44 protein-coding genes, 2 tRNA genes and 2 pseudogenes (1 of these 48 running past the window's edge) are annotated in these 57,671 nt (G+C 65.7%); 42 read left to right on the top strand and 6 right to left on the bottom strand.

Going from position 1 to position 57,671, the window contains the following annotated elements; genetic code table 11:
* The 3 genes from ACTQWE_RS07380 to ACTQWE_RS07370 all read left to right on the top strand — a co-directional run.
* Positions 1-902, top strand: the 3' portion of a protein-coding gene (locus ACTQWE_RS07380) for an ABC transporter substrate-binding protein (protein WP_441921492.1). Its footprint begins 196 nt before the window's first position; only the last 902 of its 1,098 coding nucleotides appear in the window; its start codon lies beyond the left edge, outside the window; its stop codon occupies positions 900-902.
* Between the two features lie 12 nt (positions 903-914).
* The gene (locus tag ACTQWE_RS07375) at positions 915-2,339 is read left to right on the top strand and encodes an ATP-binding cassette domain-containing protein (RefSeq protein WP_441921490.1); all 1,425 of its coding nucleotides are present in this window, start codon (positions 915-917) and stop codon (positions 2,337-2,339) included.
* Between the two features lie 183 nt (positions 2,340-2,522).
* The gene (locus tag ACTQWE_RS07370; RefSeq protein WP_441856198.1) at positions 2,523-3,296 is read left to right on the top strand and encodes a class II glutamine amidotransferase; all 774 of its coding nucleotides are present in this window, start codon (positions 2,523-2,525) and stop codon (positions 3,294-3,296) included.
* A 123-nt stretch (positions 3,297-3,419) separates the two neighbouring features.
* Here the strand turns inward: ACTQWE_RS07370 and ACTQWE_RS07365 are convergent, their stop codons facing one another.
* Positions 3,420-4,289 (bottom strand): tetratricopeptide repeat protein, encoded by an 870-nt coding sequence (locus ACTQWE_RS07365; RefSeq protein WP_441856196.1) that lies wholly within the window; start codon positions 4,287-4,289, stop codon positions 3,420-3,422.
* A 220-nt stretch (positions 4,290-4,509) separates the two neighbouring features.
* Between ACTQWE_RS07365 and ACTQWE_RS07360 the strand changes: the two genes are divergently transcribed.
* The 6 genes from ACTQWE_RS07360 (at position 4,510) to ACTQWE_RS07335 (ending at position 13,496) form a co-directional block, all read left to right on the top strand.
* Positions 4,510-5,118, top strand: coding sequence for a hypothetical protein (locus tag ACTQWE_RS07360; RefSeq protein ID WP_441856195.1), 609 nt, complete (start codon positions 4,510-4,512; stop codon positions 5,116-5,118).
* 20 nt (positions 5,119-5,138) lie between these two features.
* Positions 5,139-6,683 (top strand): N-6 DNA methylase, encoded by a 1,545-nt coding sequence (locus ACTQWE_RS07355; protein ID WP_441856193.1) that lies wholly within the window; start codon positions 5,139-5,141, stop codon positions 6,681-6,683.
* Positions 6,676-7,872 (top strand): restriction endonuclease subunit S, encoded by a 1,197-nt coding sequence (locus tag ACTQWE_RS07350; protein ID WP_441921488.1) that lies wholly within the window; start codon positions 6,676-6,678, stop codon positions 7,870-7,872. The genes ACTQWE_RS07355 and ACTQWE_RS07350 overlap by 8 nt, the downstream gene beginning before the upstream one ends.
* Positions 7,873-7,881: 9 nt before the next feature.
* Positions 7,882-11,259 carry a DEAD/DEAH box helicase family protein gene (locus tag ACTQWE_RS07345; protein WP_441856190.1) on the top strand — a complete coding sequence of 1,126 codons (3,378 nt, stop codon included), beginning with the start codon at positions 7,882-7,884 and terminating at the stop codon, positions 11,257-11,259.
* Positions 11,260-11,363: 104 nt separating this feature from the next.
* Positions 11,364-12,350: a site-specific tyrosine recombinase/integron integrase gene (gene xerA / locus ACTQWE_RS07340; protein ID WP_441856189.1), complete on the top strand. Its 987-nt coding sequence runs from the start codon at positions 11,364-11,366 to the stop codon at positions 12,348-12,350.
* Positions 12,351-12,386: 36 nt separating this feature from the next.
* Complete coding sequence (locus tag ACTQWE_RS07335; protein WP_441921486.1) at positions 12,387-13,496, top strand: restriction endonuclease subunit S; 1,110 nt, start codon at positions 12,387-12,389, stop codon at positions 13,494-13,496.
* A gap of 26 nt (positions 13,497-13,522) precedes the next feature.
* Here the strand turns inward: ACTQWE_RS07335 and ACTQWE_RS07330 are convergent, their stop codons facing one another.
* Positions 13,523-14,689 carry an AI-2E family transporter gene (locus ACTQWE_RS07330; RefSeq protein ID WP_441856186.1) on the bottom strand — a complete coding sequence of 389 codons (1,167 nt, stop codon included), beginning with the start codon at positions 14,687-14,689 and terminating at the stop codon, positions 13,523-13,525.
* 65 nt (positions 14,690-14,754) lie between these two features.
* On the opposite strand from ACTQWE_RS07330, the gene ACTQWE_RS07325 reads away from it, so the two are divergent.
* The 11 genes from ACTQWE_RS07325 (at position 14,755) to ACTQWE_RS07275 (ending at position 30,149) form a co-directional block, all read left to right on the top strand.
* Positions 14,755-15,540 carry a YaaA family protein gene (locus ACTQWE_RS07325; RefSeq protein ID WP_441856184.1) on the top strand — a complete coding sequence of 262 codons (786 nt, stop codon included), beginning with the start codon at positions 14,755-14,757 and terminating at the stop codon, positions 15,538-15,540.
* Positions 15,541-15,617: 77 nt separating this feature from the next.
* Positions 15,618-16,499, top strand: a complete 882-nt coding sequence (locus ACTQWE_RS07320) for a DMT family transporter (RefSeq protein WP_441856182.1) — start codon at positions 15,618-15,620, stop codon at positions 16,497-16,499.
* 38 nt (positions 16,500-16,537) lie between these two features.
* Positions 16,538-17,398 carry an exonuclease domain-containing protein gene (locus tag ACTQWE_RS07315; protein WP_441856181.1) on the top strand — a complete coding sequence of 287 codons (861 nt, stop codon included), beginning with the start codon at positions 16,538-16,540 and terminating at the stop codon, positions 17,396-17,398.
* 209 nt (positions 17,399-17,607) lie between these two features.
* Entirely contained in the window at positions 17,608-19,584 is a 1,977-nt protein-coding gene (gene htpG / locus ACTQWE_RS07310; RefSeq protein ID WP_441856180.1) for a molecular chaperone HtpG, read from the top strand.
* A 402-nt stretch (positions 19,585-19,986) separates the two neighbouring features.
* Complete coding sequence (locus ACTQWE_RS07305) at positions 19,987-20,979, top strand: ABC transporter permease (RefSeq protein WP_170104514.1); 993 nt, start codon at positions 19,987-19,989, stop codon at positions 20,977-20,979.
* A gap of 10 nt (positions 20,980-20,989) precedes the next feature.
* Positions 20,990-21,967, top strand: a complete 978-nt coding sequence (locus tag ACTQWE_RS07300; protein WP_441856177.1) for an ABC transporter permease — start codon at positions 20,990-20,992, stop codon at positions 21,965-21,967.
* Between the two features lie 12 nt (positions 21,968-21,979).
* A complete protein-coding gene (locus ACTQWE_RS07295; RefSeq protein WP_439794093.1) occupies positions 21,980-24,001 on the top strand; it encodes a dipeptide ABC transporter ATP-binding protein in 2,022 nt (673 codons plus the stop codon).
* Positions 24,002-24,270: 269 nt separating this feature from the next.
* A complete protein-coding gene (locus tag ACTQWE_RS07290; RefSeq protein WP_206109872.1) occupies positions 24,271-26,043 on the top strand; it encodes an ABC transporter family substrate-binding protein in 1,773 nt (590 codons plus the stop codon).
* A 250-nt stretch (positions 26,044-26,293) separates the two neighbouring features.
* Positions 26,294-27,424 carry a hypothetical protein gene (locus tag ACTQWE_RS07285; protein ID WP_441856174.1) on the top strand — a complete coding sequence of 377 codons (1,131 nt, stop codon included), beginning with the start codon at positions 26,294-26,296 and terminating at the stop codon, positions 27,422-27,424.
* Positions 27,421-27,681 (top strand): hypothetical protein, encoded by a 261-nt coding sequence (locus ACTQWE_RS07280; protein ID WP_170104518.1) that lies wholly within the window; start codon positions 27,421-27,423, stop codon positions 27,679-27,681. Before ACTQWE_RS07285 ends, ACTQWE_RS07280 begins: the two co-directional genes overlap by 4 nt.
* 734 nt (positions 27,682-28,415) lie before the next feature.
* Positions 28,416-30,149: an alpha-glucosidase gene (locus ACTQWE_RS07275; protein WP_441856172.1), complete on the top strand. Its 1,734-nt coding sequence runs from the start codon at positions 28,416-28,418 to the stop codon at positions 30,147-30,149.
* A gap of 9 nt (positions 30,150-30,158) precedes the next feature.
* Here ACTQWE_RS07275 and ACTQWE_RS07270 read toward each other — a convergent pair whose 3' ends face one another.
* Positions 30,159-31,127 carry a 3'-5' exonuclease gene (locus ACTQWE_RS07270; RefSeq protein WP_441856170.1) on the bottom strand — a complete coding sequence of 323 codons (969 nt, stop codon included), beginning with the start codon at positions 31,125-31,127 and terminating at the stop codon, positions 30,159-30,161.
* An 84-nt stretch (positions 31,128-31,211) separates the two neighbouring features.
* Positions 31,212-32,429, bottom strand: a complete 1,218-nt coding sequence (locus ACTQWE_RS07265; protein WP_441856168.1) for a glycerate kinase family protein — start codon at positions 32,427-32,429, stop codon at positions 31,212-31,214.
* A gap of 157 nt (positions 32,430-32,586) precedes the next feature.
* Here ACTQWE_RS07265 and ACTQWE_RS07260 point away from each other — a divergent pair, with 157 nt between their 5' ends.
* From ACTQWE_RS07260 to rplT, 15 genes and pseudogenes are all read left to right on the top strand, one after another.
* On the top strand, positions 32,587-33,975 hold the full coding sequence (locus ACTQWE_RS07260) for a M18 family aminopeptidase (protein WP_441856167.1): 1,389 nt from the start codon (positions 32,587-32,589) through the stop codon (positions 33,973-33,975).
* Positions 33,976-34,117: 142 nt separating this feature from the next.
* Positions 34,118-35,275, top strand: a complete 1,158-nt coding sequence (tgt, locus tag ACTQWE_RS07255) for a tRNA guanosine(34) transglycosylase Tgt (protein WP_170104523.1) — start codon at positions 34,118-34,120, stop codon at positions 35,273-35,275.
* Positions 35,276-35,351: 76 nt separating this feature from the next.
* Positions 35,352-36,842 carry a protein translocase subunit SecD gene (gene secD / locus ACTQWE_RS07250; RefSeq protein ID WP_441856165.1) on the top strand — a complete coding sequence of 497 codons (1,491 nt, stop codon included), beginning with the start codon at positions 35,352-35,354 and terminating at the stop codon, positions 36,840-36,842.
* On the top strand, positions 36,835-37,806 hold the full coding sequence (gene secF / locus ACTQWE_RS07245) for a protein translocase subunit SecF (protein ID WP_441856164.1): 972 nt from the start codon (positions 36,835-36,837) through the stop codon (positions 37,804-37,806). The genes secD and secF overlap by 8 nt, the downstream gene beginning before the upstream one ends.
* Before the next feature lie 2 nt (positions 37,807-37,808).
* The gene (recJ, locus tag ACTQWE_RS07240) at positions 37,809-41,471 is read left to right on the top strand and encodes a single-stranded-DNA-specific exonuclease RecJ (RefSeq protein WP_441856163.1); all 3,663 of its coding nucleotides are present in this window, start codon (positions 37,809-37,811) and stop codon (positions 41,469-41,471) included.
* Between the two features lie 24 nt (positions 41,472-41,495).
* Positions 41,496-43,835 carry a RelA/SpoT family protein gene (locus ACTQWE_RS07235; protein WP_170104526.1) on the top strand — a complete coding sequence of 780 codons (2,340 nt, stop codon included), beginning with the start codon at positions 41,496-41,498 and terminating at the stop codon, positions 43,833-43,835.
* Complete coding sequence (locus tag ACTQWE_RS07230) at positions 43,835-44,650, top strand: MBL fold metallo-hydrolase (protein WP_441856161.1); 816 nt, start codon at positions 43,835-43,837, stop codon at positions 44,648-44,650. The genes ACTQWE_RS07235 and ACTQWE_RS07230 overlap by 1 nt, the downstream gene beginning before the upstream one ends.
* Positions 44,651-44,707: 57 nt before the next feature.
* Positions 44,708-44,794: transfer RNA gene (locus ACTQWE_RS07225), tRNA-Leu, on the top strand.
* A 348-nt stretch (positions 44,795-45,142) separates the two neighbouring features.
* Positions 45,143-45,340, top strand: a pseudogene (locus tag ACTQWE_RS07220) (VG15 protein); the annotation flags it as partial.
* A gap of 3 nt (positions 45,341-45,343) precedes the next feature.
* Positions 45,344-45,811, top strand: a complete 468-nt coding sequence (locus ACTQWE_RS07215; RefSeq protein ID WP_441921506.1) for a hypothetical protein — start codon at positions 45,344-45,346, stop codon at positions 45,809-45,811.
* Positions 45,812-46,242: 431 nt separating this feature from the next.
* Positions 46,243-46,716: a hypothetical protein gene (locus ACTQWE_RS07210; protein WP_441856159.1), complete on the top strand. Its 474-nt coding sequence runs from the start codon at positions 46,243-46,245 to the stop codon at positions 46,714-46,716.
* Between the two features lie 33 nt (positions 46,717-46,749).
* Complete coding sequence (locus tag ACTQWE_RS07205; RefSeq protein WP_441921483.1) at positions 46,750-46,929, top strand: hypothetical protein; 180 nt, start codon at positions 46,750-46,752, stop codon at positions 46,927-46,929.
* A gap of 362 nt (positions 46,930-47,291) precedes the next feature.
* A complete protein-coding gene (gene infC, locus ACTQWE_RS07200; protein ID WP_090846990.1) occupies positions 47,292-47,870 on the top strand; it encodes a translation initiation factor IF-3 in 579 nt (192 codons plus the stop codon).
* A 1-nt stretch (position 47,871) separates the two neighbouring features.
* Positions 47,872-48,072 carry a 50S ribosomal protein L35 gene (gene rpmI, locus ACTQWE_RS07195; RefSeq protein WP_154542313.1) on the top strand — a complete coding sequence of 67 codons (201 nt, stop codon included), beginning with the start codon at positions 47,872-47,874 and terminating at the stop codon, positions 48,070-48,072.
* A 50-nt stretch (positions 48,073-48,122) separates the two neighbouring features.
* Positions 48,123-48,482, top strand: a complete 360-nt coding sequence (gene rplT, locus ACTQWE_RS07190; protein ID WP_154542312.1) for a 50S ribosomal protein L20 — start codon at positions 48,123-48,125, stop codon at positions 48,480-48,482.
* 126 nt (positions 48,483-48,608) lie between these two features.
* Here the strand turns inward: rplT and ACTQWE_RS07185 are convergent, their stop codons facing one another.
* Positions 48,609-49,160 (bottom strand): hypothetical protein, encoded by a 552-nt coding sequence (locus ACTQWE_RS07185; protein WP_441856155.1) that lies wholly within the window; start codon positions 49,158-49,160, stop codon positions 48,609-48,611.
* A 129-nt stretch (positions 49,161-49,289) separates the two neighbouring features.
* Positions 49,290-50,489: an MraY family glycosyltransferase gene (locus ACTQWE_RS07180; protein ID WP_441856153.1), complete on the bottom strand. Its 1,200-nt coding sequence runs from the start codon at positions 50,487-50,489 to the stop codon at positions 49,290-49,292.
* A gap of 457 nt (positions 50,490-50,946) precedes the next feature.
* Here ACTQWE_RS07180 and ACTQWE_RS07175 point away from each other — a divergent pair.
* The 7 genes and pseudogenes from ACTQWE_RS07175 to ACTQWE_RS07145 form a co-directional block, all read left to right on the top strand.
* Positions 50,947-51,022: transfer RNA gene (locus ACTQWE_RS07175), tRNA-Ala, on the top strand.
* Positions 51,023-51,078: 56 nt separating this feature from the next.
* Positions 51,079-52,050 carry a radical SAM protein gene (locus ACTQWE_RS07170; RefSeq protein ID WP_441856151.1) on the top strand — a complete coding sequence of 324 codons (972 nt, stop codon included), beginning with the start codon at positions 51,079-51,081 and terminating at the stop codon, positions 52,048-52,050.
* A 55-nt stretch (positions 52,051-52,105) separates the two neighbouring features.
* A complete protein-coding gene (locus ACTQWE_RS07165) occupies positions 52,106-52,420 on the top strand; it encodes a hypothetical protein (RefSeq protein WP_441856149.1) in 315 nt (104 codons plus the stop codon).
* Between the two features lie 82 nt (positions 52,421-52,502).
* On the top strand, positions 52,503-53,984 hold the full coding sequence (locus ACTQWE_RS07160) for a nicotinate phosphoribosyltransferase (protein ID WP_441856147.1): 1,482 nt from the start codon (positions 52,503-52,505) through the stop codon (positions 53,982-53,984).
* 124 nt (positions 53,985-54,108) lie between these two features.
* Positions 54,109-55,953: an arginine--tRNA ligase gene (argS, locus tag ACTQWE_RS07155; protein WP_170104535.1), complete on the top strand. Its 1,845-nt coding sequence runs from the start codon at positions 54,109-54,111 to the stop codon at positions 55,951-55,953.
* A gap of 231 nt (positions 55,954-56,184) precedes the next feature.
* On the top strand, positions 56,185-56,841 hold the full coding sequence (locus ACTQWE_RS07150; RefSeq protein ID WP_441856145.1) for a MarR family transcriptional regulator: 657 nt from the start codon (positions 56,185-56,187) through the stop codon (positions 56,839-56,841).
* 385 nt (positions 56,842-57,226) lie between these two features.
* Positions 57,227-57,671 (top strand): annotated as a pseudogene (locus ACTQWE_RS07145) (hypothetical protein); the annotation flags it as partial.

Below are 57,671 nucleotides of genomic sequence, written 5' to 3'. Positions count from 1 at the left end.
CCACCATCGGCCTCGTCAAGATGATGGACGCGACCTCGGGTATCCCCGCCGACGGCGCGGCTCTGCCGCAGGACAACTCCGCGAAGAAGGGCTCCGGCATCCAGTACGCGTATGCCGTGAGCGCATCCCCCGACGAGCTCCTTCCCCAGATCATCCAGGGCAAGGTGGACATCGCGTGCGTGCCGTCCAACGTCGGCAGCGTCCTGTACAACAAGACGGAGGGCAAGATCCGCGTGATCGACGTCAACACGCTCGGCGTGCTGTCCGTCGTCACGGGCGACTCCTCCGTCAAGGGGTTCGAGGACCTCGCCGGCAAGACGGTCTACGTCTCGGGCAAGGGGTCGAGCCCGGAGTACGTCCTCGACTTCCTGCTGGGCAAGGCCGGCATTGCAGACAAGGTCACGGTGGAGTGGAAGAGCGAGCACACGGAGGTCGCCGCGGTCCTCGCGTCCGACCCCAAAGCCGTCGGCATCCTGCCCCAGCCGTTCACGACGGCGACGCTCGTCCAGAACGGCTCGCTCAAGGCCCCGGTCGACCTCACGGACGTCTGGAAGAAGTACGCCACCGACGGCAGCGAGTTCGTGATGGGCACCACCATCGTGCGTGCGGAGTTCGCCGACGAGCACCCCGCGGCCGTCGAGGACTTCCTCAAGCGCCACGCCAAGTCCGTCAAGCAGGTCAACGCCGACCCGAAGGCGGCCGCGCCCCTCGTGGTGAAGGCCGGCATCGTCCCGAAGGAGCCCATCGCGGTCAAGGCCATCCCGCAGTGCAACGTCGTGTGCATCACGGGCAAGAAGATGAAGCGCGCCCTCGAGGGCTACCTCAAGGTGCTCTACGACGCCAACAAGGCGTCCGTCGGCGGTGCCCTTCCCGCGGACGACTTCTACTACCAGCAGGCCTAGCGGGCAGGTCGCGTGACCCGTCGCCCCAGCGACATACTCAAGAGGCTCGCCCCCGTCGTGCCGTGGATCGTGGCATGGCAGGTGGCGAGCCTCGTCGTAGGGAGCTCGATCCTCCTTGCGGGCCCCGTGGACACGGCGCTCCGCCTTCTCGCCCTTCTGGGCGAGAAGGACTTCCTCGCTACCGTGGGCTTCTCGCTCGCGCGCATCGCCCTCGGCTTCCTGCTCGCGTTCGCGCTCGCGGTCGTCCTCGCGCTTGCGGGGCGACGCCATCCGCTCGTCGACAGGCTCCTCGCCCCGGGCGTCTCCGCGCTGAAGAGCGTGCCCATCGTCTGCGTCATCGTCCTCCTGCTCATGTTGGTCGGCTCGCGGAGCGTCTCTGCCATCGCCGTGTTCCTCGCGGTGTTCCCGGCGGTGTACTTCAGCTGCCGCGAGGCGCTTGCGCACGTCGACCCCAAGGGGTCCCAGATGCTGGGCGTCTTCGGCGTCGCGCCCGTGCGCCGGTTCCTCGCGCACACGTGGCCGCAGGTGCTGCCATACCTCGTGGGAACCAGCAGGAACGTCTGCGGCATGGCCTGGAAGGCCGGCGTCGCGGCTGAGCTCATCGGCAGTCCCATAGGGTCTATAGGCGAGCGGATCTACAACTCAAAGCTCCTGCTCGACACGGCGGGGCTCTTCGCGTGGACCATCGTGATCGTCGCGGCGTCGTGGCTGTGCGAGCGCGCGTTCATCGCGGTGCTCGCGCGCACCGGCTCGTGGGCGCGGCGCCTGAGCCTGCGCGTGGGCCGCCCGCGGGGCCCCCGCTCCCAGGCGGGCGCGCGGGGGCAGGCGGTCCGGGCGGCTTCGGCCGGCCCGACGATCCTCCTTCGCGACGCGTCGATTGGCTACGGGGGGACGGTCGTGGCGTCCGGGCTGGACCTCGAGGTGCTCCCGGGTGACCGCGTGCTGCTGGCCGACCGCTCCGGCGCGGGCAAGACCACGCTCCTGCGTACGGTCGCGGGACTGCAGGACGTCCTTTCCGGCACGTGCAGGCGCCCGGTGCGGCCGACCATGGCGTTCCAGGAGCCGCGCCTGGTGGAGGAGATGTCCGCCGTGCAGAACGTCCTTCTCGTGGCGGGGTCCGTCCGCGACGCGGCCGCGTGCTCGCGCGTACGCTCACTGCTGCTCGAGCTCCTGCCGGAGACCGCGCTCGACGTCCCCGTACGCGAGCTCTCCGGCGGTCAGCGCCGCAGGGCAGAGATCGTCCGCGCGCTTGCGGCCTCGGGGGACGCCGTCCTCCTGGACGAGCCGTTCTCCTCGCTCGACGCCGCCTCGCATGCGCGGGCGGCGGCGTTCGTGACGCGACACCTCGACGGTCGCGCGCTCGTGGTCGCCTCGCACCTGCCCGACGACGCGCGACTTCTGGATGCCACGTCCTTCTCGCTCGAAAACAGCAGGTAAGGGAACGAATTCCATATCGTTCTGACGTAGCGAGAGATGCGTTCGCTCCAGAAATTGTGATGTTCGTTCCAGTTGGCGGAAAGTGTTCCCCACGTGAACGGCGCGTGTGGCGTCTATGTAGCCACTTATTGCCGCGGTTTCTTTAGGGTATCTTCTTTCGGTCGCCAACAGGAAGGAACGACCATGTGTATGATGCTTGGCATCGACACCAAGGAGCCCGTCAGAGCGAACGAGCTGATGGATGCCCTTTATTCGCACGGCAACGAGCACCCCAACGGCTGGGGCCTCGCGTACCTGCCCGCAGGGGACGGCGTGCAGCCTACGATCATCCGCGAAGCACAGAACGCGGCCGTGAGCGAGCGCGTGCAGGCGATCCTGCGCGAGCCGGTCATGACGGCGCACCTCATAGCACACATCCGCCGCGCTTCCGTGGGGTCCACGGCGCTGGAGAACTGCCATCCCTTCTTGAGGGAGGACCGCGCGGGCAGGCGCTGGGTGCTCGCGCACAACGGAACGCTCTTCGACCCGCGGAAGACCGTCAACTACCTGGGCGAGCGCAAGGGCTCGACGGACAGCGAGGCGATTCTGCCGTACCTGATGGACGCGTCCAACACCGCGGACGGCCAGGGGCTTGGCGAGGAGGGCCGCCTCGAGGCCATCGACCGCGCCGTCAACGCGCTCGCGCCCGGAAACAAGCTGAACCTCCTCTTTACGGACGGGATCCACACGTTCGCGTACACGAACGACGCGAACAGGACGCTCTGGCTCCTTCGCCTTGAGGACGGCTGGGCATTTGCGACCGCGCCGCTCGACGAGCGCGACTGGAAGCCGATGCCCGTGTGCCAGCTCCTGGCCGTGCGCGACGGCTCCGTCGTCTTCGAGGGCAAGGTGGGCGAGGGCGCCTTCACCGCCGACGAGGCCGAGTACGAGAGCATGATCGAGCACATGAGGGGCTAGGCGCCCCAAGTCGCCTCCGCGCGACGCCTGCGTCGGGCGATGCGGTACGGCGACGCGCCACACAAAGCGATATTGAGAAGCGACATCGTGGCCGGGCGTCCCGCGGGGCGTCCGGCCGCCACTCTAGAAATCGAGGTCGGAGTCCTCTTCCTCCAAGAGCGCGCGTGCGACCTCCTGCCCCTCGATCGCCTCGCGCAGGCGCTTCTTGTAGTAGTACTGGCCGTCCGCGATGTCGATGCGAAGGCCGACCTCCGCGTCCTGGAACAGCTTCAGCGCGCGAAGGGGGTCGGCGTCGATTCCCCACCTCTCACACTCTGGGTCGACGAGCAGCTGCGCGATGCGGATGGCCGGCTGGGCGCGCTCCACGACGTTCTGGGAAAGGTCGAGGCTGCGCTCCCAGAGCATGTGGGCCCTGCGCATGTCGCGCCCGACGCCCTTGCCGCGAGCGTACATGTCTCCCAGCTTGTACGCGGCCTCGAACGAGGGAGTGAGCGCGGCGGCGAGCGAGTAGTACTCGTACGCCTTCTGGAAGTCCGGCTTGCCCGTGCGGCCATACTCGTAGATGTAGCCAAGGTTGATGAGCGACTGGAGGTTGCCGTGGTCGACGGCCATCTGGTAGAGCTCCTTCGCCTTGGCGAAGTCCTGCTCGAAGATGTCGCCGAGATAGTAGTGCGCGCCGAGCGCGTTCATACACGCGTCGCTCCCAAACGCGATGCCGACGCGGTATCCCGCGAGGAGCACGTCTTCCACCGAGGGGTCCTGGGCGAGCGCCTCCAGCACGTCGTCCTGGTTCTTCGCCACGAAGTCCGTGAACTCGTTCGGGTCGGGCGATATCGCCGCCTTGGCGAGGTCTTCGAGGAAGGAGTCGAGGTCGAGCGCGGGCTCCTCCTCGTCCGGGGCCTCGTCCTCCTCGCTGACCGAGAAGTCAACCTTTGCGAGGGTCGCGAGCCTTTTGAAGTCGTCCACGTTCGCAGTCCAGTCGTCAAAGCTCATGGCTTCCTCCCATCCGCGCTGCGCGCACATGCGTGACGCGAGTCCCATGATGGGCCATGCGCCCGCGCGCGGCGTCGTCGCATCGGCGACCGCGGGGCTGCGTCCCACGGCGACGTGACGAAAGAAAACTGCAACAGACAAGGCAGAACGGCCATCTCTTGACAACCAACCTTGCGCTTCATATTATGTTCCTAAAATTAGGAACATAGAGAGAGCCAGAATGCTTGAGAACAAGGACATCGACTCGGCGAGGCTTGGCGACCTCTGTGACATTGTCGTGGGGATGCCGCTCAGTAGAGCTAGGAGGATACCTGAGGGCAGTTCTGGTGAAGTCGTGGGTGTCATAACCCAGAAGACCTTGACTGCCGATGGCATCGATTTGGAAGAAGTTTCTTACGAAGTACTTGGGCAAGTAAGAAAGGCATGTATTACATCGCCCGGAGACGTCATCGTCAAGCTTACGACTCCATACGATTGCGCTTACGTCAATTCGACTTGCTCGGGGCTGCTTGTAATATCCGCCGCCGCCATCCTTCGACCTCGAATGCGAAGCGTGAACATGCGCTGGATAGCGGCCGTTCTAGGTACACCTCAGCTAAAGGAAGAACTTCGTCTTGCAAGCATCGGTGCGAGCATTCAGATGATTAAGAAGTCGGGGCTTGCGAACCTCGTAATCCCCGTTCCGAGTGTCGAGAAACAAGAGCACGTTGCCTCGGTCCACGAGCGAGTGGAGAGCTTCAAGAGCTCGTGTAGACGTTCCATGAGATTGGCCGACACCTTTCTTGCGGCTAGCGTGAATGCAGCCGCATTCCATAGCGAGGACATCTAATCAGAGAGGGATGAGGACATATGATTACAGGAGCTACCAAAGCCAAGGTCGACGACGTCTGGCAGCGCATGTGGGAGGGTGGCATCACCAACCCGCAGGAGGTTATCACACAGCTCACCTACCTCATGTTCATCCGCTCGCTCGACGACCGCGAGTTCGAGATCGAACAGATGGAGGCCGTCACCGGCGTTGCGCAGGAGCACGTTTTCCCCAACGAGTTCCGGATGAACGGCAGCCACATCGACGGCAGCGAGCTGCGCTGGAACGTCTTCAAGGATTTCCCGCCGGAGAGGATGCTGACGACGGTGCGCGACTGGGTCTTCCCGTTCATCAAGACCCTTCACGACGACACACCCTTCGCACGAAGCATGCGCGACGCCACCTTCGGTATCAACAACCCGCGCACGCTCCAGAAGGCTGTGAGTGGCATCGACTCGCTCATGAACGACTTCGCGGACGACATGGACGACCTCGGCGACCTCTACGAGTACATGCTCTCCAAGCTCTCCACTGCTGGCCAGAACGGCCAGTTCCGCACGCCCAAGCATATCCGCGACATGATGGTGTCGATGGTAGACCCGCGCCCCGGGGAGCTCATCTGCGACCCGGCCATGGGTACGGCGGGCTTCCTCATCTCGGCCGCCGATCGGCTGCGGAATGACCCCGCCATGGGCTCGGAGGACTGGGCGCTCTTCTCGGGCGAGGCTGACGAGAAGGACTCCAACGGCCACGTGACCCATGCTGGTCGCCACCAGTTTTCGGGTGGCGAGACTGATCAGACGATGTTCCGCATCAGCGCGATGAACCTGCTTTTGCACGGCGTCGAGCGGCCCGACATCCGTCTCATCGACTCCGTGAGTAAGCAGAATACTGCGACGTCGAGGTTCGACCTCGTGCTCGCCAACCCGCCCTTCACTGGAAGCGTGGACGCTGAGGACATTGCACCCTCGTTGAAGGCCATCTGCGACTCCAAACAGACGGAGCTGCTGTTCGTGGCGCTCTTTCTGCGGATGCTGAAGGTTGGCGGACGGTGTGCCTGCATCGTGCCCAACGGCGTGCTCTTCCGCACGAACTCGAAGGCCTACCGGCAGTTGCGTCAGGAGCTAGTGGAGCACCAGCAGCTGCGCGCCATCATCTACATGCCAAGCGGCGTGTTCAAGCCCTACTCCGGCGTGAGCACCGCCGTGCTCGTATTCACCAAGACCGATGCCGGCGGCACCGATAAGGTGTGGCTCTACAACATGGAGGGCGACGGCTACACGCTCGACGACAAGCGCGACGCCGACCCCGAGCACAATGACATCCCTGACATCTTGGATCGGTGGGCGCACCTGGGCGAGGAGGAGCAGCGTGACCGCAAGCAGAAGAGCTTCCTCGTACCCAAGCAGGAGATTGTGGACAACGATTACGACTTTAGTTTCAACAAGTACGTGGAGACCGAGTACGAACGCGTGGAGTACCCGCCCACGTCCGAGATTCTGAACGAGCTGGACGTGCTTAACCGACAGATGGCCGACGGGCTCGCCGAGCTGCGCGCCATGCTGGGCGGTGAGTCGAATGACTAGCAAACCCCCGTTTGGCGGAGAGGTTGTGCGGCTGGGGGATGTGTGCGAGGTGGTTGGTGGTGCCACTCCCAAGACCAGCGAGCCTGCGTACTGGGATGGTGGCATCAAGTGGGTCACGCCGGCCGAGATTAGCGATAACACCTACATCCTCGAAGATACGGCGAAACATCTGACCGAAGCGGGCTTCAGGAGCGCGAGCCTCCATATGATGCCGGCTGGCACCGTGCTCCTCACCACACGCGCCCCCATCGGCAAGGTTGCGCTGGCAGGGGCAGAGATGTGCTGCAACCAGGGGTTCAAGTGCCTTGTCTGCTCGGACGCCGTGAGCAACGAATGGCTCTACCGCTATCTGAAGCATCGCGCGCCACAGCTTCAGACCATGGGAACCGGAGCGACCTTCAAGGAGCTGTCGAAACGGGCGATCGCAAACCTAGAGATCGTTCTCCCGTCCTTGGACGACCAGCTCGCCGCCGTACACAAGTTGGCCAGTGTCGAGCAGGTCATGGCAATTCTTGGCCAGCAATTCGCCAAGCTCGACGAACTCGCCAAATCCCGGTTTGTCGAGATGTTCGGAGATGCCGATGCGCTGATGTCGAGATGGCCGAAAATGCCGTTAGTGGCATGTGTCAATTCGATCGACTCGGGGAAGAGCGTCAACTGCAAGTCCGAGGCTCGCACTGGAAGTGCACCTGGCGTGCTAAAGCTAAGTGCACTTTCCTCCGGGAAATACCTCCCTGAGGAAAATAAGGCGATGTTCGATGGTGAGAGCGTTCTGCCAGGCAAAGAGGTCGTGATTGGTGACATCCTCGTCGCCCGGAAGAACACGCCCGACCTCGTTGGCGCGTGTGTCATGGTTGATTGCGATGCGCCCAACCTCATGTTTCCTGACCTTGTCTTCCGTATACACCCTATTGCGGGAGTTGATGGGACATATCTCTCAATCCTCTTGGGGCAATCATCGTTTTCGGAAACGGTCAGAAGCCTTGCGCATGGCTCTGCCAAGTCCATGTCTAACATCCCTAAATCGGAGCTGGGAAAGCTTGAGATCCCCTTCCCGCCCCTCGCACTCCAGCGAGAGTTCGCGGACTTCGCCGCTCGCGTCGACAAACTGCGAGTTGAAGCGCAGACCCAAAAGGAGAAGCTCCAAATGCTATACGACAGTCTCGCCCAGGATTACTTTGCGATATAGGACACGGTCATGAACTTCAGCTTCCTCACCCAGATACCCGAGTATAAGATGTTTGCTGGTGCATGCGTGGACGCCGAGCGCACCTTCGCCTCGAGCCCCACCATGTGCGCGCTCGCTTGCCGCAAGGCCATGGAGCTCGCGGTGAAGTGGGTCTATGCGGCCGACTCGACGATGGCGGAGCCATGGCGAGACAATCTCGCCTCGCTCATTCACGAAGCGAGCTTTAAGAACGCGATGGACTCGACAACCTGGGGACAGCTGCGCTTCATCTGGAAACTGGGTAACGAAGCTGCTCACACACAGGCGACCACCCGCCCGCAGGATGCGGTGCTGGCACTGCGGGGCCTCTTCAACTTCGTGGAGTGGATTGACTACTGCTACGGGTCGCGCTACGAGGAGCGCAGATTCGACGTTGCGGCCATACCAGCCGTCAAGCGGGCCATCGACGAAAAGGCCTTCCGACAGCAGCAGGAGGAGTCTGTCGAGAAGGACGGGCGCATCGCCGAGCTGGAGGAGCAGGTGCGCGCGCTGCGCGAGCAGTTCGCTGCCACCAAGGAGGAGCGCCCTGCTGGCGAACCCTTCGAACCCGACGAGATGCCCGAGTACGAGACGCGAAGGCGTTACATCGACGTCGACCTCGAGTACGCCGGCTGGGACTTAACCGACTCTGTACGCACTGAGGTAGAGGTCCACGGCATGCCCAGTGGCACCGGGGTTGGCTACGTGGACTACGTGCTCCTCGGCAGAGGCGGCCGTCCGCTCGCAATCGTCGAAGCCAAGCGCACCATGTACGACCCACTGAAGGGCGAGCAGCAGGCCAGGCTCTACGCCGACTGCATGGAACGTGAGTTGGGCTATAGGCCCTTCGTGTTCCTTTCCAACGGCTTCGAGACCTATTTCATGGACGATGGGAGTGCGCCTCGCAGGCGATGCTCGGGAGTCTTCGGCCGCGATGACCTGCAGCGGCTTATGAACAGGCGCGGGCACGTGGCGAGGCTCACCGACGTCGCCGTGGACCGCACAATTGCAGGCGGCGGCACGAACCGCTACTACCAGGTTGAAGCCGTGGAGGCCGTGTGCCAGAACATGCAGGAAGGCCACCGCCGGAGCCTGCTCGTGATGGCCACGGGAACGGGAAAGACACGTACGGCAGCGGCCTTAGTGGACGTGCTCATGCGCGCGGGGGCCGTGACCAATGCACTCTTCCTGGCCGATCGCGTGGCGCTCGTCTCGCAGGCCAAGGGATCTTTTCAACGCTGCTTGCCCTCCGTCACGATGTGCAACCTCTGCGAGACGTCAGACAAACAGAAAAATGCCGATGCGCGGGTGGTTTTCTCCACATACCCCACGATTCTCAACTCTATCGACGAGGTGAGGGATGACGGCAATGGTAGGCTTTACACACCCGCGCACTTTGACCTCGTGATTGTGGACGAGGCCCATCGCTCTATCTTCAAGAAGTACCGTGCGATCTTTGACTACTTCGATGCGCCGGTGGTGGGGCTCACCGCTACGCCCAAGGACGAGGTGGACCGCAACACCTATGACTTCTTCCACGTGGAGCGCGGCATCCCCACTTACCTCTACGAGTACGATACGGCCGTGTACCAGGACCATGTGCTGGTGCCCTACTACAACATCGAGACCGACACGACCTTCCTCTCCGACGGCATCACCTACGACCAGCTCTCAGAGGAGGATCGCGAGCGCTACGACAACGACTGGGAGGAGTCCCAGGCGACCGACGCCCCTGACTTCACGCCTTCGCAGGATCTGAACAGGTTCGTGTACAACCAGCAGACCATCGACATGGTACTCACCGAGCTCATGCAGGACGGCATCAAGGTGAGGGGTGGCGACCGGCTGGGTAAGACCATCGTTTTCGCCCAAAACCGCAAGCACGCTCAGATGATTGTCGAACGCTTCGACGAGCTGTGGCCCAATCTGGGAGCGCAGGGCTTCTGCCGCCGCGTCGTGCACACCGACGACTACGCGCCTACGGTCATTAGCGACTTCGAGACCAAGGACATGCCTGTGGTCGCTGTCTCGGTGGACATGATGGACACCGGCATTGATGCGCCAGACGTACTCAACCTCGTGTTCTTCAAGCAAGTTAAGTCCAAGGTGAAGTTCTGGCAGATGATAGGGCGCGGCACGAGGTTACGCCCGGGCATCGATGCCCAGGATCGGGTGAGCGGCGCCTATCACGACAAGCAGCACTTCTTCATCTTCGACTGGTGCGGCAACTTCGAGTTCTTCCGTCAGGAGAAGAACGCCGCCGAAGGCAAGAACCCCGAGTCGCTTTCGGAGTGCATCTTCAAACGAGAGGCGCTTCTAGTCCAGGCGCTTCAGGATAGTGCCTATGCTGACGAGAGGTACCAGGCCTGGCGCAGCGAGCTGGTGGGGCAGATGTCGTCGCAGGTGGCGGCACTGCGTGAACCCCTTACAGCATCGGTCAAGGGTGCCCTGCGCGAAATCGAGAAGTTCTCGCAGCCGCATAGCTATCAGTGTCTCTCGGACGCAGACATCGCGGAACTCGACCGCGTGGCTCTCCTCGTGCGCCCCACGAGCGACGACGAATACGCTCTGCGCTTTGACTCCCTCATGTACGCCTACGCTATCGCGCTCATCGCCGGCGCGGGCACCTCTCCCTACCAGGGCAGGGTCATTGGTGCGGGCGTGCGCCTGCAGAAGAAGGCGACCATCCCGCAGGTGAAGGCCAAGCTGCCGACTATCCAGCGCGTCTGCGCACAGGGCTGGCTTGACCATGCGTCGCCCATCGACCTGGAGCAGGTGCGGCAGGAGTTGCGCGACCTCATGAAGTTCCTGAAGGACGAGGGCAAGGGCAGCCCCGTGGTGACCGACATCACTGATACTGTGGTGGCGCGGCGCGAGGGTGAGGTGCTGCACCCCGCGGAGGACTACGAGGACTACAAGCTCAAAGTTGGCCGCTACATAGAGCAGAACGGCGACAAAACGGTAATTGCTAAGCTACATCGCAACATCCCCATGACCTCCCTCGAGTTCGAGGAGCTAGGCCGCATCTTCACTAGCGAGCTGGGCGATGAGCACGACTACCAGGCAGCCTTCGGGGACACGCCTTTCGGACGGCTAGTGAGGCAGGTAGCGGGCCTCGACCACGAGGCGGCGATGGTTGCCTTCGCTGAGTTTCTGAGCGATGAGAGCCTGAACCGGCAACAGATGGACTTCGTGCACAAGGTTGTGGACTACGTGGAGAGGAATGGCTACATGGACCTGGCCGAGCTCACGCGTCCGCCCTTCGACCAGCCGCAGAAGTTTGTGAGGCTCTTCGACGGCACGCACCAGCGTAGGCTCGTGGAGCTCATACGCGCCGTCAACGACAATGCGACCGTCCCGGCGGCCTAACCGGAGCACACGGGCGGACGACGACCGCGACCATGTACGCGCGGCGCGAGGTGTGCGCCGTCCGCCCGGCCCCCCAACACATGGCGCAATCCGAAGGAGGAGCCATGAATGAGGGCAAGGCAAAGATCCGGCAAATCGAGGACATGATGGCGGGGTCGCTCGACGCGGCGCAGCGCGAACTGCTTCACGCCGTCCTGAGGCATTGCCTGGACGATGACGATGCCGCTGGGGACGCCAGGGGCGTTGCCAGCAACGATAAGATGATCGAAGCCTTCTTCTCAGCCAAGAGACTCGAGGGATGCTCAGAGCGCTCGATAGGCTACTATGGCTCGGTGCTGCGCAGGTTCGTGGCGAAGGCCGGCAAGAGCCTGCGCGACGTGAATACCGAGGACGTGCGCAGCTACCTCATCGAATACGGCAGAAGGACAGGTGTCTCCAGGGTGACCGTAGACAACGTCCGGCGCGTCATATCGAGTCTGTTCTCCTGGCTCGAGGATGAGGACTACATCTTGAAGAGTCCAGTGCGTCGTATCAAGAAGATCAAGGCCCCGCGGGTCATTAAGCCCGTTATCTCCGACGAGGAGATGGAGAGGATGCGCGACGGTTGCTCCGAAACGCGCGACCTGGCAATGGTCGACCTGCTCGCATCCACCGGCATGCGCGTGGGCGAGCTCGTACGCCTCGACCGGAACGACATCGACTTCGAGGGCAGGCAGTGTGTTGTGAGGGGCAAGGGTGATAAGGAACGTCGGGTGTACTTCGACGCGCGCGCCAAGGTGCATCTAAACGAGTACCTGGCCTCCCGCTCAGACGACGACCCGGCACTCTTCGTCTCGCTAGGGCCGCACTGCCGCAGGTTGGAGGTTAGTGGCGTGGAGCTACGTCTACGTGAACTGGGGCGGAAGCTGGGGCTTTCCCGAGTGCATCCTCATAAGTTCAGGCGCACCATGGCTACGAAGGCCATTGACAAGGGGATGCCCATTGAGCAGGTGCAAGTACTTCTGGGGCACAGCAAGATAGATACGACGCTCTGCTACGCGATGGTCGACCAGGAGAACGTGAGGCAATCGCACCGGCGATACATCGCGTAGGCGGTGGTGGGCAAACCCCCGTTTGACGGGGAGGTCATGCGCCTGGGAGATATAGCTAAAGTAAGTGCCGGTAATGTTGCTCCGAAAAAGTCTGCGTTCTGCGACTCGGGCAAGCCTTTTGTCCGCGCTGGTAGCTTATCAGGGCTTCTGGCCGGTGGCAGTGTTCAATCACTTGAAAGAATCGATGATAAAACTGCTGAACGTCTTGGGTTCAGGTTGTTTCCTGCTGGAACCGTTGTTTTTGCCAAGAGCGGGATGTCTTGTTTGAAAGGCTACGTTTACACGCTACCTGAGGAATGCTATGTGGTGTCCCATCTTGCTTGCGTTACGCCATCAGCTGACTTATCAAAATATCTCGAGCACTACTTTAATTACAACAGACCTAACAGGTTGATCGAGAACCCCTCATTCCCGTCAATCAAACTTAGTCAAATCGAAGATATCGAAATACGTTTACCAGAAAAGTCTATTCGAGATAAGCAAGTTGGCCGTCTTGAAGCAGTGATAAACCTTGTGGATATTTGCAAAGATGCAGAATCAAGATTCGACGACCTCGTCAAATCCCGGTTTGTCGAGATGTTTGGAACACTTGAGCATCCAAGATATGCGATTGTCGAGCTGCAGGATATATGCGCCTACATAGTTGATTGCCCACATGAGACACCTAAGTACGATGGGATGCTTGAGTATCCCGCTATCCGAACATCTGAACTTGTGGGCACTACCATCGACTGGTCTTCGATGAAGTATGTCTCTGAGGAGGAGTACCAAAGGCGCACACGTCGCCTCATTCCGCAACCTGGGGACATCGTTTATGCTCGCGAAGGTACGTACGGCTCTGCGGCCATCCTTCCAGACGGTTATCGCTTCTGCCTTGGGCAACGCACTATGCTTTTTCGAGCCGATGCCTCTGTCTGTCTGCCCCAATACCTTCTGTTCGCTATTACGTCCCCAGATGTAAAAGGGCAGGCTGATTTGTTAAACGTGGGATCGACTGTTCCTCATGTCAACGTAAAGGATGCCAAGCGCTTCAGGATTCCTCTCCCGTCCCTCGCACTCCAGCGCGAGTTCGCGGACTTCGCCGCCCGCGTCGACAAACTGCGATTTGTTGCTACTGGAATTGTGTTAATTAACCCGATGACCTGATTCACGGCGGACAGCTCGGGCCGGCGCTAGTTTCGCGCGTCGCGCCAGGCCACGTACTTCTCGAAGTAGATCTTTGCGAGCGCGGCGCACGGGACGGCGACGAACATGCCGACGACGCCTCCCACCTTGCCGCCGACGACGAGGGCGACTATCACGAGGATCGGGTGCACCTCGACGGAATCGGCCAGGATCTTTGGGTTCACGATCTGGCCGTCCACGAACTGTATGACGGCGAGCACGACGACGGCGAGCGCGAACGTGCGGACGTCGCCCGCGACGAGGCACGAGACCGCGGTGGACGCGTACGCCACGATGGGGCCGACGTAGGGGATGAGGTTGCCGATGCCCGTGGCGAGCCCGATGAGGACGGCGTAGCGCACGCCGACGAGCTCGAGCGCGATGGTGACGGCGACGCCCATGAGCAGCGCGTCGATGAACTGCCCGCGCATGTAGCCCGCGAACGCGCGGCGCATGTCGAGCGCGAACGCGTGCAGGTGGCCGTAGGCGCGCGTGCCCATGAGGGAGCGCAGCGTGCGGTCCCAGTACGTGGCGAGGTTGTGCGCGTCGATGAGGAAGTAGACGCAGAATATGATCGCGAGCACGCCGTTGGCGACGAAGTCCCTCACGGCGCCGACGCCGTCGGTCACGGTCTGGCCGAAGCTCGCGCCCGACGTGCCGAACACGCCGGCGACGGACGACGCGGCGTGCTCGAGCTCCGCCCTCGAGAACCCGAGCGTGGCGGCTGCGCGCGCGATGCCGTCGTAGGCGCGCGACATGCTGCGGGCGACGTAGTCCGCGAGCTCCGCGAGGTTGCCGAGCGAGACCGAGCGCACGCTGTCCGTGACGAAGGCGAGAAGGACGGAGACCACGACGGCGAGGACGGCGACCGCTAGCAGCACCACCGCCACGACGGAAAGCGCGTGGCGCGCACGGTCCGCCGACGAGAGCGGGCGGACGCGCGAGAGGAGGGCGTCGAACTTCTCGACCGCGGGCCAGAGCAGGCAGGCCGCGAGGCCTCCCACGACGAGGGGATTCACGACCGCGAGGACCCACGCGCCCGCGCCGGCGAGCGCGGAGAGGATCTGCGGCAGGTACACGCCCACGTTCGCTACGACCGCGAGCACGAGCGCCGTCGCGATGACGTAGCGGCTGATGGTAGAGTACCTCTTGTCGTCAAGTCCGAAGCGGCTCATGGGGGTCTCCGTGTCTGTGCGCGGGTGGTCTGCGTGGCCCTGCAAGCATACCAAGGGAGGGCGCGATGCCGCTCATGTTCATACTCTCGCCAGCAAAGCGCATGGCGGAGGACGGGGGCGAGCCGCTGCCGACGGCGGAGCCGGCGCTCTTGGACCGCACGCGCCACCTTGCGGACGTCATGCGGCACATGCCGCCGGCGGAGCTCCAGGCGCTGTGGCGCTGCTCGGACGCGATCGCGCGCGACATGTGCCCGCGCCACGCGCGCATGGACCTGGACGGCCTGCTCGCGCGCGGAAGCTCTGCCGCGGCGTCGTATCGCGGCATCGCCTACCAGCACCTTGCCGCGCAGGTGATGGACGCGGGACAGCTGGCGTACCTCCAGCGCCACCTGCGGATACTCTCCGCGTTCTTTGGCGTGCTGCGCCCGCTGGACGCCGTGGTGCCGTACAGGCTGGAGATGGCGCAGCGCCTTGCCGTGCCGGCCTGCCCCCAGCTGGGGCTTCCCGCGGCGGGGGACCTGTATGCGTGGTGGGGCGACTCGCTGGCGGCGCGGCTTCTGCAGGAGGGCTGCGACGCGCTGGTGAACGTGGCGTCTGTGGAGTACGCGCGCGCCGTAGTGCCGCACATGGGCGAGGTGCCCGTGGTGACGTGCCGGTTTGGGCAGGTGCGGCCGTCGGACGGCGCCTTCGTGCAGCGCGCGACGGAGGCGAAGGCCGCGCGCGGCGACTTCGTGCGGTGGTGCGCGGAGCGCGGCGTTAAGGACGTGGGCGAGCTCGTGGGGTACCGCGGCCGCGGCTACGCGCTGGACGAGTCGCGCTCGACGGCGGACGCCCTGGTGTTCGTGCGGTAGCGATGCGGTGGGATGGTTGCATGACTGATACGTTGGAAAAGCGGGGCGCAACTGCTGCCCGGGCGCGCAGGGGGCGTGTGGTTGCAGGTACCGCCATGGTGCTTGCCGGGGCGAGCCTGTGGGGGCTCTCCGGCACCGTCACGAAGCTCCTCATGGACCGCACCGGCACGGACGCCGTGTGGCTCACGGACGTGAAGATGCTCCTGGGGTCCGCCGTGTTCTTCTGCTGCGCCGCGGTGGCGACGCCCGACCGCCTGCGCGGGGCCCTCCGCTCGCTGGCGCGCCCCGCGGAGCTCGCGCGCGTGCTCGTCATGTGCGTGATGGCCTACCTGGTGCTGAACGCGAGCTACTTCGCGAACGTCGCCGTGACGAACGCGGCGACGGCCACGGTGATGCAGAGCCTGGGCGCGCCCATGACGCTCGCGGTCATCTGCGTGCGCGAGCGGAGGCTGCCGTTCGCGTCGGAGGCTCTGTGCTTCGTGCTCGCGGTTGCGGGCACGTACCTCATGGCGACGGGCGGCAATCCCACGACGCTCGTGATGCCCGCGGCCGGCCTGGCGCTGGGCCTGCTCACGGCCATGGGCCAGGCGTCGGAGTCGCTTCTGACGGAGGGCTACGTCAGGCGCTGGGGGAGCCTCGTGGTGAACGCGGTGGGGTTTCTCGTGGCGGGCGCGCTGCTCCTGCCGGTGGCGAGGCCGTGGGTGCCGGGCCCAACGCTCTCGTACCAGCCGCTTGACTGGGCCCTTCTCGCGTTCTCCGTGCTTGTGGGCACGTTTGGCGCCGGGGCGCTGTTCATGGCGGGCCTCCACCGCGTCGGCCCGGTGCGGACGACGCTTTTGAGCACGTCCGAGCAGCTCACGTCTGCGGTGAGCTCCGTGGTCCTCACGTCCACGACCTTCTCGCCCGCGGAGCTCCTGGGCTTTGTGCTCATCACCGTCATGGTGGTCGTCACGGCGTAGACTGTGGTGGGCGACCGCTGCGGCGAGGGGAGGCACGCATGACATACCGGCCAAGGCCGTGCCACGTGGACGTGGCCGACCTCCCGCGCAGCTACGTGTGCTACGACCTCGAGACCACGGGCCTGGGCCCGGACGCGCGCATCGTGGAGATCGGCGCTGTCCGCGTGATCGACGGCTGGGAGGACGAGAAGTTCGACACCTTCGTCGCGCTCCCCGCGGGGGTGCGCATGGAGCCGGGCGCCCGGGCCGTGAACCGCATCACGGACGCCATGCTGGCAGGCGCCCCGGACGAGGCGGAGGCGCTTGCGGCGTTCTGCCGCTTTGCGGAGGACTTCGCGCTGGTGGGGCAGAACATCGCCGCGTTCGACAACGTGCTCCTGGAGCGCGCCGCCGCCCGGCAGCGCGTGGCGTCGCCCACGCGAAACGGCTTCGTGGACACCATGGTGCTCTATCGCGAGCTGGTGGGAAAGCCCGCGAGCCTCGCGGCGATCTGCGGCCACTACGGCGTGAGCAACCCGCAGGCGCACCGCGCGTGGGCGGACGCCGTTGCCACGAGCGACTGCTACCAGGCGATCCTTAGGGACGCGGGCTCCCGCCGGCTGTGCGTGGGCGACCTGGACCAGGGCCCCAGGGGAGAAGAGCTCGCCGGCGAGCTGCTGTGCTTCACAGGCAACAGCTACGACCTGCCGAAGCGCGACATGGAGGTGCTCGCGCTTCTGCACGGCGCCCGGCTGAGCAGGGGAGTGACGAGGCGCGTCACCATGCTGGTGGAGCTTGACCCGGCGGCCGGGCGCGAGACCGCGAAGCTGCGCCGCGCCCGCGAGCTGGGGACGCCCGTCGTCCGCGGCGAGGCGCTGCTCGCCCGCCTGGGGCTGACGGCGCGGGACCTGCGCAGGTAGCCGCGCCGCGCCCGCGAGCGCACGGCGGTGCCGCGGCCGGGGCGGCGCGTTCTTCTCGCCCGCGCAGACCTAAGCGCGTGCGGCATAGGTTTTCTGTTTTGGCGCGTATACGATATCTTGCTTGGGGTATCCACATACCTGTACACAACGGGGCGCTGCCGTGCGGCGGCGCCCGCAAGACACGATGCCGCGCGGAAGGGAAGCCTGCCATGAAGCAGTTCAAGACCGAGAGCAAGAAGCTCCTGGACCTGATGATCAACTCCATCTACACCAACAAGGAGATCTTCCTGAGGGAGCTGATCTCGAACGCGTCCGACGCCCTGGACAAGCTGAGCTTCGAGGGCCTGACGGACGAGTCGAAGCGCGTGGACGAGGAGCTCGCGATCGACCTGTCATTCGACAAGGACGCCCGCACCATCACCGTGGCGGACAACGGCATCGGCATGACGGCGGACGAGCTCGACAAGAACCTGGGCACGATCGCGCACTCCGGCTCGCAGGAGTTCAAGAGCCAGAACGCGGACGCCCAGGGCGACGCCGTCGACATCATCGGCCAGTTTGGCGTGGGCTTCTACTCGAGCTTCATGGTCGCGAAGCGCGTGCGCGTCGTGAGCCGCGCCCTTGGCGAGGACGTCGCGCACTCCTGGGAGTCCGACGGCGTCAGCGGCTACTCGATCGACGAGGTGGCCGAGGCCGACCTGCCCGAGGCCCTGCGCGGCGAGCGCGCCCACGGCACGCAGATCACGCTGTTCCTGCGCGACTCCACGGAGGAGGACGACACCGACCAGTTCCTGAGCGAGTGGAAGCTCCGCGAGCTCGTGACGCAGTACTCCAACTACGTGCGCTACCCCGTGCGCATGATGGTGACGAAGAGCCGCCAGAAGCCGGCGCCCGACCCCAAGCCGGACGACTACAAGCCGGAGTACGAGGACTACCAGGAGCTGGAGACCCTCAACTCCATGACGCCCATCTGGAAGAAGCGCAAGTCGGAGGTGGAGCAGAAGGACTACGACGAGTTCTACACCTCCACGTTCCACGACTGGGAGAAGCCGCTGCGCACGCTGAGCTTCCACGCCGAGGGCGCCATCAGCTACGACGCGCTGCTGTTCATCCCGAGCGTCGCGCCGTTCGACCTGTATAGCAAGGACTACCAGAAGGGCCTCGCGCTGTACAGCTCCAGCGTGCTCATCCAGGAGAAGTGCGCGGACCTGCTGCCCGACTACTACAACTTCGTGCACGGCATCGTGGACTCGCCGGACGTCACACTGAACATCAGCCGCGAGACGCTGCAGCAGAACTCGCAGCTCCGCGCCATCGCACGCCGCATCGAGAAGAAGGTGACCGCCGAGCTCGAGGACATGCGCGACAACGACCGCGAGGCGTACGAGAAGTTCTTCAAGAACTTTGGCCGCGGCCTGAAGTTTGGCATCTACAACAGCTACGGCTCGAAGGCCGACGAGCTGGCGGACCTCCTGCTGTTCTGGTCCGCGCGCGACGAGAAGATGGTGACGCTCAAGGAGTACGTCTCCGGCATGGCCGAGGGGCAGGAGAAGATCTACTATGCCGCCGGCGAGACCCGCGAGCTCCTGGCGCAGACGCCTGCCGTGAGGAGCGCGCTTTCCCACGGCTACGACGTGCTGCTGTGCACGGAGGACGTGGACGAGTTCATGTTCCAGTTCCTGCGCAGCTACCACGTGGACGCCGTCGCGGGCGACTCCGAGCACAAGGGCACCGAGGCCCGCGACCTCGAGCTGCAGAACGTCGCCGACGCGAACCTCGACCTCGCGAGCGAGGACGAGAAGAAGGAGGCCGAGAAGGCCACCGAGGAGAACAAGGACCTGTTTGGCGAGCTGAAGGACGCCCTGGACGGCAGGGTCGCGGACGTGAAGGTCTCCGCGAACCTGGACGAGGACACGCCGGCGACCGTCACGGCCGAGGGCCCGGTCTCGCTCGAGATGGAGCGCCGCCTGCAGCAGTCCCCGGAGGCCGGCCAGGCGCCGAAGGCGAGCCGCGTGCTGATGCTTAACGCGAAGCACCCGGTGTTTGGCAAGCTCCAGGCCGCGAAGGGCGACAAGGAGCGCCTTGCCATTATGGGTGACATCCTGTACAACCAGGCGCTTCTGGTGGAGGGCCTGCCCGTGGAGGACCCGGCGAAGTTCGCGCGCGAGATCACGGAGCTCATGTAGCGCGCGCCGCCCGGGGCGGGCGAAGGCTCGCTCCGGCGACGTAATGAGGCTGTAACAAAGGAAGATTCTTCCGCAAAGGCGGCCCTGGCCTGCAAGGTGCAGGTCGGGGCCGCTTTTTGTGGCTCTTCTCGTCAGTTTTTTACTTGAAATCTCCAAGTTTGGTGCAAGATACAGATAAGTAACACGCCTGCAATGATACTATCAAGCCCATTGTGCCTTTAGGCCGTCCGGATAAGGCGGGCGACGGGGGCGCGATGACGGCCGCCTTGAACCCAGGGCTTGACGGACCTGGGGCCACGCGACCGTTTCAGAGGGCACCCCCTGCATTGCAGACCGAACCCGCGAGCTCCGCGGGCGACTTGTGCGCGAAGGGGGCGCTGGGACACCGATCAAGGAGCACCAATGGCACGGTTCGTCTGGTACATCACCAAGCGAGTCCTGAACTACGTAGTGATGATCTTCGTCGCGACGTCGCTCACGTACTTTCTGGCCTCGTCCTTCATGAGCCCGCGCTCGAACTACGAGTCGCGGACGCCCCGTCCGCCGCAGGAGTCGATCGAGGCGTCGCTCGACAGGGCGAACCTCAACGACAAGACGCCCATCATGGAGCGCTACCAGAAGTGGCTCGGCGGCATCTTCACCAAGTTCGACTGGGGCATGACTCCCCAGGGCGGCAGCGTCAACCAGGAGATGTCGGGACGCATCGGGGCCTCCGTCAAGCTCATGCTGTTCCCGACCGTGCTGTCCATCGCGATCGGCGTCAGCCTCGGCGTCTACACGGCGCAGCGGCAGTACCACTGGCAGGACAGGTTCTGGAGCGGCGTCGCGTCGGTGTTCCTGGTCATACCGACCGTCGTCCTCGCGATCCTCGTCGTGTTCTTCGCGATCGAGATCAACAGCGCTGCCGGAACGCGCATCTTCTACGTCACGGGCCTGCAGAGCTACACCGGCGGCAACGTGTTCCTTGAGTTCCTGGACTTCCTGCAGCACATGATCCTGCCGACCATCGTGCTCACCATCATCTCGGCCGTCGGCTACCACCTGAACCAGCGCACGTACCTCCTGGACGAGATGCACGCGGACTACGTGCGCACCGCACGCGCGAAGGGCCTCACCCGCAAGCAGGCCATCCGCAAGCACGCGCTGCGCGCCTCCCTCATCCCCACGTCCGTGAACGTCGCGTTCTCCATCGCGGGCATCTTCACCGGCGCCGTCATGACCGAGAAGATCTTCGCCATCCACGGCCTGGGCGAGTACTTCATCAACGCCATCAACGGCAACAACATCCACGGTGCCGTCGCCGTCGCAGCGTTCAGCGGCGTCTGCACCCTGGCGGGCGCGCTCCTGGCGGACCTCTTCGCCGCAGCGCTCGATCCGCGAATCAAGATGAGCTAAGGAGATGGCAATGGAAGAGCAGAACGAGAGCAGGAAGCTCACCAACGCCGAGCTCGAGCTTCAGGCAGACGCGGCCGGCGCCGGCGAGGTCAAGCGCATCAGCTACGCGGGACTCATCGCCCGCAGGTTCTTTAGGCAGAAGAGCGCCATCGCAGGACTCATCGTCCTGGGCGTCATGGTGCTCATCGCCGTCATCGGTCCCATGGTGTGCCCGTACGACTACACCGAGCCCGACTTCGCGGCCATCAACGTGCCGCCGAACGCCCAGCACTGGTTCGGCACGGACGGCGGAGGCTTCGACCTCTTCGCGTGCGTCGCGCACGGACTGGGCCGCTCGCTCGTGATCGGCATCTCCTACGCGCTCCTCACCATGGTCATCGCCGCGGTCATCGGCACGGCCATCGCGTACGTGCGCGGCTGGGGCGAGAAGGTCGGCATGTGGATACTCGACATGCTCCTCGTCATCCCGAGCTTCCTCCTGGTCGCCATGATTGTCCGCGCCGCCTCCGGCGCGACCGGCTGGCTCGTCCTCATCCTTGGCCTGACGGCGTTCGGCTGGATCGGCTACGCCAGGACGCTGCGCACCATGGCGCTGTCGCTGCGCGAGCGCGACTACGTCAAGGCCGCCAAGTACATGGGCGTCCACCCCATGAGGATCATCGTCCGCCACCTCATCCCCAACCTGGGCTCCATCCTCATCATCGACACCGTCCTCGGCGTTATCGCCGGCATCAACTCCGAGACCGCGTACAGCTTCCTCGGCCTCGGCATCAAGTCGCCGGACACCTCGCTCGGCCTCATCCTCTCGCAGGGCTCCTCCGCGATGCTGTCGGGTCCCTGGATCGTCCTCATCCCGTCGCTGGTCCTCGTCGTCCTGTGCGTGAGCATGCAGCTCATCGGCGACGGCCTGCGCGACGCGTTCGACCCCTACTCCCGCGCCGCGGGCTCGGTCGACGACGATACTGACGACGACGGCGACCAGAAGTAAACGGAGACACCAATGGCAGAGAAGAACGAAAACACCATGGCCGCGGACGAGGTCCTGCGCTACGAGCTCCTGGAGTCCAACGGCCCCAAGGGCGCGCCGACCGGCGACCCCGTCCTGAGCGTCCGCGACCTCCACGTCTCGTTCAACACCGAGGCGGGCGTCGTGCACGCCGTCCGCGGCGTGAACTTCGACCTGTGGGGCGGCCGCACCCTCGGCATCGTCGGCGAGTCCGGCTCCGGCAAGTCCGTCACGGCCCTGTCGCTCATCGGGCTGCTGGACGACAACGCCCACGTCACCGGCTCCATCAGGCTCAGGGGCGAGGAGCTCCTCGGCAAGACTGACGAGGAGATGTCCGAGTACCGCGGCACGAAGATCTCGATGATCTTCCAGGACCCGCTGTCCGCGCTCACCCCCATGTTCTCCATCGGCGACCAGCTCGCCGAGGCGCTGCTCATCCACAACCCCGGCATGCACAAGGCGGACGTCCGCAAGCGCTGCATCGAGCTTCTCGAGCTCGTGGGCATCACGGACCCCGAGGACAGGCTCGACGCCTATCCGCACGAGTTCTCCGGTGGCATGCGCCAGCGCGTGGTCATCGCCATCGCCATCGCGAACAACCCGGACATCATCATCGCGGACGAGCCCACCACGGCGCTCGACGTGACGATCCAGGCCCAGATCCTGGACATCCTGAAGGTCGCCCAGCGGGAGACCGGCGCGGCCGTCGTCCTCATCACCCACGACCTCGGCGTCGTGGCGGGTTCCGCGGACGACGTCATGGTCATGTACGCCGGGCGCGCCGTCGAGCGCGCGAGCATCGACACCGTGTTCGCGAAGCCGTCGCAGCCGTACACCATGGGCCTGCTCGGCGCCGTGCCGAAGCCCCACGTCGCCGCGACCACGCGCCTCGTGCCCATCAAGGGCAACCCGCCCTCGCTCGCCGCCATCCCGACCGGCTGCCCCTTCCACCCGCGCTGCCCGATGGCGACCCCCGAGTGCGCCCAGGCCGAGCCGGAGCTCCTGCCCATCGAGCCTTCCGAGGGACACCTCGTGTCCTGCCACTGGATGGACAAGATCCGCGAGAAGGGCCTCACGTTCGAGGACGTCTATCCCGACCTCGAGCCGCTGAACCCGAAGTGGGCGGAGGTCCCCCGCGACCAGCGCCCGGTCGTGCTCGAGGTGAAGGACCTCGTGAAGACCTTCCCGGTGCAGGGCAAGGGCCTCATTCGCAGGAACAAGGGCACGATGACCGCCGTCGACCACGCCTCGTTCAAGATCCACGAGGGCGAGACGCTCGCGCTCGTCGGAGAGTCCGGCTCGGGCAAGTCCACGACCCTCATGCAGATCATGGACCTCGTGAAGCCGGAGAACGGCAGCATCACCGTCCTCGGCAAGAACACGGCGGACCTCAGGAACAACCGCGAGCGCCGAGAGCTGAGGCGCGACCTGCAGGTCATCTTCCAGGACCCCATGAGCTCCCTCGACCCGCGCATGCCCATCTACGACGTGCTCGCGGAGCCGCTCGAGGCGCAGGGCTGGAAGAAGGGCGACATCAACAGGCGCATCGGCGAGCTCATGAGCCTCGTCGGCATCAACCCCGACTACGTCGACCGCTTCCCGTCGCAGTTCTCCGGCGGCCAGCGCCAGCGCATAGCGATCGCGAGGGCGCTTGCCACGAGCCCGAAGATCCTGCTTCTGGACGAGCCCATCGCCTCGCTGGACGTCTCCATCCAGGCCGGCATCATAAACCTGCTGGAGGACCTGCAGACCGAGCTGAAGATCAGCTACCTGTTCGTGGCGCACGACCTCGCGGTCATCAGGCACATCTCGGACACCGTCGCCGTGATGCACCTGGGCAAGATCGTCGAGTACGGCGAGACCGAGGACGTATTCACGAACCCGCAGGACCCGTACACGAAGGCCCTGCTCTCGGCCATCCCCATCCCGGACCCGAAGGTCGAGCGCACGCGCGAGCGCCTCGTGTACAGGGACGGTGAGCTCGTGAGCGCGTCGAGCCTCACGCGCCGTGGGTAGAAGCCCTAGGTGACGCTCTGGACGAACAGGTAAGAATAGAAATGAAATGTCCTTCTTGCGAAGGCAGCTTCATGCATGTCGCGAGGTTAAAGGGCTGATGAGAGGCACCTTGGCAGTTGACTGCTAAGGTGCTTTTCGTTTGCACAATAGCGGAATTTTTTCCATTTCTCTTTCAAATATTGGTATGCTTAGTGCTAGTTTCAGCTTGCGCGTCGCACCATGGGCGCGCGTAACTGCAGGCATGCATAGAAGGAATAGGGAGATTCGATATGTCCATGTCTAACCTTTCCCGTCGCTCGTTCTTTGGGCTGAGCGGCAGCGCGGCCGCGATCCTGGGCCTCGGCCTCGTCGGCTGCGGCGGGGGAAGCGACTCCTCCGACGGCGCGAAGGCCGTCTCCGCGGAGCCCCAGAACGGCACCCCGGCGAACACCCCGCTCGACAAGCTGCCGCTTCCCAAGAAGGGCAAGGTCTACAACAACCCGCAGAAGCGTGACAACGTGAAGGACGGCGGCACGCTGGTGCTCCCCTCCGGCGAGATCGGTCCCGCCTGGAACTACCTGTCCGTTGACGGAAACACTCAGGAGATGCACAACCTGTGGGACTTCTACATGCCCACCTACATCTTCCTGACCGACGCCACCGCATCCAAGTTCGAGCCTAACCCGGACTTCATCACCGAGGCCAGCACCGACGAGAAGGACGGCAAGCAGGTCGTCCACTACAAGCTGAACGACAAGGCGCGCTTCAACGACGGCACGCCCATCGACTACCGTGCCTACAAGGCCGTCTGGACCGTCATGAACGGCTCCGACGAGCACTACACCCCGGCTGCGACCGACGGCTACGACCGCATCGAGTCCGTCGAGCGCGGCGACACCGACTACGACGTCGTCATCACGATGAAGGACCCGGTCTATCCCGCCGAGCTCCTCTTCACCTACGTCCTGCACCCGGATGCCACGGACTACGACAAGTACAACAGCTTCAACAACAACCCGCACTCCGACGACTGGGGCTACGGCCCGTACAAGATCGAGTCCTTCGACACCACGCAGTGCAAGTTCGTCCCGAACCCCAACTGGTGGGGCGACAAGCCGAAGCTCGACTCCGTCACCTTCAAGCAGATGGACTCCCAGGCGCTGTTCAACGCCTTCAAGAACGGCGAGATCGACGCCACGGGCACCGCGCAGAGCGGCTCCAAGGAGATGCTCTCGAACTTCCTGGACATGAAGGACGCAGAGGTCCGTCGCTCCGACTCCGCCTCCGTCGCGAACATCGAGCTCAACAGCACCCGTGGTGCCCTCAAGGACAAGGCCGTCCGCAAGGCGTTCACGCAGTGCCTGTACATGCCGACGATCCTTTCCGTCGTCTACCAGGGCGTCAACTGGAAGGAGGAGACGCCGGGCTCGTTGCTGACCCCGATCTGGGCCGACGGCTACGAGAACTGCATGCCGTCCGACGTCTCTGACCTGAAGGACGCCGCGTCGCACACCGCCGCCGCGAAGAAGACCCTCGAGAAGGCCGGCTACAAGCTCAAGGGCGACTACTACGAGAAGGACGGCAAGAAGGTCTCCTTCAGCTTCACCACGTTCGGCGACTCCAACACCGTCAAGAACCGCGCCGCCGCCGTCATCAAGATGGCGAAGGACGCCGGCATGAAGGTGAGCGAGGACAACCACCCCGCGTCCGAGTTCTCCGACGTCCTCACCAGCGGTAACTGGGACGCCACCCTGTTTGGCTGGGTCTCCACGGCCACCTCTTCCTGGAACGGTCCGCAGATCTACGGTAAGGACTCCGCGTCCAACTTCACGCACCTGGGCTCCAAGGAGCTCGACGAGGAGCTTGGCAAGGTCATCGAGATCGAGGACCACGACGAGCAGATCAAGGCCCTCAACAAGGCCGAGAAGAAGGCCATGGAGTCCTACGGCTTCATCCCCGTCTACGCCGGCGCAGACGTCGTCGTGACGAAGAAGGGCCTTGCGAACTACGGCCCCGCCCTGTACCAGAGCGTCCGCTCCGAGGACATCGGCTGGCAGAAGTAGTAGCGGCGACCTGTGCCCAGGGCGTCGCGGCCGGTGCCGTGACGTCCCGGGCGACGACATGCGCGCCCCCAATGGGGAGCCCCCGCCTCGACGCAGGCGGGGGCTCCCTTTCGCTTGCGCGGGAGGGGCTGCGGTGCATCGGGGCGCGGGTGGCGGACGCCGCCCGTGGAATGACGCGGCGCTAGGCATCGTCGTGCTCTAAACTAGTCATCCACGCGGCGTGTCACGGGCTGACGGAGAGGGGAGCCACATGTCGAAGCGACTGAAGATCACGATCGACGGGCAGGCGCTGTACGCGGACCTGTGCGAGGGCGAGGCGCCGGGCGCCGTCGCGGCGCTCGAGCGTGCGGGAGGCTTCGAGTCCGTTCTTTTTGCGGCCGACGTATGCTACGGCGAGCTCACGTTCGCGACCCCGGCGAGCGACTACTGGGACGAGCAGAACGTGCAGGAGGAGACGCTCCCCGGTGACGTGACGTTCTACAACGACTGGAGCGCCGTCTGCATCTTCACGCAGAGGATGGAGCAGTTTGCGCCGGGGGCGAAGGTGGCGCAGGTGAGGCCCGACGACCTGCCGGCGTTCCAGGAGCTGTACGCGAGGGTGTGGCGCCGCCAGGGGGCGCGCCTGCGCTGCGAGGTGGTGGAGCGCGACGACGCCACGGGGGCGGAGCGGCACCTTGGTCCCGCGACCACGCCGAGGCGCGTCGCCGCGCCCGCGGTGGCGCGCTTCGAGGCGCTGTTGCGCGAGATATGGCTCGAGCGCCCCGTCGAGCTTGACGACATGGTGGAGCGAAACGCGACGACCGGCCGCGAGCTGGGCGTATGGGCGTATGCCTGGGGCGAGCTCGTGAACCTCTCGGACATGCTCCTCGTGCTCATGCGCATGGCGCGCCAGAAGAACGGCGGCGTCAGGACCCTGCGCGCCGTCGCGGCGGAGCAGTGCCGGTTCTTCTCGGACGTGTTTGGGAGCTCGGCGCACATGGTGGACACGCGGCTGATCCTGGCGGAGGCCGCGAGCTACCTGGAGGGCGCGGAGACGTACGAGGCGTTCGTGGAGCTTGCGCGCGCGGTGCAGCTGTGGGTGCTGCAGATGAGCTTCTGGTGCGACATGGAGCTGCCGTGGGACGTGATGAGCAGGACGCTGCACGAGGCGTGGAACCCAGACGTGCCTGCCGCGGGGGAGCGGCGTGGCAGGCCCGGCAAGGGCGGACGCAAGGGGGAAGGCAAGCCAAAGAAGCACAAGAAGGACAAGAAGCACAGGGGCAAGAAGGACAAGGGCGCCGGGAAGCGCAAGGACAAGGGCGCCGAGAAGGGCCGGAAGTTAAAGGTGAAGGTCGGCGAGGGCCGCAAGGCGCAGCGCGACGGCGCGGAGGCGGGAAAGTGACGAGGTCGTCTTCCGCGGAGGCACGGCGCAAGGGGAGGCCGACGGCGGGTCGCGTGATACACGGGCAGGCCACGGACGAGGGCATGGTACACGACCACGCGTACCACGCGTGCGAGCGCAAGCGGCGCTTCGAGTCGAAGGCGGAGGCCCAGAAGGCCGCGAGCCGCGGCTCGAGGCGCAAGGACGCGCCGCAGCTGTACGCGTATCGCTGCGAGCTGTGCGGCGGCTGGCACCTGACGCACCGGAAGCCCCGCTAGCAAGCTGGTCGCGGCGTTTCCGGAGGGTTTCCGAAGGCATGCGGGAAAAGTTAAATTCCACGCCGTCGCGACGTATCGATTGCGCGCGAGTGGGTAGACTAACAACAGTTGCAGAAGGACGTCGGAACGTGAGCGGCGGCCTCGAGCTTTGGAGGTGAGTCCAATGGGCCTAGATGAATGCCATCCAGTGCGTCTGCCCATGGACCTCTAGCTTCTTTTTCATGCGGTAGCGTTTGGGCACCGCGGTTTTGGTCCAGATAGTGGGCTTCGAGCCAGGATTCGGAAGGCAGACGTGCGGGCGGGCCACTCGTCAGGCTTCGCGCTTGCCCGGAAGATGACGAAACGGCGTGGCACGCCTTGACCCTGTAGGGATTCTTTACGAGCCTGTAGCTGGCTGCGAGGGCGGCCACTCGCTCTGAGGGATAGGATCGCGTCCCGCGCGTCGCGGTGCTGGCAAGAGGGTGAGACCAAAGTTCTGATTGAACCGGGCAGGGGCCCGGGCTTTCCCGCAGGAGATGCCGCACCCCGGTAGGGGGCGGCCAATCAAGGAGGGATACCACACTAACGGTCATGCGGACTGGCTCCGCTAGATAAGAGGTTGGGGGCGAGAAGGACACGTTCTTCTCGCCCCTTTTTATGTCGGGACGCCTTGCGTTTTTTGGGGGCGGACTCAAAATGATGGGAAGGACGAGATTGCCCGCGCCGCGTGCGCGGGCGTGTGCATAGGAGGGTCCATGGCTCGGACGGACTGGTACAAGGACATGGTCTTCTACCAGATTTGGCCGCGCAGCTTCTGCGACGGAAACGGCGACGGCGTGGGAGACCTGTGGGGCGTGCTGCGGAAGCTGGACTACGTGAAGTCGCTGGGCGTGACCGGGATCTGGTTCAGCCCGCTGTACCCCTCCCCGAACGCGGACTTTGGCTACGACGTGAGCGACTACCGCGACATCGACCCCGCGTACGGCGACCTGGACGTGTTTGACCAGGTGGTTGCCGCCGCGCACGAGCGCGACCTGAAGGTGGTCATGGACCTGGTGATAAACCACACCTCCAGCGAGCACGAGTGGTTTAGGCAGGCGTTGGCGGACGCGGAATCTCCGTACCACGACTACTACTTCTTCCGCAAAGGGGGCGTGGACCGCAGGGGCCGGCGCGTGCCGCCCAACAACTGGGACAGCCTGCTTGGCGGGTCCGCGTGGGAGTACGTGGAGTCGCTGGACGAGTACTACCTGCACACGTTCGACGCGGCGCAGCCGGACCTGAACCTGGACAACCCCGCCGTCCGCGACGAGGTGGAGGGCGTGATGCGCTTCTGGCTGGACCGCGGCGTGGACGGCTTCCGCGAGGACGTGATCACCTTCGTGAGCAAGCCCAAGGGCCTACCGAGCGACGTGCTGGGGCTGCCGGGCGCGCGCGGGCTGCGCCTGTACAACTGCGGGCCGCGCCTGCGGAGCTACCTCATGCAGTTCCGCCGCGACGTGCTGGACTCACGCGACTGCGTGGTGGTGGGCGAGGCGCCCATGCTCGGCGCGCGCAAGGCGCTGGGGCTGACGGCCGCCCGCCGCGGCGAGCGCCCGCTCGATTTGGTGATAGGCTTCGACCACATGCAGGCGGACTGCCTGTACACGGAGTATCTGCCGCGCCCGTTCTCGCTGCGCAGGCTGAAGCGCGCGTACGCGCAGTGGCAGGAGGCGCTGGGGGAGTGCGGCTGGTGCGCGCTGTACCTCGAGAACCACGACCACCCGCGCGTGGTGAGCCGCTACGGCAGCAAGGCGTTCCGCGCGGAGTCCGCGTCGTCGCTCGCCGCGAGCTACCTGTTCCAGAAGGGCACGCCCTTCGTGTACCAGGGGCAGGAGCTGGGCATGACCAACGTGAGCTTCGACTCCATCGACCTGGTGCCGGACCCTCAGGCCCACGCGCACTACCGCCGCATGGTCGAGGGCGGGAAGTCCCCGCAGGACGCGCTTGCCCTGGTGAACCGCGCCGGGCGCGACAACGCGCGCTCGCCCATGCAGTGGACGGGCGAGAAGGACGCGGGCTTCTGCCCGGGGGACGCCCGGAAGGCGCCGTGGGTCGCCGTGAACCCCAACTACACGGAGGTGAACGTGGCGGCGGAGGACGAGGACCTGATGTCGCCCCTGAACTTCTATAGGCACGCCATACGGCTGCGCAGGCTTCTGCCCGTGGTGCGCAGCGGCAGGTACCACGAGTTCAAGCGCGCGAGCACGAGGCTGTACGTGTACGCGCGGGAGTCCACGTGGTCGCGGCTGCTGGTGATGTGCTCGTTTTCCGACGAGCCCGTGACGTTTCGCGTTCCGGACACGTACGGCGACCTGGGCGACGGTGTACTGGCGCTTTCGAACTACTACGTGACGGATTCGGAGGCCGACGACGCGAACCAGCTGACGCTGCGCCCGTGGGAGACGCGCGTGTACGTGTTTGGCCGCGACGCGGTGCTCGTGGACTAGCGGCCGGCGCTACTTGAACATGTTGCGCTCGGCAAACTCCGCCTGGACCGTCTTGAACATGAGGTCGACGTCATCGAGGCCCAGGTGGACCTCCGCCTCGTCGCCGGAGAGGACGCCGCGGCGCCTTGCCCAGCTCTCCAGCGCGGCGGGGCGCGAGTCGTGTGGGAGGGTCTTGTAGTCCGGGTCCACGCGACGGCAGATGTCGCGAGAGTCTATCACCACGATCTGGCCGGCCTTGCGCGCCTCCGCGTAGCCGTCCAGGTGCAACGTGAGCCACGAGTCCTCGAACGCGGCGTTGTGAGCCATGATGGGGAACGCCTTGAACGCCGTCAGCAGGGCCTCCTGCTCGCGGCGGGCGTCGCGGAACGCCGGCTTGCCCGCGAGGTCGTCCCACGTGATGTGGTGGATGTCGCTCAGGGGGACGCCCGCCTCCTGGTACAGGGACGGTATGCCGAAGTACGCGGTGTGGCCGTCGTGCGGCTTCGCCTTGGGCGCAAGGTCCATGAACTCCATGCCCAGGTTGATGATGTAGCCGCGGTCCGGGTAGCGGTCCGTGGTCTCGAGGTCGATTCCCATGACGGTGCCGCTGACCGGCGCCTCCGTGTACGCGACGCCCAGGTCCTGCAGCAGCGGCCCGGCCGACGCCGCGACGTCCGCCACCGGCCTGTGCTGCATGGCGGCGACCGAGCGCACGAGGTCCTCGTCCGAGAGCCTTCGCGCGAGGCTGAAGTCGTTGGAGTCGTTGCGCAGGCGCGCCGCTCCGTACTTGTCGCAGATGACGCGGTTCTGATCGGCCAGCGACTGGATGAGTGAGAACGAGAACGGCTCCTGGCCGGCCGGCGCGCTCTTCCAGGCGTCGAGCAGCAGGCCGATTGCCTCCTCGTTCTTGCGGCGCTCGTCCGTGAGGGACTGGTCATCCACGAGGAAGCCGGGAAACGCCAGCGCGTTTGCGTGCTCGATGGCCTGTGCGAGGTTCATGCGTTGTCCTAACGTGCGACGGTGAGGCTCTGCCGGCCGCGCCTCCGTCGCGGCGTGGCGGGTCGGTCTCCCTAGGGTAGCAGTTTAGCGCGGCGGCACCGCGCGGCGAGCCGGCGCCGGGTCCGGTGCGGGCATGGCCATGGGCGAGGCCGACGGCGTGGACTCGCGCGCGCCAAGGCGGGCGCCTGCGGCAAGGGCCGAGAAGAGCCGCTCCGCCGTCTGGGCATAGAGCTCGGTGGCGTGGGCGAGCGCGTAGTCCAGGGTCATGGGGCCGCTTGTGGTGGGAAAGACCGCCGTGACGCCCGTCGGCGGCGTGGCACCGGGCTCCACGGAGCCGACGACGGCCACACATGGCACGCCCGCGCGGGCGCACGCGGCGGCGATGCCGGCCACGACCTTGCCGTGCGCCGTCTGGGCGTCGAGGCGGCCCTCGCCCGTGACCACGAGGTCCGCGTCTTGAAGCAGCCGGTCGAAGCCCACGAGCGAGAGCACCCGCTCGATCCCCGGCTCGGCGCGGGCGCCCAGAAACGCCAGGCAGCCGGCACCCATGCCGCCGGCGGCGCCGGCACCGGGGACGTCGAAGCTCGCGCCGAACGTGCGCCGGAGCACGCGGCAGTAGTTCGCCATGCCGCGCTCCAGCCGCTCGACGCACGCGGCGTCCGCGCCCTTCTGCGGGGCGAACGTGCGCGTGGCGCCACTTTGGCCCAGAAGCGGGTTGTCCACGTCGCACATAACGGTGAAGCTCGTCCGCCCAAGGCGCGCGTCCGCGTGGGAGCGGTCGATGGCGCGGACCAGCGCGAGGTCGCCGCCACGCCCGGCAAGCTCTTCTCGCCCGGCGCCAAGCAGGTGAAACCCCAGCGCGCGCATGCAGCCCATGCCGCCATCGTTCGTGGCGCTGCCGCCGAGGGCGATGGTGACGTCGCGCGCGCCGTGGTCGAGTGCGTCGCTTATAAGCTCGCCCACGCCCGCGGTGCTGGCGGCCTCGACGTCGCGCTCCGCCGGCGCAACGAGGGGCAGCCCCGCCGCCGCGGCCATCTCTATCACGGCGCGGCCGTGGGGAAGGAGCGCGTAGGAGGCCGCGATTGGCCTGCCGAGGGCGTCGTGCGCCGCCGCCCGCACCATGCGGCCGCCCTGCGCGAGGGCGAGCGCCTGCGCGGTGCCCTCGCCGCCGTCGGCCATTGGGACAGCCCGCGTGCGGCAGCCGGGGAAGTGCCGCCGCGCCGCAGCAGCGAGGAGCTCTGCCGTCTGGGCGGAGCTCAGCGTGCCCTTGAGGGAATCCGATGCGAACAGAAAGCGTGGCACTGTGCCTCCTCTATGCGCGCTCGAGCGGGTGCGGCCGCGCGCCCTTCTCGCGCGCGTCCCCACCCATGGTAGCGCGCCGGGGGGCTAGGGGTGCGGATGCGCGTATACTCGACTGGTCACACGGACGTCTGTAGGACTTGGCAGGATGGGAGCGGCTATGCAGGACGATGCGCTGGGCGAGGAGACGAGGGACCTGGGGGAGGCGCGGGAGCGCGAGGTGACTCGGGAGGACGTGGCCACGTCCCGCGAGCTGGTGGAGTTCATCCGGCGGAGCCCGAGCATGTTCCACTCCGTCGCGACGATCCGCGACTACCTTGACCGCGCGGGCGCGACGTACCTGCCGGAGGGGAAGGCGTGGCGCCTCGAGCGCGGCGGCACGTACTACACCGTGCGGAACGGCTCGAGCCTCATCGCGTGGCGCGTGGGCGCGGACCTGGACCGCTACCACTTCCAGATGTGCGCCTCGCACACGGACTCCCCCACGTACAAGGTGAAGTCCGTGCCGGAGCTTGCGGGCCCGGGCGAGTACCTGCGCCTGAACGTGGAGGGCTACGGAGGCATGATCGACTCCACGTGGCTCGACCGCCCGCTTTCCGTCGCGGGCCGCGTGCTGGTGCGCGAGGGCGACGCCGTGAGGAGCCGCCTGCTTTATGTGGACCGCGACGTGCTGCTGATTCCGAACGTCGCCATCCACATGAACCGCGACGTCAACAAGGGCGTGGAGCTTAACCGCCAGGTGGACCTGTGCCCGCTTGTGAGCGCGGGCGCGCTTCGCCGCGGCGACTTCGACCGCATAGTCGCGCGCGAGCTGGGCGTGGACGCCGCGGACGTCGTGGCGAAGGACCTGTTTCTGGTGAACCGCCAGGAGGGCCGCGTCTGGGGGTTCGCGAACGAGTTCGTGTCCTCGCCCAAGCTGGACGACCTCCAGTGCGACTTCGTGTCGCTGAAGGCGTTCCTCGCGGCTAGGAACCCGCACGACGTGAGCGTACTCGCGTGCTTCGACAACGAGGAGGTGGGCTCCAACACCAAGCAGGGCGCGCTCTCCACGTTTCTGGCCGACGTGCTGCGCCGCGTGAACGCCGCGCTGGACAGGGGCGAGGAGGAGCTGCTCCGCGCGCTTTCCGCCTCGTTTCTGGTGAGCTGCGACAACGCCCACGCCGTCCACCCAAACCACGGCGAGAAGACGGACGAGGTGAACCACGCCCTCATGAACCGCGGCATCGTCATAAAGGAGGCCGCGAACCAGCACTACACGACGGACGCGTTCAGCCGCGCCGTGCTGAGGGAGGTGTGCGCCCGCGCGGGCGTGCCCGTGCAGACGTTCGCGAACCGGAGCGACTCCGCGGGCGGCTCGACGCTGGGCAACCTCTCGAACATGCAGGTGAGCGTGCACGCCGTGGACTTTGGCCTTGCGCAGCTGGCCATGCACTCGAGCTTTGAGACCGCGGGCGTGAAGGACACCGCGTACGGCATCCGCGCGCTCACGGAGTTCTACGCCGCAGACATAGAGGTGGACGGGGCCGACGGCTTTCGCATCGGCCGGTAGCGCGCGCCCTTCTCGCCCTGCGCGCCCCGCCGGCGGGCGTCGGGCTTTTCTATAGGCCCCGGCCGTCAGGGCGCTCCGCGCGCCGCGCGGGTGGTAACCTCGACTGCGTAAAAGATTACGAGAAGTGCGAGGAATCCCACCCATGAGCGAACCCCAGACCCCAGAGAGCCGCTGGTTCACCTACGACGTCGTCGCAGAGGACCCGACGACGCACGCGCGCGCCGGCGTGCTGCACACCCCCCACGGCGACGTGCCGACGCCCATCTTCATGCCCGTCGGCACGAAGGCCACGGTCAAGGGCATCCTGCCGTCCCAGCTGGAGCGGCTGGGCGCCAAGATCGTCCTGGCGAACACGTACCACCTGGCCAACAGGCCGGGCGAGGACCTCGTGGCCGAGATGGGCGGCCTGCACGAGTTCATGCGCTGGGACCGCCCGATCCTCACGGACTCCGGCGGCTTCCAGGTGTTCAGCCACGGCGAGTTCACGCGCCTCACGAACGACGGCGTGGAGTTCAGGACCGTGGACTACGACGGCCGCCACGTGTTCTGGACGCCCGAGAAGAACATGGAGATCGCGCAGAAGCTCGGCGCGGACATCGTGATGCAGCTGGACCAGTGCCCCGGCTACCCGTCGCCGCGGCCGTTCGTGGAGCGCGCCGTGGAGCTTTCCAGCATGTGGGCCGAGCGCTGCTTCAGGGCGCACACCCGCGCCGACCAGGCGCTGTTTGGCATCGTGCAGGGTGGCATGGACCTGGACCTTCGCCTGAGGTCGCTTCGCCACCTCGAGGAGTGCGGCGACTTCCCCGGCTACGGCATCGGCGGCTACTCCGTGGGCGAGGACCACGACACCATGTTCGAGTCGCTGGCGCCGCTCGCGAGCGAGTACATGCCCAAGGGCAAGCCGCGCTACCTCATGGGCGTCGGCAATCCCACGACGCTCGTGCACGGCGTGGAGTGCGGCATCGACATGTTCGACTGCGTGCTGCCCACCAGGACCGCGCGCATGGGCTCGGCGTTCTCGAGCGAGGGACGCCTCAACTTCCGCAACGCCCGCTTCACGCACGACCACGGCCCCATCGACCCGGACTGCACCTGCCCGGTGTGCACGGGCGGCTACACGCGCGCCTACATCCACCACCTGGTGAAGCAGAAGGAGATGGTGGGCTCGATCCTGCTGTCGCTGCACAACGTCTACTACCTGCTCGAGCTCATGCGCCGCGCGCGCCAGGCCATCGTGGAGCACCGATACGGCCAGTTCGTGAGCGAGTGGGACCAGCTTCCGGCCGCCCAGGACTGGTAGACCGCCCGCCAAGTGGGCTATTATGGACAAGTTGAATAAATCGGGGGCACGGCCCCCACAGACAGAAGGCTTTGCTATGGCTCGAGAGAAGAAGAACTCTGAGTCCCTCTCCGGCGTCGACCGCTGGAACGCGACGGAGGGCGCGGCTCGTCCCAAGGCCGCGCGCAAGGGGCGCCGGGGCAGGAAGTCGGACCCGCGCCGCAGGCGCTACGCGTCCACGCTCGTGGTGCTGCTGGCCGTGCTCGTGGCGTGCGTCATCGCGTTCACGCCGGTGGGCGAGAAGATCACCCAGGGACTCGACATCCGCGGCGGCGTGTCCGTCATCATGACGGCGAGCAAGCCGGACGGGTCGGCCCCGTCCGCCGACGACATGGCGACCGCGACCACCATCGTCCAGAACCGCGTGAACTCGCTCGGCGCGTCCGAGACAACGGTCCAGAAGCAGGGCGACAAGTCCATCCTCATCCAGATTCCCGGCGCGACCGACGCGAACCAGGCCATCAAGACCATCGGCCAGACCGGCCTTCTGGAGTTCGTGCGCCTGGACGAGATAGGCGACGCGGACGCCCTCGCGAAGATCAACGCCGGCACGGAGGACGTCAAGCTCAAGAGCGGCACGTACACGCCGTTCATGACGGGCTCGCACATCGACTCCGTGCAGGTGGGGCAGTCCGGCAACTCGCTGTCCGGCGACTACGCCGTCAACATCAAGCTCGACGGCACGGGCAGCAAGATGTTCGCGGACGTCACGGGCGAGCTCGCCCCCACCAACGGCCGCATCGCCATCGTGCTGGACGGCGTCGTGAAGTCCGCGCCGGCCGTCCAGAGCAAGATCTCTGGCGGCGAGGTCTCCATCACCGGCAAGTTCACGCTCAAGGAGGCCCAGAGCCTCAAGACCGTGCTCGACTCCGGCTCGCTCCCCGTCACCCTCAAGTACTCCGAGAGCCGCGTCGTCGGCCCCACGCTCGGCCAGGACTCCCTCACCCAGGGCGTCGTCGCCATCGCGGTGGGCGTCGCGATCGTCGTCGTGTACCTGTTCGTGTTCTACCGCGGCCTCGGCCTGCTCACCCTGGGCTCGCTCGCGGTGTTCGGCATCGTCTACCTCGGCATCCTCGCCACGCTCTCGCACTTCGGCCTGTTCGCGCTCACGCTGCCGGGCCTCGCCGGCGTCGTGCTGACCACGGGCTCCGCCGCGGACTCCTCGATCCTCGTGCTCGAGCGCTTCCGCGAGGAGATCCGCATGGGCCGCGGCGTGCGCGCCGCGTCCGTCTCCGGCGCGAAGCACGGCATCATGACGTCGCTCGACGCGGACGCCGTGCAGCTCGTGACCGCCCTCGCGCTGTTCCTCTTCGCGATCGGCTCCGTCAAGGGCTTCGGCCTCACGCTCGCCCTCGGCATCGCCTGCGACGTCATCACCATGTTCTGCTTCAAGGCGCCGGCGCTCCGCCTGCTCGCCCTCGGCACCATCGAGCGCCACCCCGTCTTCTGGGGCGTCGACCAGGACCTCGCGGAGGCAAAGCGCAGGCAGGATGCCCAGGCGAAGAAGGGAGGTGTCCGGAATGCGTAGCCACTTCGCCCACGAGATTCCGTTCATTCAGCACAGGAGGCAGCTCCTCGGGCTGTCCGTCGTCCTCGTCGCCCTGGCCGTCGTGGGGCTCGTCGCGCGCGGCCTCGTCTTCGGCATCGAGTTCCAGGGCGGCACCGAGATTGACTTCACCAACACCGGGAGCGTCACCATCGCCCAGATGAGGGACGCCCTGTCAGACGCGGGCGAGAAGGACGCGAGCGTCCAGACCACGGTGAGCGACGCCAAGAGCGGCTTCCTCGTGCGCACCGGCACGACGGACCCCTCCACGGCCAACAGGCATGCGGCCGCCGCGGCGAAGGCGCTCGGCCTCACGTCCGAGAACTACACCGTCACGACCATCGGCCCGGACTGGGGCTCGGACGTCACGCGCTCCTCCGCGCTCGCGTTCTGCATCGCCATCGCGCTCATCATCGCGTTCGTCTCCGTCCGCTACGAGTTCAAGATGTCCATCACGGCCGTCGTCGCGCTCCTGCACGACCTCGTGATCACGCTCGGCGTGTACGCGTGGACGCAGACGCCCATCACGCCAAACGTCGTCGCGGCGCTCCTCACCATCATGGGCTACTCGCTCTACGACACCGTCGTCGAGTTCAACCGCGTGAACGAGAACGCGAAGCAGCTGAGGGACGGTGTGCACCGCACGTTCCACCAGATCACGAACTTCTCCATCAACGAGGTCATCGTCCGTACCATCAACACCACCATCACCACCGTGGTGCCGGTCGTCTGCATGCTCGCGCTCGGCGGCTCGACCCTGAAGGACTTCGCCTTCGCCATGCTCGTCGGCGAGCTTCTGGGCACGTACTCGAGCTTCGCCGTCGCGAGCCCGCTGCTCTCCATCTGGAAGACGAGCGAGAAGAAGTGGAAGAGGCTCGAGGAGAAGTACGGGTGGGACGCCGTCGACACCCCCTCCGAGCCCGTCGCCGCCAAGGACGCTGAGTAGGGGTGTCCGGGCTCGCTGACAGCCGCAGGTGGGACATCCTGCCAGGGGACGCCTCCGCGGAGCGCGCCCTCATGGAGGGCTGCCACGTCCCGGCCATCGTCGCGAGGACGCTCGCGGCCCGCGGCATCGTGACGGTGGAGGAGGCCAGGCGCTTCCTCACGCCGTCGCTCGAGCGCGACTGGGCCGACCCGCTGCTCATCCCCGGGATGGGCGAGGCGGCGGACCGCGTTGAGCGCGCGCTCGACGCCGGCGAGTCCATCGCGGTCTTCGGCGACTTCGACGTGGACGGCATGTCCGCGACCTGCCTTCTGACGCTCGCGCTTCGCGAGCTCGGCGGGAAGGTCCAGCCGTACATCCCCAACCGCTTCGGCGAGGGCTACGGCCTCTCGCGCGACGCGCTCGCCCGCGTCATCGAGGGCTGCCATCCGGACCTCATCGTCACCGTGGACAACGGCATCGCGTCCAGGGCCGAGGTCGACTGGCTCAAGACGCAGGGCATCGACGTCGTCGTGACCGACCACCACGAGCCGGCGGAGCTCGTGCCCGAGGGCGTTCCCGTGACGGACCCCAAGCTCGAGGAGCACAACGTCTCGCGCGAGCTCGCGGGCGCCGGCGTGGCGCTGAAGCTCGCACAGGAGCTCGGCCGCCGCAAGGGCGCGCCAGGGCTGTGGCGCGCGTACACGGAGGTCGCGACCCTTGGCACCATATCCGACATGATGCTCCTCGAGGGCGAGAACCGCGCCCTCGTGGCCGATGGCATCGCGTGCATGCGCAACACCCGGCGCCCGGGCATCGTGGCGCTCGCCGCGACCGCCGGCGTGGACCTTGCGACCATCACCTCGGACGACCTGCCCTTCTCGCTCATACCGCGCCTGAACGCGGCGGGGCGCATGGGCACGACGGACGTCGCGTTCGACCTGCTGCTCACGTCCGACCCCGCGCGCGCCGCGCAGCTGGCCGCCCGCCTGGAGCAGGTGAACACGGAGCGCCGCGAGATCGAGGCGCAGCTCACGGACGAGGCGATGGCGAAGGTCGAGGCCACCTACGACGGCGGCCGCGTCATCGTCGTGGGCGGCGAGGGCTGGCACGAGGGCGTGAAGGGCATCGTCGCGAGCCGCATCACCAACCGCTACCACGTGCCGGCGATCCTGTTCTCCATCTCGGACGGAATCGCCCGCGGCTCCGGCCGCTCCGTGGGCTCGGTCGACCTGTTCCACGCGGTGGAGCAGTGCTCGGACGAGCTCGTGCGCTTCGGCGGGCACGCGGGCGCCGTCGGCGTCACGTGCGACGCCGCGGGCCTCGACTCGTTCAGGCAGTCGCTCGAGGACGTGATGGACGCGCTCCCCGAGGAGGAGTTCGAGGACCGCGGCGAGGTAACCGCGCTCGTGGGCCTGGACGAGATGACGGTCGCGAACATCGACGCGCTCGAGGTGATGCAGCCGTTTGGCCAGGGCAACAAGAAGCCGCTGTTCGGCACGCGTGGCGTCACGATGCGCAACCGCGCGAAGGTGGGCGGCAAGGGCAACCACCTGCGCTTCGTCGCGACGGACGGCGTGAGCAGCGTCGCGGCCATCATGTTCCGCACGCCGCACATCGACCGCGCGGTGGACTGCGACGGCGCGGTCGACCTCGTGTTCGAGCCCGTGAGCGAGACGTGGCAGGGCAGGACGAAGCCAAAGCTCATGGTGCGCGACATCGTATACCGCGACCCCGCGCCCGACGCGCCCGCGGACGGCGACGGCCTCGCCGACGAGCTCTTCTCGCGCGCCGGCGAGATCCTCTCGCGCGACGAGTACGCGGGCGTCGCCGAGGCGAAGTGCTTCTCGACGAAGGTCGTGGGCGTGAGCTTCGACGACCGCCAGTCCGCCGCGGCGTCGCTTGCCGGGGGAGAGGAGCTTGCCCTCGTGCGCCAGAGGGAGAACCCCGCCGACGAGAACGCCATCGCCGTGACGACGGCGGACGGCACGCAGGTTGGCTACCTGCGCCGGCAGATCGCGGCAGCGCTCGCGCCGCTCATGGACGCGGGCGCCACGTACGCCGCGCGCGTGAGCGAGGTCACGGGCGGCACGGGGAAGAAGCCGTCGCGCGGCGTGAACGTCGTGGTGGAGCGCACGTCGGCCGCCGACGGCGACGAGGACGCGCGTGCGACGGCCGGCGCCGTGCGCGGCTACCTCGAGACGCTGTCCGAGGCCGAGCTCACAGAGGAGCTCAGGCGCACCATGATCGGCGAGCACGAGCTGCTCGACGCCCAGAGGCTCGCCCTCGAGCAGCTCGGTCGCGGTGCGTCCACGCTCGCCATCATGGCGACGGGACGCGGCAAGTCGCTCATCTTCCACATCCACGCCGCGCGCGAGGCGATGCTGCGCCACCGCGCGAGCGTGTTCGTGTACCCGCTGCGCGCCCTTGTGGCGGACCAGGCGTACCACCTGTCCGACTCGTTCGGGAGGCTGGGCATGACCGTGCGGGTGCTCACGGGCGAGACGCCGCTGGACGAGCGCGCCCGCACGTTCGACGCGCTCGCCGCGGGCGAGGTGGACGTCGTGCTGACGACGCCCGAGTTCCTCGCGATCCACCGCGACCGCCTCGCCGCGGGCGGAAGGGTGTCCTTCCTCGTGATCGACGAGGCGCACCACGCCGGCGAGGGCGGCCGCGGCGCGTACGCGCAGATGCCGCAGGTGCTCGATGCGCTCGGCCATCCCACGACGCTCGCGGTCACGGCGACGGCGACGGACGACGTGGCGCGCCGGATCTGCGGCCTTTTGGGCATCGCGGAGCAGGACGTGGTGGTCGACCGCTCCGTCAGGCAGAACCTGCACGTGCGCGACCTGCGCGAGCTCCGCGACCGCGAGGCCGTGCTCGTGAACGTGGTGTCGTGCGGCCTCAAGACCGTGGTCTACGTCAACTCGCGAGAGCAGTCCGTCTCGCTCGCGCGCATGCTCAGGCAGCGCGTGCCAGAGCTCGCGCACCGCATCGCGTTCTACAACGCCGGCCTCTCGCGCCAGGACCGCCTGCGCGTGGAGGGGGCGTTCCGCGCGGGCGAGCTGTGCTGCATCGTGAGCACGAGCGCGTTCGGCGAGGGCGTGAACCTGCCGGACATCCGCAACGTGATGCTGTACCACATGCCGTTCGGCGCGACGGAGTTCAACCAGATGAGCGGCCGCGCGGGCCGCGACGGCGCCGACGCCCAGATCTACCTGCTGTTTGGCGCGCGCGACGCACGTATCAACGACAGGATCGTCTCGTCGGCGGCACCGGGCCGCGACGACCTCGTGAGGCTGTACCGGGCCCTGAGGAGCCTGGCCTCGCAGGCGGCCGCCGAGGGAGGCGACGGGTCCTTCTCGGCGTCCAACGCCGACATCGCGCAGTTCGCGCTCGACACGGACCCGCGCTCGCGCCTGGACGAGAAGGGCGTGTCGTGCGGGGTGTCCGTCTTCAGGGAGCTGGGGTTCCTCACCACCTCCGGATACGGGTCCGCTCGCCGAATAGCGATGGTGGATTCTCCGCGCAAGATGGAGCTTGGCGACTCGATTCGCTATCTTGAGGGGCTGCGCTCGCGCGAGGCGTTCGCAAGATTCTGCGAGTGGATACTGGGCGCGGACGCGACCGAGCTGCTCGAGCGCATCAACAGGCCCATCACACCCGGCTTCGGCCACGTGGTAGGCTAGTCGTAACCGACGAGAGGGGTTTTCATGGGAGAGACTTCCGTGGCCACGGGGGAGCCCAGCCGACGAAGGAACGTTCCCCAGGCAGACAACTGGCGCATCCTGCGCAGCACCTGCGCCGAGTACCTAGATGCCGACGGCCTCGCGAAGGTGGAGGACGCGTACAACTTCGCGGCGGATTGCCACCGCGACCAGCGCCGCCGCTCCGGCGAGGCGTACATCAACCATCCCGTCGAGGTGGCGTTCATCCTGGCGAAGGACCTGCGCATGGACGCGGACCCCATCTGCGCCGCGCTGCTTCACGACACGGTGGAGGACACGCCCGTCACCCTGGACGACGTGCGCGAACGCTTTGGCGACACCGTCGCGGAGCTCGTGGACGGCGTGACGAAGCTCACCTCCATCAGCGTGAGCTCCATGGACGAGAAGCAGGCTCTCACGCTGCGCAAGATGTTCCTTGCCATGTCTAAGGACATCCGCGTCGTCATCATCAAGCTCGCGGACAGGCTCCACAACATGCGGACGCTCGCCGCGCTGCCCCCCGACCGGAGGCGCTTCAAGGCGCGCGAGACCATGGACGTGTACGCGCCGCTCGCGGACAGGCTCGGCATCAGCTCCATCAAGTGGGAGCTGGAGGACCTCGCGTTCTTCTACCTCGAGCCGGACGAGTACGAGCGCATCGCGCGCATGGTGCAGGAGACGCGCGCCCAGCGCGAGCAGAACACGCACGAGGCGATCCGCGTGCTCGACGCGGAGCTGAAGCGCGTGGGACTCTCTGGCTACCAGATCACGGGCCGCCCGAAGCACCTGTGGTCCATCTACCAGAAGATGACCCGCAAGAACAAGGAGTTCTCGGACATCTACGACCTCATCGCGCTGCGCGTGCTCGCATGCTCCGTGGGGGACTGCTACTCCGCGCTCGGCGCGGTGCACACGCTGTGGCACCCGCTGCCCGGCCGCTTCAAGGACTACATCGCGATGCCGAAGCCCAATGGCTACCAGTCGCTGCACACGACGGTCATCGGCGCGGACGCCCGTCCGATCGAGATCCAGATCCGCACGTTCGAGATGCACGACCGCGCGGAGTACGGCATCGCCGCCCACTGGCTGTACAAGAAGGCCGGCAACTCCGAGGGCGCCATGTCGAACTCCGACAGGGACATCGACTCGCAGATCAACTGGATTCGTCGCAGCCTGGACTGGGCGACGGACGACGAGATGGGCGATGCGACCGAGTACCTTAACAACCTGAGGGTCGACCTGTTCGAGGACGAGATCTTCGTGTTCACGCCCAAGGGCGACGTCATGAGCCTCAGGCGCGACTCCACGCCGCTCGACTTCGCGTACGCCGTGCACACGGAGGTGGGCAACCACTGCGTCGGCGCGAAGGTGAACGGGTCCGTGGTCCCGCTGACGTACCACCTGGAGAGCGGCGACCGCATCGAGATCCTGACGAACAAGAACTCGAAGCCAAGCCGCGACTGGCTCAACATCGTGGCCACGCCGTCCGCGAAGGCGAAGATCCGCAAGTACTTCACCACGGCCACGAAGACCGACGATGCCGAGCAGGGCAGGAGCGACGTCGCGCACGAGCTTCGCAAGCGCGGCCTTGGCATAAACACGCCACGCACGGTGAAGGCCATAGACGAGGTCGTACGCCAGCTTGACTACGTGCGCGTGGACGACCTGTTCGCGGCCGTCGGAAGCAACAAGGTGTCGTCCAAGCAGATAGCGAACCGCATCGAGGCCGCTCTTGGCAAGGACAGCGCCGAAAAGCAGACCGAGCGGCAGAAGGATGCCGCGAAGCAGCAGGCGATCGAGGAGGACAAGCCGCTCGCCCCGCTTGCCGGCAACTCGCGCTCGCTCGCGAAGCGCCGCCAGGGCAACAACTGCGGCGTGGTGGTGAAGGGCGACCCGGACCTCCTGGTGCACCTCGCGCACTGCTGCAACCCCGTTGCGGGCGACGACATCGTGGGCTTCGTGACGCGTGGCAGGGGAGTGTCCGTCCACCGCGCCACCTGCCCCAACGTGAAGGGCCTCATGCAGCATCCCGAGCGCATGATCGACGTGGAGTGGGACACGACGGGCGCCACGGAGTTCCAGGTGGAGATCGTGGTCGAGGCCACGGACCGCATGGGGCTCCTGAAGGACGTCACCATCGCGATCGGCGACTCCGGCGGCAACATCCTCTCGGCGGCGACGCAGACGGCGAAGTCCGGTGCCGCGCGCCTGAGGTTCCTGATAGCGATTTCCGACGCATCGCGCCTGGCCCCGCTTCTGGCGACGGTCGGCCGCGTGCCGTCGGTGTACAGCGCCCGCCGCATCCTTCCGGGCGAGGGCGCCAACCAGATGAAGAGGAGGGTCTGATGGCCTGCGGAGAAGAGCACGACCACTGCTGCGGCAACCACAGCCACCAGGGCGACGGCGGATGCTGTGGCGGCCACGACCACGACGGCGGCTGCTGCGGCGGTGGCCACGAGCACGACGGCGGCTGCTGCGGCGGCCATGACCACGACGGTGGCTGCTGCGGCGGCGGCTGCTGCGGCGCCGACGACCGCGACCAGATCGCCATGTTCGTCGTGGGTCCCATCGAGACCAACTGCTACGCATACGTGTCGCAGGGAGAGTGCCTCGTGGTCGATCCGGGCAACTCCGGCAAGGCGATAGCGGAGCACCTCCCGCCCGACGTGACGGTGCGCTACATCGTCGCGACCCACGGCCACGGCGACCACGTGGGCGGCGTCAAGGCCCTGAGGGAGGCCACGGGTGCGAAGTACGCGATATCCGCCCGTGATGCGGAGCTCGCGAAGCACGCGGGCGAGAAGAGCGAGCTCGGCCGCTCGTACGATGACAACGCCCCCGACCCCGACCTCACGCTGTCGGAGGGGGACGTCCTCAAGGTCGGGACCGCGGAGTTCAGGGTGCTGGAGATGCCGGGCCACACCCCGGGAGGCATAGTTCTTCTCGGCGGCGGATCTGCGGAGCACGTCTGCTTTGTGGGGGACACGCTGTTTAAGGGATCATGCGGGAGGACCGACCTCGCGGGCGGGAGCCAGGAAGACATGGCGCGCACGCTTGCGCGGCTCAAGCGGGAGATTCCCGCGCACACCAACGTGTTCTGCGGTCACGGCGACCCGACGACCATGGAGGACGAGCTTGCGCAGAACCCGTACCTTCGCTAATTGTGACGGCGGCCTCGCGGAAGCTCTGGTATAGTCTTTCACGCAGGCCGCTTGATTGCCCGAGTGGCGGAATTGGCAGACGCGGCAGACTCAAAATCTGCTACTGGCAACAGCGTGTGGGTTCGAGTCCCACCTCGGGCACCATCTTTTACCAGCGGATATTTCTATATTGAATAATTTGGCAGGCTTGGTTCTATAGCCATTTGACCATTCAACCAGCGTCAGCCTGCCTGTTGCGTGGACCGTCCATCCGTCCTGTCGCCTCCTCCATCGCGGAGACGTCGGGGCGGTTGTTTTTTACTTGCTCGTATGCTTTGAGCGCTTGCAGCCTCTGCCTTTCCGTTCACGTGCGGCGCACGTACGCAACCATACGTCCACAACCATCGCGCGGCTCCCCTTGTACGTGAAGAAGCTGCATAGGTCGCCCGCTCGTCGTCCACGTCTACACGAACGAGCAGGTTATCGTCCTGCGCCGACCTCGCCGCCTACTACGTGCACCGCTCCGCCCTGGAGAACATGGCGCGCAACTGCCACAAGAACGTTGTGAGGTACGCGAACGTCGGGACGGGGCGCGAGACGTTCGGCTGCTGCTTCATGCTCAGCTCTTGCGGGTTCGACTGCCGCAGCGAGATGACGGCGTCGGCGGGGTCGCACGAGCACTGCGACTGCATCATCGTCCCCAGGGTCGACGGCGTGACAGAGATCGACGGGTACGACCCAGATGCGATGCGCAGGCGCTGGACGGAGTGCGCTGACGCCATCGGAGGCGAGAAGGCCATCAGGGGCGAGTTCGACGCCCTCTCAAAGAGCGAGCTCTCAGCCATAAAGGGCAGGAACCGTGAGCAGAAGTGGGTTCGATATCGCAACCACAAGGTAAACCAAGAGGTTGAGACGCGTGACAACGGATGGCTTTATCGTGGTGAGTGTCCGAAACCGACCTTTGCAATTCCGAAGATTGAGAAATCAGTGACCAAAGATAACCCATGGGAGGGGAGAAGCGTGGACAGGTTGGCAATGCTTGGGTTCCGGCAGGACTTCCAATTCGACTATTACTACTACAGAGATGATGATGGCGTGAAACGCCGTCGTGGTCTTCCCGACCTTGCAAATGGGATAGAAATAGAAACGCCACTTACCAGCAAAACCCATACGGAGCAGTAGACAACTATTTCTCAGATATTGCAAACAAAAAGGACGGCGTAAAACGAGTCGCAATCGATAACTTTGAGTCTCTGTTTTCTGACGACGAACTCGAAGATGCGATAAGGGAAAAATCTGCGAGTATGAGCTTCCGCGCGTGTCAATGCTGGACAAAGATGGGAAGTTGAAGGATATAAAGAAGCGGACGTAAAAGGCCAAATTGTAGGCCGAACGTCCGCTTCGCTACCTACAATATCACGACGCATCCTGGCGGAAGACGGTAAAAGCCGCAAAGCCAAGAGGGAGTCCCGAATCGGCCCCTTATCACGCTTGGAATCTAGCCGCACCCGCACGGGAGCGGCTTTTTTCATGCCCGGAGACGGGCGATTCCGCACTGGCGGCCGCACGGCCGGCTACGACGAGCGCCGCACGGCGCAGACAGGGAGACGAACATGGAGAGCGAGAGCAAGCAGGGACCGTCGCTGCCCGAGGAGGTTCATGCGGAGCCGTCCACGGAAGGTGATACCGACTGGAAGGCCATGGCCTGCAAGTGGGATTGCCTGGCGAAGTCGAACTCCGAGAAGGCCAAGTCCTACGACGAGCTCCAGGAGCAGTCCAAGAGCGAGCTCCAGAAGGCGCAGGAGAAGGCCGCCGCCTACAAGAGGCAGGTGGACGAGCTCAACGCCAAGGCGGAGCGAGAAGCCGTCCGCGCGAAGGTAGCGAAGGACACTGGCGTGCCGGCAGAGCTGATCTCTGGTGACGACGAGGAGTCCATGCGAGCGTTCGCACAGGCTGTCGCCAAGTGGGGCAAGCCGTCGAGCGCGCCCCGCACGCGCAGGCCCGGGAGCTTCTCGAACGACGCCGGCGACGGAAAGGACGCCGCAAGGCGAGAGCTCGCCCGCCAGCTGTTCGGCTCCGGAGAGTAGGAAGAGCACTAGCAACGCAGATTGGAGCGGACAATGGCCGCAATGAACACATCCAAGATCGTCCTGCCCGGCGAGGTCGCGCAGGACATCCTGCGCAAGGCGCAGAACAACTCCACCATCCAGGCGCTCTCGCCGAGCACCCCGGCGCTCTTCAAGAACGTCGAGAACGCGGTGTTCACCAAGGAGCCCGAGGCCGAGTCGTCTTGCTGCTAGAGGCGGTACGCCCGCGGTCGATGCCGGTGTGTCCGTACACAGGTGGCAGAGCGACGACTCGAACGCGAACCAGAGGCTGCCGATCGTGCAGTTGGAGCAATGTTTCATCTGCATCAGCAGATGTCGTGGTATTGTGAAGTGGCTGTTTTGGACAGGTTCTGCTTGTCCGCAGCGGGGTGATGAGGTATCTTTATCCCTGTGTGTTGCAAAGCGGGGCTTTGGCCCCCACCTACACGGCGCCTCGTGGCTGCTGTCTGGTCAGACAAAGATTCTTAACCGCCATAGGCGGACGTTGTCTCCTGGACGCATGTCATGCGCCAGGAGTTTTTTGTTGCGACGGATACGTCGCAGATGAAGGGAAGGTGTCAAAGATAGCCAAGAACCAGGGTCCTCGCATCAATGACGAGATCACCGCACGTACTTGCCGTCTGATTGGCGTCGATGGCTCCCAGCTTGGACTGTTCGGCATTCGCGACGCGCAGCGCATCGCAGACGAGCAGAACCTCGACCTCGTGGAGATCGCTCCTAACGCGGAGCCTCCCGTATGCAAGGTCATGGACTATCGCAAGTTCAAGTACGAACAGGACCGCAAGGCCAAGGCCGCGCGCAAGAAGCAGGTCAAGGTCGAGGTCAAGGAAATGAAGTTCAGGCCCAAGATTGACGTGGGCGACTATACGACCAAGAAGAACCACGTCATGCGCTTCCTGAAGAAGGGCGCTCGCGTCAAGGTCACGATCATGTTCCGTGGCCGCGAGATGGCTCATCCAGAGCAGGGCCTCAACGTCCTGAATAGGCTTGCGGACGACCTGAAGCCGTACGCGACGGTCGAGCAGAAGCCTAAGATGGAAGGTCGTAACATGCACATGCTCGTCGCCCCGATCAAGGGCGCCTTCGACGAGAAGGACCTCGAGGACGACAGCGAGAGCGAGAAGGAGAACTAGCATGCCCAAGATGAAGACTCACAAGGGTTCGGCAAAGCGTTTCCGCCGCACCGGCACCGGCAAGATCATGCGTGCCAAGGCTTTCAAGAGCCACATCCTGACCAAGAAGTCCCAGAAGCGCATCCGCGGCTTCCGCAAGGAGGCGGAGCTTGCTCCGGCCGACGTGAAGGTCGTTTCCCAGCGCATGGGTTCCAAGAACTAACGAGGCGCGCACGCGTCATTTGATTGCATTTTCCAAGGAGTTGATTAGATATGGCACGAGTCAAGCGCGCAGTCGCCGGCCGTAAGAAGCGTCAGACCCTGGTGGAGCGCACCAAGGGCTATTACGGAACCTCCTCCCGCACCTTCCGCGGCATGAAGGAGCAGTCGCAGCACAGCGGCCAGTACGCGTACCGCGACCGTCGTAACAAGAAGCGCGACATCCGCGCCCTGTGGATCCAGCGCATCAACGCCGCCGCCCGCATGAACGACCTTTCCTACAGCAAGTTCATGCACGGCCTGAAGCTCGCCGGCGTCGAGCTCGACCGCAAGGTCCTCGCGCAGATCGCCTACGAGGACGAGGCCGCGTTCGCGGACCTCGCAGAGGTCGCGAAGAAGGCCCTCGCCGAGTAGCCTTCGCACGCAAAGGTTGATGGGGTCCCACGGAGAAGTCCGTGGGACCCCTTTCTTGTGCGCGTGTCTCTGGCGCCGGCGCATGGTGAGGCTCGTGTGTGCTGCGCGTGGCGGTGGGCGACCGGGCTACGCACCCCGTTCCGGCGACGCGTCGTGGATCGCGTCACGGTCCACCTTGCCATCATGCGCCTGCTGCCGGAGCTCGTCCTGGCCCTTGCGCCGGACGTGCTCGATGGCGTCAGAGAGCTCCTCGGGGCCCTCGAGGGCCTCTTCGAGCCCCGATAGGTCGCCCTTCTCGCCGAGCGCACCGTAGAGCTCCCGCACCATGTCGAGCGTGGCCTGACCGCCGTCGGCAAAGCCCTCCTCGTACTCGGACCTCAGGATGTTCTCGAGAGGGCCGTTGAGGCTGTTCTCGAGGCGAACGGCATCCAGGGCGAACCCTGGCTCGCAGAACGGGAAGAACGGGCCCGTGGCGTCGTCGGGAGGCTCGAGCCCCTGGTCGCCCGGGTTCGTATCGCCGGTGTCGATACGCGAGAAGGCGTCGTCGGGCGCGCCGTCCCCGCGGAACAGATCGCGCGCCACCTCCCTGCGAAGCTGGTGGCCCAGGAATGCCGAGAAGAGCCTCTCGTCGTGGCCGAGGACCTCCCGGAAAAGCTCGTGCTGCGCGGTTGCTGCCATGCCTTGCTCCCTCCGTCGTCGCTTATGGTGGGAACAGGCTATTACTTGGGTCTGGCAGTAGGCTTCCTTTGGGTCGCAGCTGGCTTTCGCGCTGCGTCATGTCTTGCATAACGCGAGGTAGAAGGCTTGTTAGTGGTGCCTGTGGAGGCGCTTGGCCTGACGCGCCTCGAACTTCTCCTCTTCTTCTACAAATTCGGGGTCCTGGGGGGACACGAGCTCGTCGTCGCCGGTCTTGGGATCGGTGTGGTGGAGGAGCACGGGCCTGAAGAGGTGAAGCTTGCCTGCGATGAGCGCGGAGACGAGGAGGAGCGACGCGAAGATCGCGATGCGGGGCATGACGGAGACCTGGGTCATGAGGAAGGTCCCGAGGCAGAGCAGCGCCGTCCACGCGTACATGATGAGGACCGCCTGGCGCTGGTTGAAGCCCTCGGCGATGAGGCGGTGGTGGATGTGGCCACGGTCCGCCTGGCCGATGCTGACGTGGGCGCGCTTGCGGCGGACGATGGCCGAGAACGTGTCGATGATGGGGATGCCGGCGATAACGAGCGGGACGATGATAGTGGTGAGGCCGGCGACGCGCGTGACGGAGAGCATGGAGACGATGCCGAGCGTGTAGCCGAGGAGGAGGGAGCCGGAGTCTCCGAGGAATATGCTCGCCGGGTTGAAGTTGTAGCGCAGGAAGCCGAGCGTGGCGCCGGAGAGCGCGATGGCGAGGGCCGCGGCGTCCGTCCTGCCGGACATGACGGAGAGTATGAACATCGTGAAGCTCGCGATGCAGGCGAGCCCGGAGGCGAGGCCGTCGAGCCCGTCGATGAGGTTGAAGATGTTGACGTACGCGACGAGGTAGACGATGGTGATGGGGTAGGTCCAGGCGCCGAGGTAGAACGCGCCCTCCGTCGCAGGGTTCACGATGACGCCGATGACGACGCCGGACGCGACGGCCAGGAGCGACGCGATGACCTGCCCGAGGAGCTTCTGCAGGGGCTTGAGCTGGAACACGTCGTCCAGGACGCCCGTGAGGAATATGGCTACGAACCCGCAGACAAGAAGCTTGTAGTTGACGTTCTGGAGGAAGGGCGCCGGCATGAGCACCATTGGCCAGTCGAGGAACTTGGTGCCGAGGTACTGCACGACAAGCGCCGCGATGATGCCGGTGAAGACCGCGATGCCGCCCATGCGCGGAATGGGGCGCGTGTTGATCCTGCGCTTGTCGGGATAGTCGACGGCGCCGAGCCTCCAGGCGACGCGCCTTGCGAGCGGGGTCGTGACCAGTGCCGCCAACAGCGCCGCGACGAAGAGGCAGAGGTATGGCAGCCAAGGCCGATACATGCACCCTCCTCCCGCTTTGGCACCGCCAGAAACAACAGTTAACATGGCAATGATACAGGATGAGCCCGCACGACGCGCGCGCGGTCCACAAATATGAAAAAGGGCCCCCGAAAGCGGTAGGCCACAATTCCTAATGTTGGCAGGATGGGGCTTCAAGTCAAGACTGTTTTTTCGGCGGCGGTCCCGTATAGTCATAGGTGTCGTTCCCCTGCGGACACAATTGGGTGAACCGACAAGCGTTTTGAGGGAGCCCAGATATCGTTCCCAGTACAGGCATCCTCCGTTGCTGAGGAAGCTGGAACAGACGACGAGGGCACCCACCTGAGAGAGGTGGGTTCATTTCGCAACCGCAGGGGGCGACTTTTTCTTGCCGAGAATGTGACGAGAAAATCGTTCGAGATTTAGGGTTGACACGGACTAGGGTTCTTGCAACAATACTTCTCGCGCGAATTGCTCTGGGGATGTAGCTCAGCTGGGAGAGCGCTGCCTTCGCAAGGCAGAGGCCGAGGGTTCGAATCCCTTCATCTCCACCATTTGGAACCAGTGCCCGGATGCATTGCATCCGGGCTTTTTTGTATGCGAGGACTGGATGGAAATCGGCTTTGGCATGTACGACGGCTGCGAGCTGTGCCCGAGGAGGTGCCACGCGCGCAGGTCTTCCGGACGCGCCGGCCTCTGCGGCGCGACGGCCACGCTGAGGGTCGCGAGGAGCGCGCTCCACTTCTGGGAGGAGCCGCCCATATCGGGGGAGTCCGGCTCCGGCGCGATCTTCTTCACGGGATGCCCCCTGAGGTGCGTGTTCTGCCAGAACCACGAGATATCGCAGGAGGGCTTCGGGCTGGAGGTTACGTGCGAGCGCCTTGCCCAGATGATGCTCGAGCTGAAGGCGCAGGGCGCGAACAACATAAACCTCGTGACGCCGATGCACTTTGCCCCGCACGTGAGGAAAGCGGTGCTCGAGGCAAAGGCCCATGGCATGGACCTGCCCATCGTATGCAACACCTCTGGCTACGAGAACGCGGAGGTCGTGCGGGCCATGTCCGACGTCGTCGACATCTGGCTCACGGACTTCAAGTACGCGTCGCACCTCGTGTCGGGGTCGCTGTCCGCGGTGCCGGACTACCCCCAGAGGGCCGAGGAGGCTCTCCGGGAGATGCTTGCCGCCGTGAGGGCGGCGGGCGGGCGTAGCGAGGACGCGCGCGGCATCATGCGGCGCGGCATCATCGTGAGGCACCTGGTGCTGCCGGGGCACGTGCAGGACTCGCTCGCGGTGCTGGACCGCGTGTGGGGGCTGTGCGGCAACGAGGTGGACCTCTCCGTCATGAACCAGTACACCCCCAACGAGGGGTGCAGGCTGGCCGGGGGAGACCTGGCGCGCGCCGTGACGGACGAGGAGTACGAGGCCGTTCTCGACCACGCGGACGACCTTGGGTTCGAGCGCATGTGGTGGCAGCAGGGCGGCACGGTGTCCGAGAGCTTCGTCCCGGCGTTCGACGCGACGGGCGTAGAGGGCCCGGAGCTTTCCTGCGATGACGGGGGCGGGCCCAAGGCGCGCGCCTAGCGGGCGAGAAGGACGAGGCGGCCGCCCGGTGGCGGCCCGTGAGCGAGGAGCAGACATGGCGGCAGAGAACGGCGGACTGAGCGACGACGAGCGCAGGGAGCTCGAGGAGCTGCGAGCCGAGAAGGCGCGTCGCGACCAGGCGCGGGAGGTCCAGCGCGAGCGCGCGGAGCTCCAGAGGCTGAAGGCGGAGCAGGAGCGCACGCGCGCGGAGGCCGAGCGGGACCGCAGGACGCGGGAGCTTCGCGAGAGGAACGCGAAGCTCATGGAGCCCGACGACGACCTGAGGATGCCGACGGGACAGAAGGTGGTCCTTCTCGCCCTGGCGGCCATCACGGTCGCGATCGTGCTGGTGATGACGCTCGGCCACTAACGTGCGGGCCCGTTCGTCGCGTGAGTGGTACCCTTCTGTCGTTGGACTATGTCATGGGACAACCAAGACGGAGGAGACCGCAATGGCACTGACGGACGCGACCAAGCCGACAGACGTGGCGCTTAACACCGACCTGTACGAGCTGACGATGGCGCAGGGGTTCTGGGAGTCGGGACTCGCGGACGCCGAGGGGTGCTTCAACGTGTTCTTCCGCGATGCGCCGTTTGGCGGCGGCTACGCGGTGGCGTGCGGCATGGGGCAGATCGCCGACCTCGTGGAGAACTTCGTGTTCGAGGACGACGCGATCGAGTACCTCTCTGGGGTGCAGGCGCCGGGAGGCGGCCCCATGTTCAAGGAGGGCTTCCTGAGGTACCTGCGCGACTTCCGCATGAGGGTCTCCGTGTGGGCCGTGCCCGAGGGCGAGCTCGTGTTCCCACGCGAGCCCATGGTGAGGGTCGAGGGCCCGCTGATTGACTGCCAGCTGCTCGAGACCGCGCTGCTGAACCTCGTGAACTTCCAGACGCTCGTCGCGACGAAGACGGCCCGCGTGGTCCACGCGGCGGAGGGGCACCCCGTGTCCGACTTTGGCCTGCGCCGCGCCCAGGGGCCGGACGGGGGCCTCGCCGTGGCCCGCGCGTCGTACATCGGCGGCGCCAGCTCCACCTCGAACGTGCTCGCGGGCAAGATCTACGGGATTCCCGTGTTTGGCACACACGCCCACTCGTGGGTGATGGCGTTTCCGACCGAGCTCGACGCGTTCCGCGCGTTCGCGAAGACGAGCCCGAAGAACTGCGTGCTGCTGCTTGACACGTACGACGTGCACCAGGGGATAAGGAACGCGATCACCGTCGCGAAGGAGATGGAGCAGGCAGGCGAGCGCCTGGCCGCCATCCGCATAGACTCCGGCGACCTCGCGAAGCTGTCGAAGGAGACGCGCGCCGCGTTTGACGAGGCCGGCCTCGACTACGTGAAGATCTCCGTGTCGAACGACCTGGACGAGTACACCATCCAGTCGCTGTTTGCGCAGGGCGCGCCCATCGACTCGTTCGGCGTGGGCACGAAGCTCGCGACGTGCGACCCGCAGCCCTCGCTCGGCGGGGTGTACAAGCTCTCGGCGACGCGGGCGACGCCCGATGACGCGTGGGACCCCGTCATCAAGCTGAGCGAGATGGCGTACAAGCGCACGATCCCCGGCGTGCAGCACATCCGCCGCTACTACGACGAGGCCGGGTGCCCCATGGGCGACATGATCGTGGACGACTCCGTCAAGGGCGACGACGACGCGACCATCGTGGACGTGCTGGACGAGCTCACGACGTACGACGTGAGCGGCGGCACCCCCCGCGAGCTGATGGAGCAGCTGGTGGAGAAGGGCGTGCGCACCAAGGACCCGGACACCATCGAGCAGGCGAAGGCCCGCTGCCGCGAGGCGCTCATGCACCTGGACCCGTCCGTGAGGCGCTTCCTCAACCCGCAGATCTACCCCGTGGGGCTGGAGCGCGGGCTCGCGAGGCTCAGGAGCGACCTTGCCCGGGCCGAGCAGAGGGACTCTGGCCGGAGGTAGCGTCCTTCTCGCCCGGCGAAAACAGTCGCATACGCGTTGCCTTTCTTGGAGTGCCGCACATGGGTGCGGCACTCTGCTAGACTATCCACAAAATGTGTCTCAAACCAAAGGAGAAGGAGCCAGTATGCCGGAGACCATAGAGGAGCTTGTCAAGCAGGCGATCGCCGCGGCGCAGTCCGCAGGCGACCTGCCGGAGTTCGAGGTGAAGGAGCTCGGCGTCGAGCGTCCCGCAGACACAACCAACGGCGACTGGAGCACCACCGTCGCGATGCGCTCCGCGCGCCTTGCCCACATGGCCCCCGCGAAGATCGCGCAGGCGATCGTCGCCCACATGCCTAAGAGCGGCGCAGTCTCCAAGGTGGAGGTCGCCGGCCCCGGCTTCATCAACTTCTACCTGAACGCCTCCGCGAACAACGAGGTGCTGCAGGAGGTGCGTGAGAAGGGCGCCGACTGGGGCAGGAGCGACCTCGGCCACGGCCTGAAGCTGAACTACGAGTTCATCTCAGCGAACCCGACCGGCCCCCTGCACGTGGGCCACGGCCGCTGGGCGGCGCTTGGCGACTCCATGTGCAACGTGTTCGACTTCACGGGCTACCACGTGGACCGCGAGTACTACATCAACGACCACGGCTCGCAGATGGACGTGTTCGGGCGCTCCGTCCAGAGGCGCTACCTGCAGCTTGAGGAGATCATGCGCGAGGACGCCTGCGACCTGGACGCCGCGCACGACAAGCTGCTCGCCGACCGCAAGGCCTACGTCGAGGACGAGGACGACGAGCACCCCGAGACCCACCCGTACATGGACGCCTTCAACGAGGAGCTTGGCGGAAACTCCTACGGCGGCGACTACATCGTGGACATCGCGCGCGAGTTCGTGGCCTCCGACGGCGACAAGTGGGTGGACGTGCCCGTTGAGGACTCCCTGGAGCAGTTCCGCGAGCGCAGCTACAAGTCCATGCTCGCACGCATCAAGGCTACGTGCGACGAGGTCCGCTGCCCGTTCGACCTGTGGTTCTCGGAGCGCTCGCTCTACGTGAAGGACGAGTCCGGCACCTCGCAGGTCGACCGCGCGTTCGACAAGCTCGACAAGATGGGCTACCTGTACAAGACCGACGACGGCGCCCTGTGGTTCAAGTCGACCGCCCTCGGCGACGACAAGGACCGCGTCCTCATCAAGTCGAACGGCGAGTACACCTACTTCGCGTCCGACGTCGCCTACCACTGGAACAAGTTCCAGCGCGACGACTACTCCATCGACCTGTGGGGCGCCGACCACCACGGCTACATCGCCCGCGTCACGAACGTGTGCGACGCCCTTGGCTACCCCGGCAAGTTCGAGGTCGACCTTGGCCAGTTCGTCAACCTGCTGAGGAACGGCGAGCCCGTCCGCATGTCCAAGCGCAAGGGCACGATGATCACCTTCCAGGAGCTCATCGACGAGGTGGGCGTCGACGCGACGCGCTACACCCTCGTGTCCAAGTCCTCGAACCAGACCATCGACTTCGACATCGAGGCCGTGAAGCAGCGCAGCAACACGAACCCCGTGTACTACGTCCAGTACGCGCACGCGCGCGTCTGCTCCATCCTGCGCAAGGCCGCTGGCGTGAGCGAGGACGAGGCGCTCGAGCTTGGCATGGAGAAGGTCGCCCAGAGGGCCATCGGCGACTCCGTCGACCTGTCGCTTCTTACCGATCCGACCGAGGCCGCGCTCGCCCGCAAGATCTCCGAGTTCCCCGACCTCGTGGCTGGCTGCGCGCGCGACCGTGCGCCGTTCCGCCTGACGCACTTCGCCGAGGAGCTTGCAGGCGCGTTCCACGGGTTCTACGCGAACTGCCAGGTCCTTCCGAGCGAGGGTCGTCCCGTCGACCCCGAGGTCTCGAAGGCCCGTCTCGTCGCGTGCGACGCCGTGCGCATCAACCTCGAGGTCGCGCTCAAGCTCATCGGCGTGTCCGCACCGGACGTAATGTAGGCAAGCTAGCGCGTGACGTTGCGGCATTTATCTTTCTAATTGGTAACGTTACGGGCACGATTGTTAAGTTTCCGTACGTCGCTTAATTTCATGTTGTATCGTGTGGGAAGCGATGGCCCATGCGCGAGGTGCGTCCCATCGGCTAAGATGGGGCGCGCCTTGCCATAGGCGAGCGCAGCAAGTAAGCGATACAGAGAGAGCTGTAGGTCTCACATGGACGCACGAGAATACTTGTCAATCCGCAAAGCGTACAACCTCGTTAGGCAGAATGCGGACAAGCCCGAGAGGCTGTCCTTCTCGGAGTTTTCGATCCTTTGCAGGCTCGCGAACTGCGAAGGCGGGATGCGTACGTCCGACATAGCGGATTACCAGCACGTCCTGCGTCCCACCATGACGCACAGGACGAAGCACCTCGCGTCGATGGGCCTCATCGAGCGCGAGCAGGGCTCCGACGACAAGCGAAACATATTCTGCACGATATCGTACAAGGGGCTCACGGTCGTGGACAGTCTGTGCGAGGCGACGCGATCGGCCATCCGCCCGCAGGAGCCGCTCTCGCGCACGACGGCGAGCCGCATCCGCGCGTACGTGGACGCCATGGGCTCCCTGAACTGCGACGCAAGCGAGCTCATACTGCTTGGCATCTACGTGCTGGACGGGGATGAGCACACTATCAGCGCGCTGGTGGATGCGCTTGGGCTGCTGCAGCCGACGGTCTCGATGTCCGTGGCCGCGCTCGAGGGCGACGGCTATGTGCAGAGGATCGGCGACAGCCGCCACGGGTTCCACGTGGGGCTAACCGAGACGGGCGGCGAGGCGGCGCGCGGCATCGTGAGCCGGATAGGCGAGCTGGTAGTGAGGCGCCGCCGCAGGCTCAAGGCAGAGTAGCGAGGCGTCGCGCAACAAAACGAGGGTGGCGCGTCCGTGCGGGGTCCTTCCAGGAGGGCCCCCGCACTCTTGTGGCCCGCGGCCACGTGACGGCCCCTGCGCGACCGCGGCCATGGGGCCACGCCCTTCTCGCCCGCGCCCGTGCGGTCGCGGGGAATTCCGTTGCGCAAAACGGGTTGCCGAGGTTGTGTTTCGCGGGGGAAATGGTATAGTGAAGCCAAATTTGCGCATGGTCGCATTCTTTATCTCGCGCACAAGCCTCACCACTTAAACGGAGCCAAGGTAGCCAGGCCTCAGGAACGCTGGGGCGGCGTGTCTGCCAGCGTTTTGGGCTCCAATCCCACCGAGGCCGCGGTTGCGCAAGGAGACTTTAGAAAGGTCCTTAATGGAGGAAGACAACCAGCCTACCAGCATGCCGGCGCCGCAAGAGGGCGAGGCGGCGGCACAGCCCGCCGAGCAGAAGCCGCGGCGACGCAGTCGCGTAACGAAGAAGACCGCGGAGGAGAGCGCCCAGCCGGCGGACGCCCCCCAGGGAGCGGAGCAGGCGCCGGAGGGCGAGAAGCCCAAGCGCACGACGCGGAGGCGCTCTGCGAAGAAGGCGGCCGCCGAGGGCGAGCAGCCGAAGGTCGCCGACGAGGCCGGTGCCCCGACGGCAGAGGGCGATGCCCCCGAGGCGGAGAAGAAGCCCGCGCGCCGTCGCGGTCGCGCGCGCAAGGCGGAGCCCCAGCAGGGCGAGGGCGAGGACGCCCGGGCGGAGGCCCAGGGCGAGGCCGAGGCGCCGAAGCCGCGCCGCCGCGGCAGGAAGCCGAAGGCCGCCGAGGGCGCCCAGG

The organism is Parafannyhessea sp. LCP19S3_B1 (genome assembly GCF_052121955.1).
Classification (GTDB): domain Bacteria; phylum Actinomycetota; class Coriobacteriia; order Coriobacteriales; family Atopobiaceae; genus Parafannyhessea.
This window is presented reverse-complemented; position numbering and strand designations above follow the sequence as displayed.

Bases quoted from the DNA above. Each gene is read 5' to 3' on its own strand.
- rplT (WP_154542312.1), top strand. From the start codon at position 48,123: ATGGCACGAGTCAAGCGCGCAGTCGCCGGCCGTAAGAAGCGTCAGACC.
- tgt (WP_170104523.1), top strand. From the start codon at position 34,118: ATGAGCGAACCCCAGACCCCAGAGAGCCGCTGGTTCACCTACGACGTC.
- ACTQWE_RS07260 (WP_441856167.1), top strand. From the start codon at position 32,587: ATGCAGGACGATGCGCTGGGCGAGGAGACGAGGGACCTGGGGGAGGCG.
- htpG (WP_441856180.1), top strand. From the start codon at position 17,608: ATGAAGCAGTTCAAGACCGAGAGCAAGAAGCTCCTGGACCTGATGATC.
- ACTQWE_RS07330 (WP_441856186.1), bottom strand. From the start codon at position 14,689: ATGAGCCGCTTCGGACTTGACGACAAGAGGTACTCTACCATCAGCCGC.
- ACTQWE_RS07355 (WP_441856193.1), top strand. From the start codon at position 5,139: ATGATTACAGGAGCTACCAAAGCCAAGGTCGACGACGTCTGGCAGCGC.
- ACTQWE_RS07345 (WP_441856190.1), top strand. From the start codon at position 7,882: ATGAACTTCAGCTTCCTCACCCAGATACCCGAGTATAAGATGTTTGCT.
- ACTQWE_RS07300 (WP_441856177.1), top strand. From the start codon at position 20,990: ATGGAAGAGCAGAACGAGAGCAGGAAGCTCACCAACGCCGAGCTCGAG.
- rpmI (WP_154542313.1), top strand. From the start codon at position 47,872: ATGCCCAAGATGAAGACTCACAAGGGTTCGGCAAAGCGTTTCCGCCGC.
- ACTQWE_RS07350 (WP_441921488.1), top strand. From the start codon at position 6,676: ATGACTAGCAAACCCCCGTTTGGCGGAGAGGTTGTGCGGCTGGGGGAT.
- ACTQWE_RS07235 (WP_170104526.1), top strand. From the start codon at position 41,496: ATGGGAGAGACTTCCGTGGCCACGGGGGAGCCCAGCCGACGAAGGAAC.
- ACTQWE_RS07275 (WP_441856172.1), top strand. From the start codon at position 28,416: ATGGCTCGGACGGACTGGTACAAGGACATGGTCTTCTACCAGATTTGG.
- ACTQWE_RS07370 (WP_441856198.1), top strand. From the start codon at position 2,523: ATGTGTATGATGCTTGGCATCGACACCAAGGAGCCCGTCAGAGCGAAC.
- secF (WP_441856164.1), top strand. From the start codon at position 36,835: ATGCGTAGCCACTTCGCCCACGAGATTCCGTTCATTCAGCACAGGAGG.
- ACTQWE_RS07270 (WP_441856170.1), bottom strand. From the start codon at position 31,127: ATGAACCTCGCACAGGCCATCGAGCACGCAAACGCGCTGGCGTTTCCC.
- ACTQWE_RS07165 (WP_441856149.1), top strand. From the start codon at position 52,106: ATGGCGGCAGAGAACGGCGGACTGAGCGACGACGAGCGCAGGGAGCTC.
- argS (WP_170104535.1), top strand. From the start codon at position 54,109: ATGCCGGAGACCATAGAGGAGCTTGTCAAGCAGGCGATCGCCGCGGCG.
- ACTQWE_RS07325 (WP_441856184.1), top strand. From the start codon at position 14,755: ATGCCGCTCATGTTCATACTCTCGCCAGCAAAGCGCATGGCGGAGGAC.
- secD (WP_441856165.1), top strand. From the start codon at position 35,352: ATGGCTCGAGAGAAGAAGAACTCTGAGTCCCTCTCCGGCGTCGACCGC.
- ACTQWE_RS07315 (WP_441856181.1), top strand. From the start codon at position 16,538: ATGACATACCGGCCAAGGCCGTGCCACGTGGACGTGGCCGACCTCCCG.
- ACTQWE_RS07305 (WP_170104514.1), top strand. From the start codon at position 19,987: ATGGCACGGTTCGTCTGGTACATCACCAAGCGAGTCCTGAACTACGTA.
- ACTQWE_RS07360 (WP_441856195.1), top strand. From the start codon at position 4,510: ATGCTTGAGAACAAGGACATCGACTCGGCGAGGCTTGGCGACCTCTGT.
- ACTQWE_RS07210 (WP_441856159.1), top strand. From the start codon at position 46,243: ATGGAGAGCGAGAGCAAGCAGGGACCGTCGCTGCCCGAGGAGGTTCAT.
- ACTQWE_RS07180 (WP_441856153.1), bottom strand. From the start codon at position 50,489: ATGTATCGGCCTTGGCTGCCATACCTCTGCCTCTTCGTCGCGGCGCTG.
- ACTQWE_RS07230 (WP_441856161.1), top strand. From the start codon at position 43,835: ATGGCCTGCGGAGAAGAGCACGACCACTGCTGCGGCAACCACAGCCAC.
- ACTQWE_RS07285 (WP_441856174.1), top strand. From the start codon at position 26,294: ATGTCGAAGCGACTGAAGATCACGATCGACGGGCAGGCGCTGTACGCG.
- ACTQWE_RS07290 (WP_206109872.1), top strand. From the start codon at position 24,271: ATGTCCATGTCTAACCTTTCCCGTCGCTCGTTCTTTGGGCTGAGCGGC.
- ACTQWE_RS07295 (WP_439794093.1), top strand. From the start codon at position 21,980: ATGGCAGAGAAGAACGAAAACACCATGGCCGCGGACGAGGTCCTGCGC.
- xerA (WP_441856189.1), top strand. From the start codon at position 11,364: ATGAATGAGGGCAAGGCAAAGATCCGGCAAATCGAGGACATGATGGCG.
- ACTQWE_RS07205 (WP_441921483.1), top strand. From the start codon at position 46,750: ATGGCCGCAATGAACACATCCAAGATCGTCCTGCCCGGCGAGGTCGCG.
- ACTQWE_RS07185 (WP_441856155.1), bottom strand. From the start codon at position 49,160: ATGGCAGCAACCGCGCAGCACGAGCTTTTCCGGGAGGTCCTCGGCCAC.
- ACTQWE_RS07335 (WP_441921486.1), top strand. From the start codon at position 12,387: ATGCGCCTGGGAGATATAGCTAAAGTAAGTGCCGGTAATGTTGCTCCG.
- ACTQWE_RS07170 (WP_441856151.1), top strand. From the start codon at position 51,079: ATGGAAATCGGCTTTGGCATGTACGACGGCTGCGAGCTGTGCCCGAGG.
- ACTQWE_RS07160 (WP_441856147.1), top strand. From the start codon at position 52,503: ATGGCACTGACGGACGCGACCAAGCCGACAGACGTGGCGCTTAACACC.
- ACTQWE_RS07365 (WP_441856196.1), bottom strand. From the start codon at position 4,289: ATGAGCTTTGACGACTGGACTGCGAACGTGGACGACTTCAAAAGGCTC.